This is a genomic window from Halomonas llamarensis (assembly GCF_023555005.1).
In the GTDB taxonomy this organism is placed as follows: Bacteria; Pseudomonadota; Gammaproteobacteria; order Pseudomonadales; family Halomonadaceae; genus Vreelandella; species Vreelandella llamarensis.
This window is the reverse complement of the sequence record NZ_JAMJPJ010000024.1, coordinates 1-52084: the sequence shown is the minus strand read 5'-3', so window position 1 is coordinate 52084 and position 52084 is coordinate 1. Positions and strand designations below refer to the sequence as shown.

Below are 52084 nucleotides of genomic sequence, written 5' to 3'. Positions count from 1 at the left end.
AAGATGGCCGAGCCAAAACGCCTGCATAGCATTGAGTTCTTGGACCATGAGGATCTCCTGGATAAAGAATGCCTCAGTGTGATCAGCAAAACTCAGGTTGAGAAGATGTGGTTAGTGGCGCGCTTACTAAATATACATGGGAGGCCTCGCGGTTTTTTATTACTCCTGATAAATTTCACTTTTATGATAAAAGAAGTATTGATATAAGAACACATGCTTTATTTATAAGCATGATAGACTTTGGTATGGAGAGAGGGATTGCAAGCTATGAAGTGGTTGTTGATGAAATGATGGTGCGTATCTTAAGGATGTGTGGATGGCCCCTCAATGTTCTCAATACGGGTACTGGGTCATTAAGCGAAAAAGTTTATTACGGAAATCTTCCATGCTGTTCGAAGGCGCTTGAAAAAATTATGTTTATTGCTAATAAACATAATAAAAATTGCGATGCGCATAGTTACTCTCTCAAATCAAGTTCATGCGTAGAGCCTTTGTCATCGCTTGCTTAATATTAACTGAATCCAATTTTTTAATTATATTCTGAGCATGGAATTTAACAGTCCTTTCGGATATGCTTAGTATCAAAGCAATTTCTCCATAGGACTTGCCCATTGCAACCCAGTGTAGGCACTCGGCTTCCCGCTCTGTAAGGCGTTGGTAAGGTTTTAACCTAGCAAGGTTTGGACGTTGTTGGTGAGCTATGTAGCTAATAGTAGATATTAAATATGAGTAATTCTGCACAACTTTTTCAAACTCTAAATTTTCTTTGCTAGCTGCTAAATGCATTGATCCGAAAGCGCAACCGGGCTCATGTACTGGAACAGTAAATCCCTGCTCAATGCCATATTGAGCCGACATATTAAATATTTGGTTTGATTCATTGTCTCTTCTTAAGCTATCCTCCCAGAAAAAAGCTGAGGAGGTTTTTGAAGAGTGATTAATTATAGGATCCTTACGATATAGAGCATGCGATTCATAGAGTTTTACCCAGTCCTTCGGATAGTTGCCCAAAATGACCGCCTTATCTGCCTCTGGAGGTAGATAGCCCACATAGACATAGCTGAAGTGAGCGATTCCTATTTTTTCAAAGGCCCAGGAAAGCACTTCTGTATATTCGTAGGCCCCTTTGCCAATGTTGTGCTGAATTTCAGTCAGAAGATAATGACCAAGATCATGTACTGGTCGCCCATCTGCTTGAAACATAGAGCCTTTCATTATCTCAGTAGAGCCAACTTGTTTAGTTCCTGTCACGCTGCATCCTCCACGGCCAGCTCGTTATTATAGCTACTTGAACTTACTAATATGGTAGCATGCTTTTATTTCACTACATGTAGAGTAATGAATATACAATTCTGTTATAAGCTTAGTTTTTATTAGAAAGAATAGGTCCTTGTCGTTGTTCTGTTAATAGGAGTTCATCCACGATGCTTCGCCCCCTTCTCTCATATGCCCTTAAAATTAGTTAATTATGGACGTTATGAGGGCTTAAACATCTCACAATATAAAAAAGCCTTTAACAACAGTAAGGTGTCTGCCCCCCCCCCGCCAAAATCATCACCATCGCCACAACTGAAAGCAATATCCCCACCATACTGGCACTGTTAACCCTTTCCCTACGCACCAGCGAGCCAAATACAACCGGTATCAGTGGGTACATCGACACAATCACGATGCTGATAATGGCTAGCTGTCCTTCCCGCGATATCGCATACAGCGTGAGCCCCAATGCACTGATACCGCCCGCTGCAGTTGCCAACGGTGGAAAGCGCTTTCGTGCTGGGTGTGCGTATTGATAAAAGGGCAGACAACATACGGCGCCGCTGAGCATGCAGAGTGCTATCCCATAGAAAGCGCTTGGCTCAGGCACTTGGCCAAGGAAGTGGAGCTGCAAGGCAAACCCTAAGCCTGCGCCTAAACCCAATAGCAGGCCCGCTCTGGTGCTGCTATTCATCCGCATTTTGCTCGGTTTACCCCCGCCTGCCGTTAACCAGATAGCGGGCAGGACTAACATAACGCCTAGCCATACCCAGGCATTGGGTCGCTCGCTAAGAAAAACCAACGAGAGTCCAAGAGCGATGGTCACCATCGCGACCGCGCTAACAGGCACCACGATGGCAAAGGGCGCCCGGGATAACCCCTGGTAAAGCAGCCATGCCCCAAGGGCGGAGCCGATGCCCGCCAGTGCGCCCCATATCCACACGGTTGGCTCCCAGGTGGAAAAGAGCAGTGCTCCGGCAAAGCCGACAAGCGCGCCGCCCAGATGGGTGTAAAACGCAATATTGAGCGACGGGTAAAAACGGGCGAGCAGGCCATTGATAAAGTGCGTACTGCCGAGCAGCACCATGGCGTTTAGCGCCAGGACGATAGACATGCGGGCTCCTGGTCACGATGATAAGGGAAGGGCCAGCATAGAAGCCGCTAACATGCCGCTGGAAACTCAATTAGGTCATGGTCGCCATGAGGAGTTGTGATGATCAGAGGGGCGGATATCTCCATTGCCCAACTTCGCGCGCTGATTGCCGTGGCGGAAGCGCAGTCTTATACCCGTGCGGCGGAGCGCCTTGGCGTTAGCCAATCGGGTGTGAGTCATTCCATGCAGGCACTGGAGAATCTGGCAGGTGGCCCGCTGATCATAAAAAGCCCAGAAGGGCTGGCACCCACCGCGCTAGGAGAGTTAGTGCTTACTAGCGCCAGGAAAGTGGTGGGTGAGCTTCAGGTATTAAGCCAGCAAGTAGGGCGGTTTCATAACGAGGCGGATGAAACGCTGAAGATAGGTGTTATTCCCAGTGCGTTATCTGGCTGGTTGTCGCCCCTGCTTGCGAGCTTTACGAGCCGCTACCCGGATGCCATTAGCCTTGTTCTGGAAGGGATGGAAGAAGAGATAAAGGAGTGGGTGGAAAGCGGCGTGATCAACATGGGCATCACAACCGATGTCTCCCAGTTGAATCTCACCTACTGGCGTGAGCACTTTGATTGGCAGCTATTAAAGAAGGACGAGATTGTTGCCGTACTGCCCGCAAACCATCCACTCACCAAACAAGCCAGCGTGACGGTGGCGGAACTGGCGGAGCACCCGCTTGTTATGTCGTCAGGCGGTTGTGAAGCGCTTATCCAGCAAATATTTGCCCACTCGATGGAGGAGGTCGATACCTTCCAGGTGGATTTCTGGGTACGTGATACGCGAACGTTATTACAGATGGTCGCTGGCGATGTGGGCGTGAGCCTGGTGCCCACATTGGCGTTAAATGATAAGCCAATGGCTAACGTGGTCATGCTGCCGTTATCACCCCGACGTGACCGGAACCTGATTGCCTTTTGGCCTAAACGGCAGCCGCTGAATCAGGTTGGCCAGCAATTACTGAGTGAATGCAAAGCTTAACAGGCCCTTCATTATATCTTGTGAATGTATTACAGGGAGATGAGCATGGTAATCTGTCTTGTAACGATTGGCAGAGGTCTCCATGGTCAACAACCATCACGATACCGGCTACAAAGAGCTGTTCAGCTATCCTGAGTTTGTGCAGCAACTTATCGAAGGCTTTGCGCCCGCCGAGATTGCTCAGTTAATGGACTTTTCTACTCTGAAAAGCCATAGCGGCAACTACATTACGCCGCTGTTCGAAGAAAAAATTGATGATGTGGTGTGGTCAGTCAACGTCAACTGGCAGGGCGTGACCCAAGAGGTGTATCTGTACATCTTGTTGGAGTTTCAGTCCTCTGTAGATCGCACCATGCCGGTTAGGCTGATGCACTACGCCGCTTGCTTTTACAGTGAGTTGCTCAAGCAGAAGATCATCACGCCCGGCCAGGGATTACCGCCGGTGTTTCCATTAGTGCTTTATAACGGTTCAGAACGCTGGACAGTATCATTAGACCTCTATGACATGATCACTCCGGAACCGCCGGGTCTCCTACAGGTCTACCAGCCACGGATGCGTTATTACTTGGTCGATGAAGGGCGCTATACTGATGAACAGTTAGGTTTGGTACAGTCGCCGCTAAGCGGGGTGTTCAGTATCGAGAAGGCCTCCACGAATCGCCAGGGGCTGCAGCAAGCCGTGGATCGGATCGTGGCGATTATTCAGGCTGATCCTCACAAAGAACGTATCGACAAGATTATTACCCGCTGGCTTAAACGCCACCTGCAGCGGCTCGGGGCTGAGGTCGACCTCAATCAGCTCAACAGTTTGGTGGAGGATAAAGACATGTTGGCAGAAAATTTGGAAAATTGGGCTCAGCAAGAACGCCAGGAAGGCGAAAGGCTGGGTATTGAGAAAGGTGAGAAGCTGGGTATTGAGAAAACAGCCCGTAATCTGCTCAAGCTGGGAGTGCTTAGTGACGAGCAAATTGCAGAAGCGACTGGTCTAGCACTAGATGAAGTGGCGAAGCTGCGCATTGAAGGTAAGCGCTGATCTGCTTTTACTCTCGTATCCCCGATTCGCACATAAATGAAAGGGCAGTCCGAGTGGTTGCCCTTTCTGTTTTTGGGCGCTGATGATGGCAGACATTTCCCATGCTATGAAAGAACTTGATGCAATGGTTCATATTCAGTAATGAACAGCTATTTGACGTGAATCATTAGTGCGCGCTCCAAACAAGCTGGTGTGACCGGAACCTGATTGCCTTTTGGCCTAAACGGCAGCCGCTGAATCCCGTGGGCAAGCAACTCTTGGAGGCGTGTTCAGGATATAGCCAATAGGCTCACCTATAATGATCAAACAATCTGTTGGGCAAACCTTGCATTAACGGATATTTTTTCTTAATTTTTATTAGGGTTAAGAGTCTCTCGAGCCTACTTATTCAGATAAACGTCGGTAAGCACATGAACTGCTGCACACTGGTTGTCGATTGACAACCTTTGGGGGTGACTTCATACTCAGAGGTAAATAATGACTCGTCCGGCACATCCGAAAAAAGAGATTGAAACTGCTCTCAAACATGCGGAAAGAGAGGGCTGGCGAGTTGAAGTCGGCGGTAGTCATGCTTGGGGCAAAATTTACTGCCCCTATAATGATGATGAATGCCGCTGCGGTGAGTTTTGTATCGCGAGCGTGTGGAGTACACCGAAAAATCCCGGCAGCCACGCCCGGGCAATTCGGAGAGTGGTGGACAAGTGCTCGACCCACAAGCGTCGAGACGAAGCGGAGCCGGAGGGTTGAAGAATGGAATATATTTTTACGCTGAAATACCAACTGGCTGACAGTGACGCCGACCTAGATGCGCTGGTGGAGCGTTTGGGCGCTGCCGGTTGTGATGATGCTCTGGTGGGCGTGGGGCAGCCGGGCCGCTTGGCGCTGGAATTCTCTCGTGAAGCGGGCAACGCCGAGGACGCGGTTCGAACGGCACTGGTTGACGTTAAAAGAGCGATCCCTTCCGCGCGGCTGATCGAAGCCTCACCGGATCTTGTAGGTCTGACGGATGTAGCAGACGTTGTGGGTATTTCCCGACAGGCAATGCGCAAGTTGATGCTTACCCACCGAGCGACGTTTCCTGTGCCGGTTCACGAAGGCAGTGCCTCAATCTGGCACTTGGCGGAGGTGCTTGACTGGCTGATGTCCCGAGGGGGCTACCAAATTGATGTTGGCGTGCTGGAGACTGCAAAAGTGGCATTGGAAGTGAATATAGCCAAAGAGGGGATTCGCCATCCGGTTCGTAGCCGCGGGGAAATGGAGTTGCTGACCGCGTAGCCAATAGCTCAATCAGCTCAACAGTTTGGTGGAGGATAAAGACATGTTGGCAGAAAATTTGGAAAACTGGGCTCAGCAAGAGCGTCAAGAAGGTGAAAAGCTGGGCATTGAGAAAACAGCCCGTCATCTGCTCAAGCTGGGGGTGCTTAGTGACGAGCAAATTGCTGAAGCGACTGGTCTTGCGCTAGATCAAATGGCCAAGCTGCGCAATGAAGGTAAGCGTTGAGCTGCTTTACTTTCTGTATTCCTGATTCATGCATAGAACGAAAGGGCTGTCCAAGTGACGGCCCTTTCTATTCGAAGAATCCATCTCACTGGCCCATAAGCCGAATAAAAACCTTAATCGGCTCATAATATGATCTGAATAGATGGGTTAGCCGGCACATGTATGTTTGGAAACAACGCAACGGGTCGCCTTTTTAACCGAGCAACTGCGCGCGCGCAGACTCAAAGCCTTCACGTAACGGGCTCTGTTCGGCCCCCAGGCCTTCAACGCAATAGCTGTTCAAAAACTGCCGTCCGGCAAAGAGCTTCCGTTCAGTCTCGGTCAGCTTGGCTTCCTCGCAGAGCCCATACCCAGCCAAGTCATGGCGACGGGCACTTTGCTGGATAGCAGGTAACCCCAGCGACTAGCAAAGATGAGGTAGGCGTAATCGAAGGTGCCAATCAGCGCTGAAGGGGTGATTTTACATTCGGACAGGCTCCGGAATGACCAATAAGCAACCCAAACAGTATTGGCAGCGATATTAATGACGTGATGACATAGGCACGCCAGGACGGTGCCAGAAAAGGCGCGGGATAGGGCGTCTTACGGGTGTTAGCGATAGACTCATGTCTCGGTATCCGACTGGAGTCGGCATAGATCAGGTGCATTCCTGATCATACCCATGCTTGTGCCTGCTACTGCTGACGTTGGTGGTGATGGTTTTTGTGCGTTGAAGTGTCCACTTTTATTTGGCAGGATTATGATGATATAAATATGTATAAATAATCAGTTATTTGATAAGGTTATACTTTATCTCTGATAACAGGCGTGCTTGGGTAGGCAAAGGTGAATACTGCTGCATTGAGTGATGCTTGCTTTGGAGATGCATGGAGCTTGATGTAAACCTGGGAGGCAACACTCATGAATGACCAGCAAATACAGATATTCACCAGCGAAGATGGGCAAGCACACCTAGAGGTGGCCCTGGAGCAAGAGACCGTTTGGTTGAGCCAGGCGCAGATGTGTGAACTGTTCGGACGCGAGCGTTCGGTTATTACAAAGCACATTCGCAATGTTTTTAAAGAGGGGGAGTTGGAGCGAAATTCAGTATGTGCAAAAATTGCACATACTGCCGAAGATGGCAAATCTTATCAGGTTGATCACTTCAATCTTGATGTCGTCATCTCAGTTGGCTACCGCGTGAAATCTAAGCGTGGTGTGCAGTTCCGTAAGTGGGCCACAGATGTACTCAAACAATATCTGGTCCAAGGCTATACCCTAAACCAGCGCCGCTTAACCGAGCGTGGCATAGAGTTTGAACAGGCGCTAACGCTACTCAGCCGCACCTTGACCAATCAGGGCCTGGTTTCAACAGAAGGCGAGGCCGTAGCGCGTGTAATTAGCGACTACGCGCGTTCCTGGAGCTTGCTGCAAGGTTATGACGAACAACAATTAACCGAGCTAAACATCAAGCAGCCCGGTATGCACTCGCTGGAGCTGGAAGAAGCCTTGGCAGCCATTGGTGAGTTAAAGCAAACCTTGATCGCCAAAGGCGAGGCAACCGAACTGTTTGGGCAGGTGCGGGGCGACGGTTTGACATCAGCCTTGGCCACCATTGAACAGGGCTTTGGCGACGAACTGTTTTACCCCAACGTAGCCACCCGAGCGGCGCACCTGCTTTACTTTGTGGTTAAAAACCATCCATTGGCCGATGGAAATAAGCGCTGTGGCTCGTTTCTGTTTTTGTGGTACCTGCGCCGCAACGCGTCTTTACTCGCCCGGCCCGTCGAGCAACTGATCAACGACAACACCCTGGTGGCGTTAGCGTTGTTAGTGGCTGAAAGCCTGCCCGATCAGAAAACGCTGATGATACGGTTGATTGAGCATTTTATACTGCTGAAAGAAGGCTGATCACCGAGCTATTACGACTGAGGAGAGTTCGTTGCTGGCTCTGATTCTGGCTCTGGCTCGATCACGATTTCATGCGCAAGCCGCTCTTTTTCCAAAGCTTCCAGGGCAATTTGATAGCAGTCTTCGATATGCCGGTTGCCCATCACCTTCATGGCGGTGAAGCTGATGCTGCCTGCCACGACGTTGCCGATCAGCGGGACGAACTTTGTCACGCCTTTTGCGGCGACCTTGATGCCCATCTTGTTGAGCACCGTCACGATGAGTTTTTTGGTGATGTATTTCCCGGCCAGCTTGCTGCCGGTATTGGAAATGGCGGTCATCACAAAGAGCTTGGATTCGCTGTCTAGACTTTCGATTTGTTCAGGCGATAAGCCAAATTTTTCATTAATTTGGGGAATCAACCGCATCAATATGGCTACGTCTGAGCCAATATCCACCCCGGGGATGGGAATGATCGCCGCCCCGGCAGATAGGCCTGAACTTCTCGTGACTAACGAATGACACGACTGTTTGATGGCGTCGAGGTCTTCGCGTGACTTGATCATGATGCGGTCCTCTTATGATGAACGATGGGGTGTCTTCTAGGCGCCTTCAATGCCATCCACGATAAACACCCGATAGTCCGCCCCCTGAAAACGGTGCTGGCGGGCTTCCTGGTAGGCGGGACTTTCATACCAGGCGCGGGCGGCAGCCATATCAGGGAAGCGTAAAATCACCGCTCCTTCCATGGCGCTGCCTTCGAGCACTTTAAAGTCACCGTAAAAGGCGAGCGGCTCCGGGTCGTGGCCTTCGCGGGCGGCTTTGGCTTTTTCGCTGTAGCGTTCCATTTCATCACTGTCGTGGGTGTGCTCTTTGATCATCACCACATAGGCGGGCATAGGGACTCCTCGTCGGTGGGAAGTGTAGGTCTAGGCATCTTACCTGCAATGGGCAGGATTCTGCCGGATTTAAGCGTCTTGCCGCCAAAGCGATGTTAGTGAGCCGCCGACCGCGTCGCTATCAAAATAGAACGTCTCAGGTTGCGGGATACTCATCATTGCCTCCTCTGTTGCCATGTTTGTCTGATAGCGTAGTTACCCGTTGCGCAATGAAGCAGCCCCATTTTTGACGTATTACCGTCAGGCCCAATGGCAAACCTTATGGGGTAACAGCCAGGCTAGCATGCATCCAGGTTGGTAAAGCCGAGGATGCTGGTCAGCTCTTCAAGCGCCTCGATATTGCCCTCTACAAGGCCAACCCGCGCTTCGAGTGGTCAGCGCGCATTGTCACTATGCAATGAAGAACGTTATGCATTATTATTGATAGAAGGTTTTGGCCAAGGAAAGCAGGTGATTAAAAGTTTTAAGGATCAGCAGACCGAAACCATCAACCAGGGCAATGTATCGCGTAAGTTGCCGCAGAATATGCAGCGCAACGCTCGGAAGAAGCTTCGACAGCTGGTAGCAGCCGCTACTCTGGACGATCGCCCGGCAACCGGCTTGAAGCACTGAAAGGCGACCGCGAAGGACAGCACAGCATCCGTATTAATGATCAGTGGCGACTATGCTTTCGGTTCGAGAGCGGAAATGCGTATGACGTTGAGATTGTTGACTACCACTGACAGGAGGTGAGGAACATGGCCAAGCAATTGCCAAACATTCATCCCGGCGAAATTCTCTGGGAAGATTTTATGGAACCAATGGGTCTAACCAAGCGCGCCCTGGCTGAAGCAACAGGGATGCCTTCTACGCGCGTGGGTGACATTACCCTTGGGCGCCGTGGCATCACTGCCGATACCGACATACGGCTTTCGCGCTTCTTCGGGACCACCGAAGGTTACTGGCTGAGGCTGCAAAACGCTTACGACCTGGAAGAAGCGCACCGGCATATGGCGGCATGAATAGCGGCGGATCGTGAAAATGTTACTCAATCTGTGAGTGGAAGGCGCGAAAACCCCGCTCGTTTTATACTCACTGGCTTTTCCAATCTTGGAGCGTAGATGCCTTCGCCACTCGATAACCATGCCTCCGCCGAGATTGACCCGGCGACGGGGCATCCGCGGCGTGAGTTTAAGGCGCGAGGTAGTTTTGTTGAGCGCTGTGCAGGGTGCAATTTACCGGTGCTGAACTGTCTTTGCCCGTATAAGGTCACGGCCGAAAGCGAGGCCCAGGTGTGGCTTTTGACCCATCGGATTGAGCATTATAAGCCGACCAATACCGGGCGTTTGATTGGCGATGTGCTGGCGCAAACGGAGGTGTTTACCTGGCACCGCACCGAACCGGATGCACGCTTGCTGGCGCTGCTCGCGGATGAGCGCTTTGCGCCTTTTGTGGTGTTCCCCGATGACCAACCCGACTACGCCGACCGCGTGGTATCAATTGATGCTGTGACGCAGGCAAAAGCCAGCGGTAAAACGCCCGTCTATATTCTTATTGATGGCACATGGCGCCAAGCGCGGCGGATTTTTCGCAAAAGTCCTTACCTGGATGCGCTGCCGGTGTTGCCACTTCGCAGCGAACGGGAAACCCGCTATCGGCTGCGTAAACCGGCGTCAAAAGCGCATTTATGCACCGCTGAAGTTGCCGCCGAGCTTCTGCGCCAAGGCGGCGATGTTGATGCCGCCGATGTGCTTGATGATTACTTCGAGGCGTTTAACGCAAGCTACGCTGCAAGCCGCAAGTACCATAAGATCACAACCCCCACGGATGCGATGCAACGTTTGTTGGCGCGTCAACCACCAGTGTGACCCGTAGCAAAAGCGCATCCGCTTGCCACGGGGAACGTACCAAGGTGTTCACGCCGCGCTGCCAAACAGCGCCCCGGCGATTCTAAACCCGGCAATCCAAGTGCCGGCGGCGGAGCCGAGGGTGGCGAGCATGAAAACTAACAAGGTGCGCGAGACGCGGTTTTTCCACCAGCCTTTCAGGTGCGCAACATCGTGGCGCAGCGTCGAGAAGTCGCGCACTTTCGGTTTGCGCATAAAGAGCTCGACCCCAGCGGCGACAAAGCCCGCGCCGATGGTGGGATTGAGCGATGTCAGCGGCGCAGCGAAAAAGGTCGCGATCACGGTGACCGGGTGGGCCAGTGCCGCGATGGTGGCTGCAGCGGAGAGCACGCCGTTGATCAAAAACCACTCCAACACTAGCTGCCAGCCAAGCTCGGTATTGCGCGAAAAGCCAATCGCAAAGCCGATGAGTACTAGCGCGGTAATCGCCCAAGGCAATATTTTCCACAGTTTGGAGGGCGGCGGTGAGGCTTCTAGTGACTCACGTTCCGTGGTAGGCGAATCCGGTAGCGGTGCTTCTAAATGCTCGCCAGTGCCTTTTAAGTGCCCGGCGCCCAGGATCACGAGCACGTGCTGGTAGCGCCCAGGTGGCGCATCTTCGGCCAGGCGCAGTGCCATGTAGCGGTCGCGCTCACGAATCAACGGGGTGTAGAGCGCTTCTGACTCAGCGGCAAATTCGCTGAAGGTGGCTTCCAGCATGTCGCCTTCTTTGAGCTTTTCGATCTCTTCCTGGGCGACGTTTTGGCGCGAGAGAACGCTGCCCAAAAGCCCGGAAAAGAGCGAAAAACGCTGCCACCAAGGCACGTTGCGGTAAATGCGCTTGAGCGTGATGCCCACGTCGCGGTCAATCAGCACCAACGGCAAGTCGAGGCGTTTGGCCTCATCAACGGCGGCGCGCATCTCAGCGCCCGGCTGAATGCCGGACTGCTCAGCAATACGCTGCTGAAAAGCCCCAAGGGCTAGGCTGGCGGCGACCATGCCGGCTTTGCCCTGTTTGAACACCTGGAATAAATCTTGCTCGCCCATGGCATCGGGGTTGGCCATGCTGTGGTGGCGAGCATCGCAGAGTTCGATGGCGACGGCATCAAATTCACCGGTATCCATGAGCTTGCGCACGTCATCGGCGCTTTCAGCAGAGACGTGAGCGGTACCCAGCAGGGTGTAGCGCGTATCCCCAATGGTGAAGGTTTTGAGCGGCCCGCTGGTGGCGGGAAGCGTGGAGGCAGTATCAGTTAGGCTCATTCAGCACTCGATAAAAAACATGATGAAAACGGGGTGAAAAGGCGTTTAGCGGCGCCAGAAGGCGGGCGTAAACAGCACTAAAATCGTGAAAATTTCTAACCGGCCAAGCAGCATGGCCACGACTAAAATCCACTTGGCAAGCGTGGGCATGTCACCGTAATGCCCACTGGCTTCGCCGAGTGCTGGGCCTAGGTTATTAAGCGCGGAGCCAACGGTTGACCAGGCAGTTACCTGATCCACCCCGGTGGCCATGACGCCGACCAGCATCAAAAAGAACAGCATCACGTAAGCCGAGAAAAACCCCCATACCGCTTGGGCAATGCTATCCGGTACGCTGACCTTGCCCACTTTGACGGCGATGACCGCGTTGGGGTGGATCAAGCGCATGACTTCGCGCATGCCCTGCTTCATGATCAAAATAATACGGATGACTTTCATCCCGCCGCCGGTGGAGCCCGAACAGCCGCCAACAAAGGCGGCAACAAAAAGTAAGAACGGCAGCGCACCGGGCCAGGCGGAAAAGTCGGCGACGGCAAAACCTGCCGTGGTAGCCACGGCGACAACCTCAAACAGCCCGTGGCGCAGGCCAAGCTGGGTATCATACGTATCCGTCAACCATAGAGAAATCACGGTCACGGTGGTTAACCCGAGTAAAAACAGCATTAAAAAGCGAGCTTCAGGGTCTTGGAAGTAGTGGGTTAAACTTTTCTCGCGCCAAGCGACGAAATGCAGGCTGAAACTGAATGCCGAAATCAACATAAAGCCTACGCAAATGAGCTCGATGGCGGCGTTGTCAAAGTGACCGATACTGGCGTCATAAGTGGAGAACCCGCCAATGGCCACGGTAGAGAAACTGTGCCCCAGCGCATCAAACCAATTCATGCCCGCGACCATATAAGCCACCATACAGGTGAGCGTCAGCGACGCGTAGATGTACCACAGTGCTTTGGCGGTTTCGGTAATGCGTGGGGTGAGTTTGGAGTCTTTCAGTGGGCCTGGAATTTCGGTGCGATAGAGCGCCATGCCGCCCACGCCGAGTGTGGGCAAAATCGCGACGGCCAATACCACAATCCCCATGCCGCCGAGCCACTGCAGCTGCTGGCGATAGTAGAGAATTGATTCGGGCAGGAACTCGATACCGGTAATCACCGTGGCGCCGGTGGTGGTGAGCCCCGAAAACGACTCGAACACCGCATCGGTAAGCGACAACGCGCCGTCGCCGAACAGCATCAGCGGCAGTGAACCGAATAGCGCTAGCACCGTCCAGAACATCGCCGCGATGATAAAACCGTCGCGAATGCGCAGCTCTTTACGCTCATTACGATTAGGCAGAAAGAACAAAAGCCCGGTAAGCACGGTAATCGCGATGCCGATCAAAAAGGCATCCCACACGCCGTCGCGAAACCACAGTGAGATCAGAATGGGCGGCATCATGGTCAGGCTGAACAGTATCAGCAGCAGCCCTAATATACGCAGAATTACCCGCAGGCTCATTTCGACTCCCTAGAAGAAGGTCAGCCCGACCTGGAACAGCCGCTCCACGTCGCGTATACGGCGCTTGTCGATGACAAACAAGATGATGTGATCACCCGATGCCACCACGACATTGTCATGGGCAATGAGCACTTCTTTACCGCGCACGATAGCACCAATGGTGGTGCCCTCTGGCAGGTCAATCTCACCGATGGAGCGGCCTACCACTTTCGACGATTGTTTGTCGCCGTGGGCGATGGCCTCGATCGCTTCTGCCGCGCCGCGGCGCAACGAGTGAACGTTGACGATATCGCCGCGGCGCACGTGGGTCAGTAGGCTGCCGATGGTGGCCTGCTGAGGTGAGATAGCAATATCGATATCGCCCCCTTGCACAAGATCGACGTAAGCGGCGTTATTGATCAACGTGAGGACTTTTTTCGCCCCGAGTCGCTTGGCCAACAAAGACGACATAATGTTGACCTCGTCGTCGTTGGTCAGGGCACAAAAGATATCGCAATCTTCAATGTTCTCTTCTTCCAGCAGGCGTTTGCTGGTGGCACTGCCATGCAGCACGACGGTACGGTCGAGCCGCTCAGCGAGGTGGGTACAGCGCTCCAGGCTATGCTCAATGATTTTGACCTGATGGCTGTGCTCCAGGTGTTCGGCAAGGCGCTCGCCAATATTACCGCCACCGGCAATCACCACGCGGCGGAAGTCGCGTTCAACGCGCCGAAGCTCGCTCATTACCGCGCGGATGTCTCGCCGCGCGGCGATAAAGAACACTTCATCATCGGCTTCAATCACCGTGTCGCCACGCGGGATGATCGGCCGGTTGCGGCGGTAAATCGCCGCGACGCGGGTATCGACGTTGGGCATGTGGCGGCGCAAGAAAGCCAAGTCTTGCCCTACCAACGGGCCGCCGTAGAAGGCCCTCACCGCGACTAGCTGCACCATGCCCCCGGCAAATTCCAGTACCTGCAGTGCGCCAGGGTGCTCAATCAAACGGCGCACGTGGTCGGTGACCACCTGCTCGGGGCTGATCAAGACATCGATGGGGATCGCTTCATGGGCGAAGAGCCCCTTGCGGGTCAAATAGGCGGTGGCGCGCACTCGGGCAATTTTGGTTGGGGTGCGAAACAGCGTATGCGCGACTTGGCAGGCGATCATGTTGATCTCGTCGGCGCTGGTCACCGCGATCAACATATCGGCATCTTCGCACCCCGCTTGGCGTAGCACCACGGGGTAAGAGCCCGCGCCCGTCACGGTGCGAATATCGAGTTTGGTATGTAACTCGCGCAGCTTGTTGGCGTCGGTGTCCACCACGGTGATGTCGTTTTCTTCGCGCGCGAGGTGTTCTGCCAACGTGCCGCCGACTTGGCCGGCGCCGAGAATGATGATTTTCATCAGTTTGCCGTCCCCGTTAGTGCGCAAACACTGCGCTGCAATAGAAAGCGGCGGCTAGTGTAAACCAGCCGCCGCTAAAAAGCAGGGTCGGGCGTTATTCCAGCGTGAAGCCAACTTTAACCGTGACCTGCCAGTGGGCAACGCGGCCGTCTTCGATATGGCCACGGGTTTCTACCACTTCAAACCAACGCATGTGCTTGACCGATTCGGCGGCTTTGCCAATGGCGCTTTGCACCGCGTCTTCCATGCTTTTTTCTGAGGATCCGGTTAGCTCAATGTGCTTATAAGTATGATGGCTCATTCGTCGCTCCTTCATGGTCTTTAATGGCTTGCTTCGTAATACGTTGACCGCTCGTGACGAGATAGCTCGTCACAAAAAGTCGCCGCTTTACTTAGCGGTACGCTTTTCCAGTCTGGCATAAAAAAAGCCGTCGTGGCCGTTGGGTTGCGGGAAAAGTTGCCGGCCCGCGCCGCTTTTTTCGCCCCAGGTGACACCCGTTGGCGTGGTGACATGGGCATCGGGCGTGCGTTGCAAAAATGCCTCAACTTGGTCAGCGTTCTCGTCGGGGAGTACCGAACACGTAGCGTAGAGCAGCGTGCCGCCTTCGTTCAGAAGCGGCCAGAGATTATCTAACAGCCGCCTCTGAAGCTTAGCCAGCTGCTGAATATCCTCTTGGCGGCGCAGTTTTTTGATATCCGGGTGGCGGCGAATCACGCCGGTGCCCGAGCACGGTGCATCAAGCAAGATGGCATCAAAGGTGGTGCCTTGCCACCAATCACGGTTAGTGGCATCACCGTGGCGCAGCTCCGCTTCAAGCCCCAGGCGCGTTAGCGTGTCCTCGACCCGGGCGAGGCGTTGGTTATCGCTATCCACGGCGGTCAGGGCAATATGAAACTGCTCCAAAAGATGCGCGGTCTTACCGCCCGGCGCGCAGCAGGCGTCGAGTACGTGGGCGCCGGGGCGTGGCGCGATGGCAGGGCCTAACAGCGCGGCGGAGAGCTGCGCAGCTTCATCCTGCACGCTGACCAAACCCTCGGCAAAACCGGGGAGTACGCTGACGTCGCAGGGCGTGTCCAACGTGATGCCGTCGGGTGCGTGGGCGCAAAGATGCGCGTCTAACCCTTGTGACGCGAGTTGGGCTAAATAGGCTTCGCGGTCGTTGTGATGCTGATTGACGCGCAGTGTCATTGGGCCGGGCTGATTATTGGCCTCGGCGATATCGCGCCAGTGGTCTGGCCACGCTTCTTTCAGCGTGGTCAACAGCCACGGCGGGTGCTCCAACGCAATGTACGGGTCGCGATCGACGCGGGCTTGCAGGGCGTCGGCTTCGCGCTGCAGGCGGCGTAGGCAACCGTTGAGCACGCGCGTCGCCCACTCTTTGCCGATAAGCCGCGCCGCCCCGGCGGTTTCACCCACTGCTGCATGCGCCGGGATGCGCATATAAAGCAGCTGATAAATACCCAGTAACAGCAGGGCCTGCACGTCCATGTCGCGTTTTTTGAACGGCTGTTTTAGCAGTTCGTTGGCAAGTGCCTCTAAACGTGGTAAGCGGCGGCAGGTGCCGTAGCAGAGCTCTTTGAGCAGCGCGCGATCACGGGTGATAACGCTGTGCTCATCCAGCCCGGCGAGCGAGCCTTTGTCACTGAGAACCGGTGTGAGCGCGCGGGCGGCAGCGGCGCGAACTTCCTGGCCGTTTCCGGTTTGGGGGCTGCGCGGTGAGTCCATTAAGCGTCTCCTTGCGGCGTGGTGCCAATATCGTTACCCAGTACGTTGCCGGGGGCTAAGCGCGCGTGGCGGGCGTTGAGTAAATCCCGCACTGCCATCGCTTTGCCGCCGGGAAGCTGTGCTTTTTGCACTTGCAGTACCTCGTCGCCGTGTGCGCCGCAGGCAAGACGCAGGCAGTCGCGCCCTGGCGCTAGCAGCGTACCAGGCATCGCAGAAGCAGCAGACGAGGCCTCTTCGGCACTGGCCATCAACAGGCGCAGGCGTTCATCGCCCAGCGCGCACCAGGCCACCGGCCAGGGGTTGAAGGCACGGATTTTGGCCGCCAGCGCCGCTGCCGACTGAGTGAAATCAAGTTCTGCCTCGGCTTTGGAGAGCTTAGCCGCGTAGCTCACGCCTTCTTCCGGCTGCGGTTGGGCGCGTGCCTGACCGTTGGCCATGGCATCCAATGTGGCAACCAACGTGGTGGCGCCAAGTTCGGCAAGGGTATCGTGCAGCTCGCCGCCGGTGGTGGTGGGCGTAATGGGCGTGCGCGCCTCATTTAAGACTGCGCCGGTATCAAGCCCCGCGTCCATTTGCATGATGGCAACGCCCGACTCACTATCCCCCGCTTCGATAGCACGCTGAAGCGGTGCCGCACCGCGCCAGCGGGGTAAGAGCGAGGCGTGAACGTTGACACAGCCCAAACGTGGAATACCCAGCACCGCCTGAGGCAACAATAACCCATACGCGACGACCACCATGACGTCGGCGTTTAGCGCGGCTAGCGCCGATTGAGCGTCAGCGCTTTTTAACGATACCGGCTGGTAGACGGGCAGATTGTGCTCAAGGGCTCGTTTTTTTACCGGGCTGGGGGTGAGCTTACGCCCGCGCCCGGCAGGGCGGTCGGGCTGAGTGTAAACGCCGACGACGTTATGCTCGCTGGCTAAAAGCGCCCCTAGGCTTGCGGCGGCGAAGTCCGGCGTGCCGGCAAAAACAACGCGCAGTGATGGCATGCGTTAAGCGTCCTGCTCCAGTTTGTGGCGTTTCTGCATTTTCTTGAGCACACGATTACGTTTGAGTGGCGAGAGGTAATCGACAAACAGCACGCCTTCCAGATGATCGAACTCGTGCTGAATGCAGTGTGAGAGTAGGCCGTCGGCTTCAAGCTCATAAGGTTCGCCATTGCGGTCGAGCGCATTGAGCTTCACTTTTAAATAGCGCGGCACATCGGCGTAGTACTCGGGGATCGACAAGCAGCCTTCGGAAAGCAGCTCTTTTTCCTCGCCAAGCGGCGTATAGCTTGGGTTAATTAATACCAGCGGCTGGCTGTTTTCGTCGCTGACATCCATTACCACCACGCGGCGGTGGACATCAACTTGGGTGGCGGCAAGGCCGATGCCGCGAGCGTCGTACATGGTGTCGAGCATGTCATCGACAAGCTTTCGAACCTCATCATCGACGTTCTCAATCGGCGCGGCCTTCGTGCGCAGCCGCTCGTCGGGATACTCTAGGATTGAACGTATAGCCATAGCGTTGTAATACCGTTATGTGGAGTCGTTAATATAGGTGTGTCGTTAATATAGGTGTCTAAAACGAACAAGGCTGGCGCGTTAGGTGCCCTGCCTATGTTCATAGTTGTCTTTCATTATATCATGCTAGCAAGCGCTTGAGCATTGGGCGCCAATGGCAGACACGTCAAACGGGAGAGCGCATGGCAAGGGATGACAACGCGGTACATCGGCGCACTCGCTGGGCATGGCAAAAGCACAACGCTGCGCTTATCAGTGTAATACTTTTCAGTGTGATACTTATCAGTGTATTACTCGCAGCACCGGTCAATGCCTGGGAGCGTCTTCGCGACGATGCCCCCGAGCGTTACACGGTGGAAGCGGGCGATACGCTTTGGGACATCGCCGCGCGGTTTTTGCACGCGCCTTGGCAGTGGCCCGAGCTGTGGCGCGAAAACCCGCAGATCGAAAACCCACACCGTATCTACCCCGGCGATAAGCTGACGCTACGCGATTGCCAGGGAATGCCGTGTATTCAGCTTGAGCGCGGCACGCATGTGGTCAAGCTCTCCCCTGTGGTGCGTACGCTGCCCCATCGCGAGGCGATTGAGCCGCTGCCGCGCGAAGCGGTCGAGGCGTTTTTACGCCAGCACCGGATTGTTGATAACGCCGAGGCGCTTAACACGCTCGCCTATGTGGTCGCCGGGGATGATCAACGCTTGATCAGCGGCGCGGGAGATAGGATCTACGTGCGCCTAACCGATCAAACGCGTGACGAAAGCACGATGGTACGCGGCGAGCCGATGGGCCTCTATCGCCAAGGTGAGCCCTATGTGGGGGCCGACGGGGACGTGCTGGGGATTGAGCTGGTCAGTGTGGGAGAAGCGGTACTGATGCGCCGCGAAGGCGATATTGCCCAGCTAGAGGTGCGCCGGGCTGAGTTTGAAGTGCGCAATGATGACATCGTACTACCACTGGAATTGCCCTTTGCGGATGATCCCTTTATGCCCCGCGCCCCGCGTAACCAGGTGAGCGGCTCTATTCTCGCCGTGCCTGGCGGCGTGCGCTTTATTGGCCGTTTGCAGGTCGTGGTGGTTGATTTGGGTACCCAAGACGGCTTGCAGCCAGGTCATGTGCTGCGTGTCGATCAGCAAGGGGAGCGCGTGAACGACCCGCGCACTCAGGAGGTATTGCAACTGCCCGCCGAAGCGGCCGGGGCACTGATGATATTTAAACCCTATGACCACGTAAGCTACGCTTTAGTGGTGGAGGCCTCCCGCGTGCTAGCGGTGGGTGATCGCGTGAGAACCCCGCGCTAGACGCAAACGCGTCTATCAAGGATCGTCTAAAAGGATTTATAAAAAAGGAGAGTGTGATGGATGCCAAGGAGTGGTTGGTACTCAGTGCGCTACCGGGGCTGGGTGCCCAGCGCATCGCAAAACTCGCCGAGCAAAGCCCCGAATGGCCGCACGGGTGGCTGGCATTACTGCCCCCGCAGGCAGCGTCTGAGCTGCGGTTGTGGCTCGACCACCCTGCGCGCAGCCCGCTACAAAACGTGGTGAAAGACAACCTTGCCTGGGTGGCCGCCGCGCCGCATCGCGTCCTGCTCCACCGCGGCCACCCCGCTTGGCCAGCGCTTTTAAGCGAAATCGCTGACCCGCCGCCGGTGGTGTGGGCGCAAGGGGATGTGCAGGCGCTTGCGCTGCCAGGGCTTGCGATGGTGGGGACGCGGCGGCCGACGTCAGAAGGGGCGGCCAATGCGCAAGCCTTCGCCCGCGATTTTGCCCGCCGCGGCTGGTGCGTGGTGAGCGGGATGGCATTGGGGATTGATGCATTGGCGCAGCGGGCGGCGCTTGACGCCGGTGGGGCGAGTATCGCGGTGCTCGCTAGCGGTATTGATGTGATTTACCCGGCCCGTCACCGGGATTTGTATGATCGCTTAAGCCAAACGCCCGGTGGCTTGGTGCTAGCGGAGCACCCGCTGGGCACAGCCGCTCGACCGGCGTATTTTCCCCGGCGAAACCGTATCGTCACCGGCCTTTCGCTAGGTACCTTGGTAGTCGAAGCCGCTGAGAAGAGTGGCTCGCTGGTGAGCGCGCGTTTAGCGCTTGAGCAGGGCCGCGAGCTTTTTGCCATCCCGAGCTCCATCCATAACCTTCAAGCCCACGGCTGCCTGCAGCTATTGCGAACGGGGGCAACGCTTGCGCGCAGTAGCCGCGATATTCTCGATGAGTTGCAACACTGGGCCGAAACGTTTATTCCACCGCCGCTCGATGAGCCCGCCGCAATGTCGCCTGCGGAAACGCCCAGCAATGAGCCGGTGCCGGATACGTTGTTAACCGTCCTGTCTGAGGTGCCGACGCCGATTGATACCTTGGTGCAGCAGGCAGCCATTTCGGTTAGCGAGTGTCAGCAGCGGCTTTTGATGCTTGAACTTGAGGGCTTTGTGGCGCAGCAAACGGGGGGTTGGGTGCGTTTGCCGAGGCCGTGATAGGATTAATACCATCAGATTGTTAACGCCAATCCGCTAGGAGCCCCTATGCCGAAAACCCCTGACGTCGCTGACCTTGCGCCCGCGGTTTCCGCTCTGCGCGAGGGGAGCGTGGTCGCCTGCCCCACCGAAGCGGTTTGGGGGTTGAGCTGCGACCCGGATAACGACGAAGCCTTGACGCACTTGATGCGCATGAAAGCCCGCGACCCGGCAAAAGGGGTGATTCTAGTGGCCGGTAGCATTGCCCAGCTTCAGCCTTGGCTTGAAGGCTTGCCGCTTGAACTGCACGCGCCGCTGGTATCTAGCTGGCCGGGGCCTAATACGTGGCTCGTACCGGATAATGGCCGTAGCCATGCGCTGGTGCGTGGCGCCCACAGCCGCGTTGCCCTGCGGGTAACCGACCACCCGGTGATGCGTGCGCTTTGCGAGGCGTTTGGTGGGCCGCTGGTGTCCACCTCCGCCAACCGTGCTGGCGAGCCTTCTGCAATGAGCCGCGATGAGGTCAGCGCCATCTTTGGCAGCGAGCTTGGCGCGGTGGTGCCGGGCGAGCTAGGGGGTAATCCGCGCCCCAGCACCATCCGCGACGTGGTGAGCGGTCAGGTGCTACGCCAATGAGTGGACTGTAAGCGCGACATGCTCTCAACGCTGTCATGTCGTTCTTAACACTTTTATAACGCTCTTAACACCTCCATAACCCTCTCACGACATTCGTTAATAACGCTATCCACTGCAATGGATAATAACGCCTGGAGCAACCCGTGGCTCACGAGCACCTTGATGACGTAAAACGCTACCTTCTCGACCTGCAGGATCGTCTCTGCGACGGCTTGGCCGATGCCGATGGCGGTGCCAGCTTTAAAGAAGAAAGTTGGACACGCGAAGAGGGCGGTGGCGGTCGCTCTCGGGTGATTGAAAACGGCGCCGTGTTTGAAAAAGGTGGGGTGAACTATTCCCATGTTTTTGGCACCACGCTTCCGCCCTCGGCCACCGCTGCGCGTCCTGAGCTTTCCGGGCGCAGTTTTCACGCCGTGGGCGTGTCCTGGGTATTGCACCCGGAAAATCCGCACGTCCCCACCAGCCACGGTAACGTGCGGTTTTTTATCGCTGAAAAAGAGGGCGAAGCGCCGGTGTGGTGGTTCGGCGGCGGTTTCGATCTCACTCCGTTCTACCCGGTGATGGAAGATGTGCTGCATTGGCATCGCGTGGCGAAAGCCGCGTGTCAGCCGTTTGGCGATGATATTTATCCGCGCTATAAAGCGTGGTGCGATGATTATTTCTACCTTAAGCACCGTGACGAAACCCGTGGCGTTGGCGGGCTGTTCTTCGATGATCTCAATACGGGCGGGTTTGAACAGTGTTTTGCTTTCCAGCGGGCGGTAGGCGATAGTTTTTTGGATGCTTATGTGCCGATCGTGAATCACCGCAAAAAAGATGTCTGGGGCGAGCGGGAGCGGAATTTTCAGCTTTATCGCCGTGGGCGTTATGTCGAATTCAATTTGGTGTGGGACCGTGGCACCCTGTTTGGCTTGCAAAGCGGCGGACGTACCGAGTCGATTTTAATGTCGCTGCCACCGCTTGTTCGCTGGGAGTATGGCTATACGCCCGAGCCGGGCAGCCCCGAGGCGCGCCTTACCGACGACTTTTTGCGCCCTCGTGACTGGCTGGGTGAGGCTAGCTCAAACGACGCTTGATGGTTACATAACAGGAGCCGAGACATGACGGATCGCTACGCGGTATTGGGAAACCCGGTGACGCACTCGAAGTCGCCGTTGATTCACGCTGAATTTGCCCACCAAACCGGTGAGGCACTAAATTACACCGCCATTGAAGCACCGGTAGAGGACTTTGCCAGCGCTTGGCAGCAGTTCGTGGAAGAAGGCGGACGCGGGGCCAATGTCACCGTACCGTTTAAAGAGGATGCCTTTGCGCTGTGCGATACGTTGAGCCACCGTGCCACACGTGCTAAAGCAGTGAATACGTTGATTATCGGCGGTAATGGGCGCCTTTATGGCGACAATACCGACGGTGTCGGATTGGCGCGCGATTTGGCCTATCATCGCGTCGTGCTGAAAGATAAGCGCGTGCTTATTGTCGGCGCAGGAGGTGCGGTGCGTGGCGCGTTAGAGCCGCTTCTGGCTGAGATGCCCAGCGAGCTCGTCATTGTCAATCGAACGGCGGAAAAAGCCAGTGCGCTGGCCCGTGACTTCACCGAGCTGGGCAACGTCTCAGGTGGCGGGTTTGACGCGATAGAAGGCGAGTTTGACCTGGTCATTAACGGCACCAGTGCCAGTTTGTCAGGAGATTTGCCGCCGCTGCCGGAAGGCCTATTTGCCAAAAGCGCCTGGGCCTACGACATGATGTATGACGTCGAGCCGACGGTATTTCTACAGTGGGCCGGCCCGCGCGGCGCAAAGCTTTTAGATGGCCTCGGTATGCTGGTCGAGCAAGCCGCCGAGTCGTTTTTCCTTTGGCGCAACGTTCGCCCTAATACCGCCCCGGTACGCGAAATATTGCGGCAGTCGCTTAATTACTAACACCATTCTTTACTGACGCTTTTGGTAAAAGCCGACCATACAAAGCACAAGCCCTAGCACGGAAACTAGCATGCCGCCGTTGACCAGAAGCGGCATGCGCTCGATCCAAGGCACGAACGGCTGGGGCGTGTCGCGGCACACACCGGCTAGATAGTTCCAGTGGCCGCCGTCAAGCTGGCAGGCGCGTACGTCGTTCAGCTCCCAAAAGTAAACCCCCATCAGGACAACAAGTGGCAATATCAACAGCAGTAAACCTAAGCGAATCATAAAAATCTCACATGCTCATTAGTGTCAGGGGCGTGGGCAGTTAGGCATTTTGCCTTGGCGTTGCGCCTGCTGGTAGGTTGCAAGCGCCCGCTGCATGTTGGCATCAAGCCCGTCAACGCGCTGCCCATGGCTTGGGTGGGTCGACATCCAGGCGGGCGGCTTGCCCCCGCCAGTGGCGCGCTGCATATTCTCCCACACGTTGATGCTGGCGCGCGGGTCAAACCCCGCTCGGGCCATAAGCTCAAGGCCGATAATATCCGCTTCGCTCTCGTGGCGGCGTGAGAAGGGCAAAATGATGCCGTACTCAGCGCCCATGCCCAAAACCCCCATTAACTGCTGGCCGCCCGGTGTTTGCATGCCGGAGGTGCTGGAAATGATCGAAAGCCCAATTTGCGTCGCACTTTGAGTGGAGGCGCGTTCGTTCGCGTGGTTGGCTAGCACATGGGCGATTTCGTGGCCGATGACAGAGGCCAGCTGATCTTGGTTAGTCGCGACATCTAGCATGCCGCTGTTCACGCCCATATAGCCACCGGGTAGCGCGAAGGCGTTGGGCTGTTTGGATTCAAATACACGAATTTGCCAATCGATTTGACGCTGCTTGGCGGGAAGCCCAGCAATAATCGCCGTGGCGATACACTGCGCATAGCGCTGGGTCGCTGCATCCGCCGCCGGAAGGTCTTGTTGGTACTGGCTGAACGCTTGTTGCCCCATTTGGTTGAGTTGGTCATCTGAGAGCAGCAAAAGCTGTGAGCGCCCGGTAGGCGACGTGGCGCAGGCAGTGAGCGCAGCGCATAGCAGGGTGATGGCGAGCAGACGAAGCCAGTGCATAGGGAACTTCCTTATCAACGAAAAAAGGTTTATGTGCGCAAGATAGCCATTATCCTGAATCTTATCTGGCTATCATAGCGCGATGACGTTCTCGAATAGCCCCTTACCCTAAAGAAAAGAGATATCTATGGATGCTGAACTCACCCGCCGCTTATCGCCATTGCTCGACCGCCTAGAGCACTGGCTACCACCGGTGCCAGAGCAGGTCGACTGGAACTACCACATCGCTGCTTTGTGGCAGCGGCACCCACTGGGCGGGCGTTTGGTGCCGGTGCCGCCGCGCGATGCGTTAACGCTGGATGATCTACTCGGCATTGAGCGCCAAAAGCTGGCGCTAGTGGATAATACTCAGGCGTTTTTGCAAGGCTACCCGGCCAACCATGCACTGCTGTGGGGCTCCCGGGGAAGTGGCAAGTCATCGCTGATGCGGGCGCTTTTGAACTCCCTTTCTGGCGAGGGCTTGCGCATGATCCAGGTTGACCGCCACGACTTGGCGAGCCTGCCGATGTTAGTTGAAGAACTGCGCGCGGTGCCACAGCGGTTTATCGTCTACTGCGATGACCTATCGTTTGAAGGTCACGATGACGCGTATAAAGCGCTCAAGAGCGTGTTAGACGGCGCGCTAACCGGGCCGCCGGAGAATGTGCTGCTTTACGCTACCTCCAATCGCCGCCATTTGCTGCCGGAATCCATGGACGATAATGCAGGCTCGCGCCTAGTGGGCAATGAGCTCCACCACGGCGATGCGGTCGAAGAGAAAATTTCGCTTTCTGATCGCTTTGGGCTATGGCTAGGGTTTCACCCTTTCGATCAAGACGTGTACTTGGAGGCGTGCTGCCACTGGGTTTCGCAGCTCGGCGACCCGAAGGATTGGAACGCCGAAGCACGGGCAGAGGCTATCCGTTTTGCCACGCTGCGCGGTGGGCGCAGCGGACGTGCCGCTTGGCAGTTTGCCACTCAGTGGGTGGGGCGCAAACGCCTGCACGGCAAACGCTAGCTCAAGCAGCTATAAAGGCTTAACGACGGCTTTTACGCGCCTCTTTGGTGCGGTTAAGCTCGCGCTTTTTGGCTTTTTCTTTGTCGCTTGCCCCTGCCATGTTGTCGTAGGGATTATCGCCGGAGCGGAACTCGAAGCGCATTGGTGTGCCGCGTACTTTTAGCACCTTGCGGAAGGTGTTGATCAGGTAGCGGCGGTAGGCATCCGGCAGCGATTCGGTTTGGTTGCCGTGCACGACGATAATCGGCGGGTTGCTGCCGCCTTGGTGTGCCATGCGCAGTTTTATCCGGCGCCCATGCACCATGGGAGGCGCATGCTGGCTTACGGCATCTTGCAGCAGTGTGGTCAGCCGGTTGGTCGACCAGTGGGCATTAGCGGCGTTGAACGCGCGCTCAATCGAGGGGTAAAGATCACCCACCGCGGTGCCGTGTAGCGCTGAGATAAAGTGCAGCTCGGCATAGTCGGCAAAGCCCAAACGGCGTTTTATGTCTGCGCGCATTTTTTCTTTGGCTTCACTCTCAAGGCCGTCCCACTTATTGACCGCCAGTACCAGCGCGCGGCCGGTGGTGAGGACGTAATCCAATAGGTGCAGGTCTTGCTCAACGAGCCCGCTGCGGGCATCGAGTACCATCACTGCGACATGGCACTCTTTGATGGCGTCTAGCGTTTTGATGATCGAGAATTTTTCCGCAATCTCGCTGACGTTCTTGCGCCGCCGCACGCCGGCAGTATCCACTAGCACATAGGGCTTGCCACGGCGCTCGAAGGGGATTTCGATGGCATCGCGGGTGGTGCCAGCTTCGTCAAACACCACCACGCGATCTTCCCCTAGCAGACGGTTGACCAACGTCGACTTACCCACGTTGGGGCGGCCAATCACGCCAATACGAATGCCCTTGGTGCCGGTATCAGCCGGAATACTCTCGTCGCGCTCGGGAAAGGGCGCCAGCACGGTATCAATTAGTGTGGAGACGTTGCGTCCGTGCGCGGCGGCAATGGGCCACGGATCGCCTAGGCCCAGTGTCCAGAAGTCGGCCATGGCCGAGTGCTCTTCCAAGCCATCGGTTTTATTCACCACCAGCCAGGTTTTCTTCTGGTTGACGCGCAAGTGGTTGGCGATGGCTTCATCGGCGACATTAAGTCCGGCGCGGGCATCGACCATAAACAGTACGATATCGGCTTCATCAATGGCGGCGAGCGACTGCTCGGCCATGGCGGCGTCGATCCCTTCCTCATCGCCGCTAATCCCGCCAGTGTCGATCACCGTATACGCTTTGCCGCCGAGCATGCCGTTGCCGTACTTGCGATCGCGCGTCAGGCCGGGAAAGTCAGCCACCAGCGCATCGCGTGAGCGAGTTAAGCGGTTAAACAAGGTCGACTTGCCCACGTTGGGGCGGCCGACCAGGGCAATGACCGGCGTACTTGAACTTGAAGGCGTATCTAACGACATATCGTCTAGCGTCATGGAGAAATTACCAACGTTTCTAGGCGGCCATTATTGGCCTGAACATGAACCGTGCCGCCTTCGGTCACGGGGCGAAGGCTAATGCCAGCGCTGTCCACGCGCGTACGGCCCACGATCTTGCCTTCGCGCGCGCTGACCAGGTGTAAATAGCCTTCGGCATCGCCAAACACCAGGCGGCCATCAGCGAAGGCAGGCGCTGTGATCCAGCGGCCTTCAAGGGTGTCATTGCGCCATACTTCACGGCCGCTTTCGGCATCAAGTGCCACCACGTGGCTGGCATCGGTGGCGACAAAGAGAAAATCCCCCACCAATACCGGGGTGTGGCGGCTGGATAGATCGCGCGCCCATAAAACCTTACCGCGGGTGGCTTCAAGCGCCATCACGCGGCCATTGTAGCTGGTGACAAACAGTCGGCCGTCTTGAGTCAACACTGGCTGCCCGGTGAGGTCCACTAACCGGTCGACTTCGCTGCGACCGCTGGGAATAGCTACCTGCTGCTCCCATAGGGGCTGGCCGTTGCGGTTATCGAGCGTGGTTAAGCGGCCATTGGCGAAGCCGACAAAGGTCACCGGGTCAATGGCCAGCGGAGTGCCGGTGCCGCGCAGGGTCAGTCTCGGCAGCGAACTGCTATATACCCAGCGCTCTTCGCCGGTGCGGAGGTCAAGCGCGGTGACGTGTCCATCGCTGCTTTGCACAATCAAAAGTTGCTGGTTAGCCTGTGGTGCGGCAAGCACTTCGCTTGAGACGCGTGCGCGCCAGTCAACACTGCCGTCTTGCTGATTCAGTGCCAGCACCTCGCCGTTGCGCGTGCCCATATAAAGCTCGCTGGCAGTGGCGGTTAGCCCGCTGGAAACGGGGCTTTCCAGTTCCACACGCCATTGACGCTCGCCGCTTTCGGCATTAAAGGCTTCCACGGTGCCTTCGGCATCGGCGGCGAACAGGGTGTCGCCGTCACGGGCCGGTGCGATGGGGTAACGGGCGCGCCCGAGTCCATCGCCCACGGTGGTGCTCCACTGCGTTTCCAGAGTAGAGGTTTCGTCAAAGGAAGTGAGCTCTTTAGGCGTATGTACTGGTTCGCCTTTGCTGGCACAGCCGGTTAGCAGGGCAATGGCGACAGCGCCTAGCGTTAAGCGCATATACTGAGAAAAACGGACCGTCATTATAATGACCCCTCCTCGGTGCCGAGGTCATTCAGCTTGAGCTGAACGCCGTAAAGTGGCTGGTTCTGTTCTTGAGCAAGCGTCAGCGCCTGTTGCCACGCCTCGCGCGCTTGGTCTTGTTGGCCTAGGGCCATATGGGCATCGCCACGGACGTTTGCCTGTTGCGCGGCAAGGGCATCGGTGATCGGCTCGTCAAGCAGTGCAAGCGCCTGCTCGGGGTTGTCATTGGCAACGGCCAGACGCGCCAAACGCAACCAGGCGAGACTTTGCACATAACGGCGCGAGGAGCTTTCTGCGACGCTTTCGAGAGCCGTTTTGGCGCCCTCTAAGTCGTCTTGCTGCACGGTTAAGCGTGCCTCAAGTAATTTGGCCAGCTCCGCGTAAAGCGTGTCAGCGTGGTTATCGGTGATATCACTGACCAGCGAGCGCGCTTCACTTAGCGTGGCGTCGTCCAGCGCGTTACCTGCTGTCAGGTTGACCAGCTGCTGATAGCGCACGGAGGCGGCTTCGGCTTGGTTATCTTGATAGTTCTGCCAAGTATTCCAGCCAAACACCCCCGCTGCCGCAAGGGCCACACCAGCAATGAGCGAGGTGCCGTTTTCTTTCCACCAGCGCTTAATCGCGTCTAGCTGCTCTTCTTCGGTTTTTAGCTCCGCCACGGGCGGCCTCCTTATATACGTTCAATACGCATTTACACGTTCACCATAGAGATGACGTATCGCGTGTAGCCTTTACCGCGTCGATTAGATGCCGAGAAATTGACGTAGTGTCGCGGCGAGCTCCATTTGATCGATACGCTGCTGTTCGCGACTATCGCGCAGGAATTTCAACGTGACTTGTTGCGCTTGCTGTTCATCTTCGCCGAGTAATAGCGCATAAGGCGCGCCGCTTTTGTCAGCCTTTTTCATCCGGCTTTTGAAGCTGCCGCCGCCGCAATGTAGCTGTAAGCGCAGTTCGGGTAACGCGTCTCTGAGCTGTTCCGCCAGCGTAAGCGCCGTGGCGGTGGTGCTTGCATCCATCGGTACGAGGTAAACATCGCAACCGCCGAGCGCTTCGTCAGGAATCAACTCTAAGGTTTCCAGCAGCAAAATCAGCCGCTCAATGCCTAGGGCAAAGCCTACCGCTGGGGTTGGCTTGCCGCCTAGTTGCTCGACCAGGCCATCGTAACGGCCGCCAGCGCATACTGTGCCTTGGCTACCGAGTGCGGTAGTGGTCCACTCGAATACCGTGCGGCTGTAATAGTCTAAGCCACGTACCAGGCGCGGGTTGACGACGTACGTAATGCCCGCCGCATTGAGCATCGCTTTCAGCTGCTCGAAGTGCTCGCGTGATTCAGCGTCGAGGTGGTCCATTAGCTGCGGTGCGCCGTCGAGCATTTCGGCCATGGCCGGATTTTTGGAATCCAGAATGCGCAGCGGATTGGTGGTTAGCCGACGTTTGGCATCGTCGTCTAATACGTCGCGGTGTTGCTCAAAGTAGGCAACGAGCGTGTCGCGATAGGCACTGCGCGCTTCACTTGAGCCTAACGAATTGAGTTCGAGCGTCACGTGCTCGGCAAGCCCTAGCTCTTGCCATAAGCGAGCGGAAAGCAAAATGACTTCCGCATCAATATCCGGGCCGTCGAAACCGTAGGTTTCCACCCCGACCTGATGAAACTGGCGGTAGCGGCCTTTTTGCGGGCGCTCATGGCGAAACATCGGCCCCTGGTACCAAAGTCGCTGGGTTTGGTTGTGCAGAAGGCCGTGTTCCATTGCCGCCCGTACACAACTTGCCGTGCCTTCGGGGCGCAGGGTGAGGCTGTCGCCGTTGCGGTCGTCGAAGGTGTACATTTCTTTTTCGACGATATCGGTGACTTCGCCAATCGAGCGGGCAAACAGAGCCGTCTGCTCAACAATCGGGGTGCGTATCTCGTCAAAACCGTAGCGCGTCATCAGCGCACGCACTTTAGCCTCAAAAAACTGCCAGCGAGGGCTTTCGCTGGGCAAAAGATCGTTCATCCCGCGAATGGCTTGAATTTTCTTCGCAGGTTTAGCAGCGGACTGGCTCAATGAAAGCTCCTTCTTAGGTACGCTTTTTCAGTACGTCTGTTGAATCGCGTCGCGTGTTCTGTATGGCCGCATTCAGTCGCTGCGGGCAATCGTGTCTTTTTCGCGTTGCTCTTTTTCATCGACCTTCTCGCGGATCAAACGCTCAAGGTCATCGACCAGATGGTCATTACGCATCTTGTTGGCAGGTTTGCCGTCGATGTATACCAAGTTGGCCGGCGACCCGCCGGTGAGGCCGATATCGGTTTCTTTGGCTTCGCCGGGGCCGTTGACCACACAGCCAATCACGGAAACATTCAGCGGCGTCATCACGTCTTCCAGCCGCTCTTCGAGCTGGTTCATGGTGTCGATAACGTCGAAGTTCTGGCGCGAGCAGCTGGGGCAGGCGATAAAATTGATGCCCTTGGCGCGCAGCTTGAGGCTTTTGAGCATATCGAAGCCGACTTTGACCTCTTCTACCGGGTCGGCGGCAAGCGACACGCGGATGGTGTCACCGATGCCGTCCATCAAGAGCATGCCAAGGCCAATCGACGACTTCACCGTGCCCGAGCGCAAACCGCCGGCCTCGGTGATGCCTAAGTGCAGCGGTTGCTCGATGCGGCTCGCGAGGTCGCGGTAGGCGCCCACGGCCATAAACACATCGCTTGCTTTAACGCTGACCTTGAAATCGGGGAAATCAAGACGCTCAAGATGGTCGATATGGCGCATAGCGGATTCGACCAGCGCGGCGGGCGTTGGCTCACCGTATTTTTTCTGTAGGTCTTTCTCAAGCGAGCCAGCGTTGACACCTATGCGAATCGGAATGCCATTATCACGGGCCGCGCTCACCACGGCGCGCACCCGCTCTTCACGGCCGATATTGCCGGGGTTGATGCGCAGGCAATCGACGCCCAAATCGGCGACACGTAGCGCGATTTTGTAGTCGAAGTGGATATCCGCCACCAGCGGGACATTGACCTCGCGTTTGATCTTGCCAAAGGCGTCGGCTGCGTCCATGTCGGGCACCGAAACACGCACAATATCGGCACCGGCGGTTTCCAGGCGACGAATTTGCGCCACCGTGGCCGCGACGTCACAGGTGTCGGTATTGGTCATGCTCTGCACGGAGATGGGGGCGTCGCCGCCGACCGCGACATTGCCAACGTGAATTTGGCGCGAAAGACGGCGTTTAATCGGAGAAGGGGCGTGCATACGGCGGATCACTCTCCCAAGGTAAAGCGGGCAACATTGTTGGCGCCAGCGCGCGCTTCAAGGTCGACAACGTCGCCTTGGTAACGCAGCTCAACGCCGGTGGCGTTGCCCACGGTTAAACGAAAAGGCGGCTCACCTTCGACACTGGCGGTGGTGCCGGGTTCTTGCAGGCCAACGAAAACGCGCTGATTATTGGTATCAAAAATCTCGGTCCACGACTGCTGGTTGAAGGTAAGCTCAAGCGTGTTGGACACGTTGGTGCTGGCGTCATCAGCGGTATCTTCAGCGAGGCCTTCACTAGGCGACGCTTGTGGCTCTTCAGGAACAGGCTCAACGGATGCGCTTTGGGTGAGCGATGCCGTGTTGCTAGGCGCTTCGGTTGCCGTCGGCTCGGGTGTCGCATCCTCACTCGACATCGGCTCACTGACGTCAGCGGCTGTGCTATCTGGCGCACTATTTTCTGGCTCTGAGCTTTCTGTTACTGAACTTTCTGTTACTGAACTTTCTGGTGCGGTGTCTTCTTGGAAAGTACTGTCCTGAAAAGTACTGTCCTGAAAAGTACTGTCTTGAAGAGTGCTGTCTTGCATAGCACTTTCTGGTGCAGGTGTTTCCGACACAGCGTCCTCTGGGGTCGTCATCTCAGGCAGAGTGTCGCTTTGTGTGGGCTCCTCTATCCCCGGCGGGGCGCTGCCTCCGCGGCTTTGCCACCACATTACCGTCACGCTAATTAGCCCAATAATAATCAGAAGCGTTACCAGTTTGAACAACAGCGCGCCCATGCGCGAGGGCGGTTTGGAAGCGGATACGGGCGTGATGGTGCGCTCGGCCTCTAGCGAGCCATGGCGCTCTTTGTACGCCTCTAGCACTGGCGTTTCATCAATGCCAAGGTATTTGGCGTAGGCGCGCAGATAGCCACGGCGATAGGTGGCGACGGGGATTTCGTCGTAGTTGCCGCGCTCAAGTCCATCCATCACAGCGGGGCGCAGATGCAAGGCATCAGCCGTTTCTTGAAGCGATAGCCCTAACTTTTCGCGTTGCGTCTTAAGCTGCTCCCCTGGGGAGGGGGTGCGCGGTTCTTCGGGTAGCTCTTTGTGTAGCTCTTTGTGTAGCTCTTTTGTGTTTGCGTCGCTCATGGCTGAGCATCCTTCATTAAAAAACGGGTGATCAGGGCAGCAGTAACATTAACTTAGCACTATCGAGATGTGCTTAATTTAACTGACCCAGCTGGCGCTGATAATCGGCGGCCTTATCAAATTCGCCGCGTGCCCTGGCGATTTCAACCGCCAACTCAAGCGCTGCGCGATTGGGCGCGGCCAGCTGCATAAACGTTTGAAGTGGCGGCCAGGCTTGGGACATATTGCCCTGTGAAAACGCGAGTTCGGCTAATAAAAAATAACTGCGTGCGTGTCGCGGATCGATCTGTTGAGCGCGCTCAAAACGCTCGCGCGCCCGTTGTGTGTCTCCTAGCGCGGTATAGCACTGACCTAAATTGGTAAATAGTTGGGCGCGGCGTGCATATTGCGCATCTTGTGAGGCTTTCTCAAGCTGTTCGCAGGCGCGCGGGTAGTCGGCCTGCTGATAAAGGAAGGCCGCGTAATTATTGCGCGCCTGGGTAAAATTGGGGGCGACATCTAGCGCTTTTTGAAAATGCTCGTCGGCGAGCGCTGTGTCTCCCTGTTGCTGGTAAACCAGCGCCAGCGCTTGAAGCGCTTCGGGGTGTTTGGGGGCAATCTCAAGGACGTGGTCTAGCGCGTTGAGCGCGCGCGATAAGTTCTCGCGCTCTAAATAGGCAACCCCGAGCTGGGTATAAGCGTTGGCTGCCTTTGGCTGGTTCTCTGGGGAGGTATCGCTTAACGAGGCACAGCCAGTTAGCCATAGCGTGCTGACGATTACGGTCAACATCGGTGCCCTCAATGGGCGGTTTGGCCAGCGGCGACTGATCATCAAGATCCTCAAAGGCAGCGTTAATAAAAAACGTGTCTATCAAAGCGCCGTGGCCGACGTAAGTCAAGCCAACAGCGCAAGACGATACCTATTTAGTCGGCATCAAGCTGGATCGATTGGATATGGCGCGCACTGCGCTTGGTACGGTCTTTTACCCGTCCCACTAGCTGGCCGCAGGCGGCATCGATATCGTCGCCGCGAGTAGTGCGTATCGGCGCGGAGTAGCCGAGCTCAAAAAGCCAATCCTGAAAGCGCACGCACTGGTTCCGCGATGGCTTTTCGTAGCCGGAATGTGGGAACGGGTTAAATGGAATCAGGTTGATCTTGCAGGGCAGCTCGTTGAGCAGTGTGGCCAGTTCTTCGGCGTGGCGCTGCTGATCGTTGACGTCTTTAATTAGCGTGTACTCGATAGTCACATTGCGTCTGGCATCGCTTTTTGCCAGGTAGCGGTGGCAAGCATCGAGCAAGCTGCGAATGTTGTACTTACGGTTAAGTGGCACGAGCTCATTGCGCAATTCGTCATTGGCAGCATGCAGAGAGACCGCCAAGCTCACATCAAGCTCATCGCCGAGCTTGTCGAGCATCGGCACCACCCCGGAGGTAGAGAGCGTTACTCGGCGCTTGGAAAGACCGTAACCGTCATCGTCGAGCATCAGCTTCATCGCCGGCACGACGTTGTCGTAATTCAGTAGTGGTTCGCCCATGCCCATCATCACCACGTTAGTGACCGGGCGGTTGGCGGTGTCTCGGCGCGGGCCGACGCTACGTTGCGCTACCCACACCTGGCCGATAATTTCGGCGGCCGTAAGGTTGCGCTGAAAACCCTGCTTGCCGGTGGAGCAAAAACTGCAATCCAGCGAGCAGCCGACTTGAGACGACACGCACAGCGTGCGGCGCTTGCCGTTATCTGCAGGGATCAGCACGGTTTCCACGTAGCTGCCATCTTCCACCTCAAGCACCCATTTTTGCGTGCCGTCGTTGGAGGAGCCCTCATACACAACCCCTGGCCCGCGCACTTCAGCGACGCGGGCGAGCTTTTCGCGCAGCGCCTTGGAGAGGTTGGTCATGGCTGAGAAGTCATCAATCCCCTCAAGGTGAATCCACTTCATCACCTGGCTGGCACGGAACTTCTTTTCGCCAATGGAGAGAAAAAACGCCGCCATCTGCTCGCGAGACATGCCTAGCAGGTTTTCGCGTTCAGGCGTGGCGGAAGCCAAAGGTGCAGCGGGCGTATGTTGGACAACGGTGGTGGTCATGGCGGTCAGCATTTAGGAAAGAGGCAGGCGTGGGGAGCCTGCGTAAATGGCCGGCAACAGACAAAGTGGCGGCACAGGCGCCCCATAACGTAAAAAACGGGAAGGCCTGCGCCGCGCGCCAGCGCGTTTAGCGCGGGCAGATTTCGTCGTTACTGAAGAAGTAGCTAATTTCGCGCTCGGCGCTTTCCGGCGAGTCAGAGCCGTGAACGGCGTTGGCGTCGATAGTTTCGGCAAAGTCTGCGCGGATGGTGCCGGGCTCAGCGTCTTTCGGGTTAGTCGCGCCCATCAGGTCGCGGTTTGTCGCGACGGCGTTCTCGCCTTCAAGCACTTGAACCACAACGGGGCCAGAAGTCATAAAGCCCACCAGGTCGTTAAAGAACGGGCGCTCTTTATGCTCGGCATAGAAGCCACCGGCTTTGTCGTTATCGAGGTGCAGCATTTTGGCAGCCACGACCTTAAGGCCAGCCTTTTCAAAGCGAGTGACAATCTCGCCAATCGCGTTTTTGGCTACAGCATCGGGCTTGATGATAGACAGTGTACGTTCGGTCGCCATGTTGATCTCCTAGTGATGAATAAAACGGCGGTATGAAAACCGGTTGATAACAGAAATCGCCGCCCTGGTAGGCCAGGGCGGCACAGGAAAATGAGTCAGCGGCTTGGCTGAGTAGGCGCGATTATAGCGCTTCCCAGCGGCAATGAATACGGGTGTCTTGCACGGTGGTATCCGTCGCCTTTTGCGCTACACCGTGAAGCTTTCGCCGCAGCCGCACTCATCTTTGATGTTGGGGTTGTTAAACCGGAAGTAGCGATTGAGCCCTTCGTTGACGTAGTCGACTTCACTGCCATCAAGCATGTCGAGGGCTTCTTGGTCGACGAAGACCTTGACGCCGTGCTCTTCAAAGCTGATGTCGCCTTCATGGGTTTCATCGGCGAAGTCGAGCACGTAGCTGTAACCTGAGCAGCCACTGGGTTTAACCGAAACGCGCAGGCCGAGTCCTTGGCCGCGCTCGTCAAGCACGTGATGAATCTGCTCGGCGGCAGCGGGGGTAATATTGAGCGTTGCCATAAGGCACCTCCTAAAAGATCGTTCGCTGATTAGCGCAGGCCGGTGACCGCGTGATGAAGTACGTGCAGTACATGGTCGATATCAGCCTCGCGGGTAAAACGCCCGAAGCTAAAGCGTAGCGAGGCAAGGGCGAGCCGACGCGGCACACCGACGCCGAGTAATACATAGGACGGATCAACGCTCGCTGAGTTGCACGCTGACCCGGTAGAAACCGCAATATCGCGCAGCGCCATTAAAAGCGCCTCGCCGTCCACGCCGTCAAAAGCGACGTTGAGAATATTGGGCACGGCATTTTCCGGCGGTGAGTTGAGATACACCCCGCCTAGCGTGTCCAGGCCAGCAAGAAAACGTTGTTTCAGTGCGGTAATGTGCGCTTGTTCGTCGGTGGCTTGCTCGCGTAGCAGGGTAAAAGCCTCGCCCATACCGGCGATCTGATGCGTGGGTAACGTGCCCGAGCGCATGCCGCGTTCGTGGCCGCCACCGTGAATAAGCGCCTCGACACGAATATCCGGATGGCGCTTAACAAAAAGCGCGCCGACGCCTTTGGGGCCGTAGGCTTTGTGCCCGGAGAGCGACATCAGGTCAATCTGCTGGGCGGCTACGTCTAAGTCGATGCGCCCAATCGCTTGGGCCGCATCGGTGTGAAACGCCGCGCCAAATTCATGCGCCACAGCGGCAAGAGCGGCGATGTCGTTGATACTACCCAGCTCGTTATGCACCGCCATCAGCGATACCAGCGCCGTGTCGTCGCGCATAGCGTCGCGCAGCTGATCTGGTTGAATGCGCCCATCACGCGCAGGGGTGAGCCAAGTCACCTCAAAGCCTTCTGCTTCCAGCGCCTTCGCGGTATCAACCACGGCTTTGTGTTCGATGGTCGACGTCACCAAGTGCATGCCGTGCTCGCGGTTTGCGCGCATAAAGCCTGTGAGCGCAAGGTTATCCGCCTCGGTGGCGCCGCTGGTCCAGACAATTTCGCGCGGGTCGGCGTGAATGCTATCGGCCACCTGCCGCCGCGCCTGCTCGACTGCCTGCTCCGCTTGCCAGCCTAGCATGTGGCTACGCGAGGCGGGGTTGGCAAACAGCTGGTCAACGGTGAGGTAGCGCTGCATCACGCTGACCACGCGTTCATCCACTGGCGTGGTGGCGGCGTAATCGACATAAATGGGCAGCGAGGGCATCGTCTGGGACATGTTCATTTCACGGTTGAGGGTTACGTCACGCTTTACGTTACGTTGAGCGTCGAAATACTGGCGTCGGCTCGTGCTTGTTGTCGCATTGCCACTTGGCGTACGTCGCCACGTTGCATTAGCTGTGCCAAGGTGACGTCATCAAGAAACTGACGAATCTGGCCCGATAACTCGCACCACAGATGGTGGGTTAAGCAGGTGTCGCCCTCTTGGCAATCGGAGAGCCCTTGGCAGCGCGTTGCATCGACGGTTTCGTTAACTGCGTCAATGACCTGCGACACACTGATGTCGCTGGGTGTTTGAGCAAGAAAGTAGCCGCCGCCAGGTCCGCGCACGCTCTTGACCAGCCCGGCGCGGCGCAAGCGCGCAAACAGCTGCTCAAGATAAGAAAGTGAAATCCCTTGGCGTTGGGAAATATCGCCGAGGCTCGTTGGGCTTGCGTCAGCATTGAGCGCCAGATCAAGCATGGCAGTAACGGCGTAGCGGCCTTTGGTCGTCAATCGCATGGCGGCACCTCAACGCTGTCACACAGCGTCCTTGCGGCAAATGTCTCGCCATTATGGGAAAGCCTGACTGCTTTGGTCAACCTTTACCCGAAGGAGGCGGTGTTTTAGGGGTGTCGTCAGCGCTTGCGCTGCGGCGGCCGACGCCGGGGCAGCCGGTATCCGCTTCATCAAGAATCTCGGCGAAATCCTCGTCGCGAAGCTCGGGTAAGCGGCCCCCACGGTAGCTCGCATCCAACTTGGAAAGCGTTGAACACATGCGTTCGATGCGTTCATCCACTGCGTGCATATGATCGAGCATGGCCTGCATGGAGCGCGCGACCGGGTCGGGCATGTCTTGGCTAACGCCATAGGCATCAAAGCCGAATTTCTGGCGAATCGCTTCGCGCCGTGCCGGGTCGATATCCAGCGCTTCCTCGCTATCCGGGTCGGCGCGTTTGACGATTTTGCCCGGAATACCCACGACGGTCGCGCCAGCGGGGACCTCTTTGGTCACTACTGCATTGGAGCCAATCTTAGCGCCGGTGCCGACGGTAAACGGGCCAAGAATTTTGGCACCGGCACCGACTATCACGCCGTCTTCAAGCGTGGGGTGACGCTGACCTTTGTGCCAGCTGGTGCCGCCAAGCGTGACGCCGTGATAGAGCGTGACATCATCATGGATGAGCGCGGTTTCACCAATCACCACGCCCATGCCATGGTCGATAAAAAAACGTCGGCCGATGGTGGCGCCGGGGTGAATCTCAATACCCGTCAGCCAGCGGGAAAACGTTGACAGCGTACGCGCTAACCACTTGGCATTTTTGTTCCACAACCAATGGTTAAAACGGTGCAGTAGCAGCGCGTGCAGGCCAGGATAGTTGGTCAGCACTTCAAAAAAGTTGCGCGCCGCCGGGTCGCGGTCAAATACGCTGTTAATGTCTTCACGTAGGCGTGGGAACATGGGAGTGTCCTGTGAAACGGTCAGGCCCGGTATCGAATACCGAATCGTAGTGAATAGCGTATGGTGCGGTCAGGGTCGGCGCCATTCAAGCCCTCGCGTTTATCTAGCCGCACTAGGAGCGTCTGGTGAGTTATGGCGTCTCTGATCGGGTTATCTTTTTCTCCGTCGCGCTCAGAATACCCCGCAGGATATTAAGCTCCATCTGTTCGGGGCGCGCGCGTAAATATAGCCGCCGCAGGCGTGCCATCAGCTGACGCGGCTTGTCGGGGTCGTGAAACTCAACGGCGACCAAGGTGCGCTCTAAGTGCGCAAAGTAGCGCTCCAAATCGGCATGAGAGGCGAGGTCGCTGCCGTTTTCTTCCGCTGTCGGCGTTGTGGTTGGCGCGGTTTCAAGCCACGCCAAGCGGCACTCGTAGGCAATCACTTGCACGGCGGCGGCGAGATTTAGCGAGCTAAAATCCGCATTGGTGGGAATGTGTACGTGGGCATGGCAGCGCTGAAGTTCGGCGTTGGTCAACCCACTATCCTCACGGCCAAACACCAACGCCACGCGGGCGTTGTCGTGCTGGCACTCTTCGGGCAAGTGGGCGGCCAGCTCTCGTGGGGAGACCATTGGCCACGGCAGCGTGCGCGAGCGTGCGCTGGCGCCTACGGCGAGCGTGCAGTCGGCGACGGCGTCTTCCAACGTGGGATGAACCGCTGCTTGGTGCAGCAAATGATCCGCGCCTGATGCGCGCGAGATGCTCTCCTGGGTGATCGGCTCGCAGCGCGGCGCGACCAACGCAAGGTCGCTTAACCCCATGTTGTGCATGGCTCGGGTGACAGCCCCGATATTGCCTGGATGGCTGGTCCCAATCAGCACGATGCGAAGACGCTCAAGCATAGAAAAAGTCCGGTAAGGCTCAAAAAAGAAAGGGGTATCGCATCGGGTGGTGTTTTGTCGGCGCCCGATGGTGGTCAAATATGGCGATAAAGTGTAGCACGACGAAGGTGCCGCGTAGAAAGCGCATAGCGACTTTGGTCGGCTTTTGCTAGAATGGTGCGCCTAATAGGTGGCGAATGCCGCTCAATGATTTGTCCCGTTCTTTAACATTCTGTTTTTTACAGACGACTGCACAAGGTCCGTTCATGAATCCGATGGTCCAGTTTACCCTGCGCGCTGCGCGCAGCGGCGTTGAACACTTTCTCCGCATCCGAGAGCGCATTGAAAATGCGTACGACGAAGTCAATCTTGAACGCTTACTCGAAGAGGCCGCGCGTAAGGCTGAAGCAACCGTTGTGCAACAGCTCGAACGCGGCTATCCGCATCACGGCTTAGTCGGCCATTATACCGACCATAAAGCCGGCGAAGGGGAAGGCGAAGAGACCGTGTGGAAAATTGAGCCGCTGCACGGTTATTCCAATTTAGCTGTGGCGGGTAAAGGGTTTGCCTTTTCTGTGGTGTGCCTGGTTAAGGGGCGTTCCGAGCACGCGGTGGTCATCGCGCCGTTTGCCGATGACGAATATATCGCCAGCCGCGGGCGTGGCGCCCAGTACAACGGCAAACGCATGCGTGTTAGCAAATCGACCGCGGTTACCGGTACGCGAATGGCGCTGAGCTTGCCGGGAAGCGAGCTACGCCAGCGCCATCTTCCGACGTATTTAACGCTGATGCAGCAGTTGGCCCCGCAGCTTGACACGCTGGTGGCAACGGGTAGCGGCTTGTTAGATATTTGTGAAGTGGCCACCGGGCGCGTGGACAGTGGCTTTGTGCTGGGTCTGGAAGAACAGGATATGCATGTCGGTACCTTGCTGCTTAAAGAGACCGGCGCGCTAATAGGAACGCCTGCGGGCCAGCCAATAATCAAGCCTGAAGGCCAGCTAATGGCGGCCGGCCCGCGCCTTTACAAGGCGCTGATGAAGCAGCTGGCGCCGCATTTGTAGCGTCCAAATCTAGTGCCAAAATCTTTAATTCGCCCGATAAATCGGGCTCCTACAATTGGTTGCAACCGTTACTGTTCGCCTGATAAATCAGGCTTCTACAGTTTGATTCATCTAGTAGGAGCGCAATTCATTGCGCGATGGCGGTAGTAACAAAAACGCCCCGCTAGCATTACGGCTGGCGGGGCGTTTTTGTTGGTGCCGTGTTTTAGTGAGGTAAAAAAGAATCGCCTATTTAGGGCAGTTCTTCTTCCTCTTCGTCGATCTCTTTGCGCGAGGGGATTAAGTCTTCACGCGTAAGCTTCAGCGGTAGCAAAAGTGCACCCGAGATATAGATAGACGAGAACGTCCCCACCACGACGCCAATTAGCAGAGCGATGGCGAAGTTCTCGATCATATCGCCACCCAGAAAGAGCAGTGCCAACAGTACCAATAGCGTCGTACCGGATGTGGCTAGCGTACGCGAAAGCGTGGCATTGATCGCTTCGTTAAAGATCTGCGGCATGTCATCAATCTGCGACGTGCGAATTTGCTCACGAATACGGTCGTAGACCACGATCGTATCGTTAAGCGAGTAGCCGATGACGGCGAGAATTGCCGCCAGCACGGTGAGGTCGAAATCAATACCGAACAGCGCAAAAGCGCCGATCACGATAATCACATCGTGTAGCAGGGCCATGAGCGCGCCGATGGCGAACTTGTACTGAAAGCGAAAAGCGACGTAAAGCATCACCACACCCAGTGCGATCAGCATTCCCATGCCGCTTTGATCGCGCAGTTGATCCCCTACTTGGGCCCCCACGAACTCGGCGCGCACAAGATCAACATTTGTGCCCTGGTCGCGCAGCAGGCCAACAACCCGCTCGCCTACATCGGGGTCAAACGCTTGCTGCAAGCGAATAAGCACTTCCGTTGAAGCGCCAAACGTTTGTACGGCGACATCGCGAAAGCCTTGTTCTTCAAGCAGTTGGCGAATGGCGTCAAGCGATGGTGCGCTACTGTAGCGCACTTCGATGAGTGTGCCGCCGGTGAAATCCAGGCCTAAATTAAGCTGTTGAAAAAACAGGGCGCCAATCGCGATTAACAGCAGTACGCCGGACACGATAAAGGCGAACTTGCGTCGCCCCATAAAATCGATTTGCCGGTCTGTGAACGGTTTCATTTTTACCTCGTGATGTCTGGGCTGAGCGGGATTAAATCCACAGCTTTTTGACTGGTTTGCCGCCGTAGGTCAGGTTGACCATGGCGCGTGTGACCAGCAGCGCGGTGAACATGGAGGTCAAAATGCCGATAGATAGCGTGACGGCAAAGCCTTTGACCGGCCCGGTGCCAATCGAGAACAGAATCACCGCCACCAAGAGCGTAGTGATATTGGCATCCACGATAGAGGTGAAGGCGCGCTCGTAGCCAGCGTGAATGGCTTGCTGGATAGACAGCCCGTTGCGGAGTTCTTCGCGTATGCGCTCAAAAATCAGCACGTTGGCGTCTACGGCCATGCCCAATGTCAGCACAATGCCGGCAATGCCGGGGAGTGTGAGTGTGGCGCCAAGCATCGACATTACCGCCACCAACAGCGTTAAGTTAAACGCCAAGGCGACATTGGCGAATACGCCAAAGATCTTGTAGCGTACCAGCATAAAGAGCACGACCAGCAGCAAGCCTATCTGCACCGACATGATGCCGCGCTCGATATTTTCCTGACCAAGGCTTGGGCCGATGGTGCGCTCTTGGGCAAAGTAAATCGGCGCGGCCAACGAGCCGGAACGTAGCAGCAGTGCAAGCTCAGCGGCTTCATTTGGGGAGTCTAACCCGGTAATGCGGAAGCTGTTACCCAGTGCGCTTTGAATGGTGGCGAGGCTGATAATGCCGCGCTCCACATAAGGCTCACGAACGGTGGTCTCTTCACCGGTTTCTGGGTCGATCACCGTGCGTTCTTCGCTTTTGTGCTCGATATACAGCACCGCCATGTTGCGGCCGATATTGGTGCGCGTGGCGCGGTTCATCAATGTGCCGCCAGTGCCATCCAGATCAATGTTGACTTGCGAGCGACCGTTTTCGTCAAAGCTGTGGTTAGCACTAGAGACGCTGTCGCCGGTGATGATCAGATCACGCATCAATTCAGCGCTACGCGAGGGCTCGTTGCGGAAGGGTAGGCTTTCGGTTTCGTTATCGGGCGTGTCGGGGCGCGCTTCAAGGCGAAATTCCAAGTTCGCCGTGGCGCCCACGATTCGCTTAGCGGCTGTGGTGTCCTGGACGCCGGGGAGTTCCACCACGATCTGATTGGGCCCTTGGCGCTGGACGAGCGGCTCTGCAACGCCTAACTCGTTGACACGGTTGCGCAGCGTGGTGAGGTTTTGATTGATGGCGTAATCTTGAATTTCATTGACCGATTCATCGGTCAGCGCCATTTCCAAGCGTGCGCCGCGGCCCTCGCCTTCGCTTTGATAGTCAAAGTCGGGGAATTCGCGTCTGATCAGGCTGCGAGCGTTATCGCGATCTTCAGCGTCAATAAACTCAAGCGAAATACTGCGCTGTTCAATGTCAGTGTCGCGGTAGCGAATACGTTCGTCGCGCAACAGCTCGCGTATGGCGCTGGCGTTCACTTCCAAGCGCTGAGTGAGCGCAGCCTCCATGTCCACTTCAAGTAAAAAGTGCACCCCGCCGCGCAAATCAAGGCCGAGCGTCATCGGCGATGCTGAGAGCGATTGCAACCAGCCTGGCGTGGCTTCGGCAAGGTTGAGCGCAACGGTCACGTTGTTACCGAGCGTCTCGCTAATGAGGTCGCGCGCGCGCAGCTGATCGTCGTCATTTTGCAGACGAATGAGCCACTGACTCCCGGTTTTTTCGACGGCTTTTACGGCGATGTTGTTGTCAGCTAACGTACTTTCTACACGCTCGATATCGCGTTGTGCCACTGCGATATCGTTTTGCGCGCTGCTGATTTGAACGGCGGGATCTTCTGGAAATAGGTTAGGAAGTGAGTAGATCAGACCAGCCACTAAAATGACCAGTATCATCAGATACTTCCACAGGGGATAACGGTTGAGCATGCAGGCCCTGCCTTCAACGTCAAACGGAACGCCGTGTATCGCGGGTGCGAGACACGGCATAGTTCACCATCTTATAGCGCTCACCATCTTTTAGACGATGGCACCCCTGCCGGGGTGGCTGGCGCTAGCTCGTCAGGCACTGGCCGGCAGGGTGGGTGAGCTTAGATGGACTTGATGGTGCCTTTGGGCAGCACGGCGGCAACGGCGTTCTTTTGCACGTTAACTTCGGTGCCGTCCGCTACTTCCATGCTCAAGAACTCATCGCTGACCTTGGTGACACGGCCGACTAAGCCGCCGCCGATCACGATTTCATCGCCCTTTTCCAGGTGGCTGATGAGCTGTTTATGTTGCTTGGCGCGCTTGGACTGTGGCCGCCACAAGAGGAAGTAGAAAATCGCCACGAAACCGACCAGCATCACAATTTGAGCGATACCGCCGCCGCCAGCCGCCTCTTGGGCGAGGGCGGGAGAGATGAAAAAATCCAGCATTGAGTGAACTCCTAGTTAACAACGCGTTGATGGCAAAGGTTGAGTAGAACGTGTTAATCAAGCGGCCAGCCAAGAGGCTGGCAGCGATTAATTTGGGGCGGGAGGCACTGGTAGACCGCGCTGAGCATAGAAGCCTTCCACAAAGGTCGTCAATGTACCCGCTTCAATAGCTGCGCGCAAATCCGCCATGACACGCTGGTAGTAGCGCAAGTTATGCACGGTATTGAGCATGGAGCCGAGCATCTCATTGCAGCGGTCAAGGTGGTGTAAGTAACTACGCGAGAAGTGCTGGCAGGTGTAGCAATCGCAGCCTTCCTCAAGCGGGCGGGTATCAAAGCGGTGTTTGGCGTTGCGAATTTTGACCGTGCCATCAGCGGTGAATAAGTGGCCGTTTCTGGCGTTGCGGGTCGGCATCACGCAGTCAAACATATCCACCCCGCGGCGCACGCCTTCGACCAAGTCTTCCGGCTTGCCCACGCCCATGAGATAGCGCGGGGTATCATCGGGCATCCAAGAGGGGAGGTAATCCAGCGTTTTGATCATCTCTTCTTTTGGCTCGCCGACCGAGAGCCCGCCAATCGCGAGGCCATCAAAGCCAATATCTAATAGGCCGTTGAGCGAGCGCTCGCGCAGCGCCGGGTGCATGCCGCCCTGGATGATGCCGAACAACGCTGAAGGCGAGTTGCCATGCGCCTCGCGCGAGCGTTTGGCCCAGCGAAGCGAGAGCTCCATGGATTTTTCGGCTTCTTCGAACGTCGCCGGATAAGGTGTGCATTCATCGAAAATCATCACGACATCAGCGCCAAGGGCGCGCTGTACGGCCATGGATTCTTCCGGCCCCATAAAGACTTTGGCGCCGTCGACGGGGGAGCGAAAGTGCACGCCTTCTTCGGTGATTTTGCGCATTTCGCCGAGCGAAAAGACTTGAAAGCCGCCCGAATCGGTGAGAATGGGTTTTTGCCACTGCGCGAAGTCGTGCAAGTCGCCGTGGGCGTCGATGACATCGGTGCCGGGGCGCAGCCACAGGTGGAAGGTATTGCCGAGAATGATCTCCGCGCCGATCTCTTCCACCGCCGCCGGGGTCATCCCTTTGACGGTGCCGTAGGTGCCCACCGGCATAAACGCCGGTGTCTCAACCGTGCCACGGGGAAAGTGTAAGCGCCCACGGCGGGCACGGCCGTCATCGGCTAAGCGCTCAAAGCGCATAAAGCATTCGTTTCGCATCACAATAACTCGTTAATTAGCGCGTAAGCAGCATCGCGTCGCCGTAACTGAAAAACGCATAGCGCTCCCTCACTGCGGCGCGGTAAGCATGCATGATGTTCTCATAGCCGACAAAGGCAGAGACCAACATTAACAGCGTCGATTCTGGCAGGTGGAAGTTGGTAATCAAGACATCCACGCAGCGCCACTGATAGCCAGGGTAGATAAAAATATCGGTATCGCCGCTGAACGGGGCAATCTGACCGTCTGGGCTGTTTCGGCAGGCGCTCTCCAAGCAGCGTACGCTGGTGGTGCCGACCGCGACGACACGCTTGCCCGCCCGTTGCGCGGCGCGCACTTTTTGGCATGCCGCCTCGCTAACGTCGATCCATTCGCTGTGCATGTGATGCTCGCGGATGTCGTCCGCGCGCACTGGCTGAAAAGTGCCGGCGCCGACGTGCAGCGTGACAAAGGCGCTGTCGATGCCTTTTTCTGCCAGCGCATCGAGCAGCGGTTGATCAAAGTGAAGCCCCGCCGTGGGCGCCGCGACGGCGCCATCGCGGCGGGCGTAGACGGTTTGATAGCGCTCGCGGTCGCTGAGCTCATCTTCGCGGGTAATATAAGGCGGCAGCGGCATGTGGCCGTGTTTTTCTAACAGCGCAATCATCGGCGTTTCGCCAAGAAAACGTAACTCAAACAGCGCATCGCGGCGGTCTTCGACCACGGCGTGAATATCGCCCTCGAAAATAAGCTCGGTACCCGGCTTAGGGGATTTGCTCGAACGCAGGTGGGCCAGGCCGCGATGAGCGTCCAGTGGCCGCTCCAAGAGCATTTCCACCTTGCCTCCGCTGGCTTTGTGGCCGTGCAGGCGCGCCGGAATCACGCGGGTGTCGTTGAACACCAAAAGATCCCCCGGCTCAAGAATCTCGAGCAAATCGGTAAAACGGCGGTGTTCTAGGTGGCCGTCGCGGCCATCCACGCACAGCAGGCGGCAGTCGCTGCGCTGCTCAGAAGGATAGCGAGCAATCAGCTCTTCGGGTAGCGCGTAGGCAAAATCGGCACGCTGCATGAAACGGCCCTTATCGGTGGTCAAACAGGCGGCATAGGATAGCGCTTCACGTCGGGAAAGTCAGTCGGCTTGCGTGCCGATTGCGAAGAGAGTGGGTAAGATGAGTCGCTTCCATCCCATTACGTTTTTTGAGGTTTTTTTATGTCTATCCAGCGTCACGATACCAAAGCCCGCATGAGCCGTGCGGTGATCCACAACGGCGTGGCCTATCTGTGCGGCCAAGTGGCAGGCCCGGAAGCGCGTCACGGTGATATTGCCGAGCAAACCCACAGCATGTTGGCCCGCCTGGAGGCGTTATTAAAAGAGATTGGTGCAAGCCGCGAGCAGCTTTTAACCGCGACAATTTACCTGAAAGACGGCAGTGATTTTGCCGCCATGAATGACGTCTGGTATGCCTGGGTGCCCGACGGCTATGCGCCTGCCCGCACCTGTGTCTGTGCGCCGTTACCGGCGGATGAGCTCAAGGTAGAAATTACCGTCACCACGGCGGTAAATGCCTGAAGTGGCTGATTGATCAGCCCTCGCCTTCTTCGCCTAAAGACGGGGGTTAAAGTTTGAATGAGAATCAATTATATTTACATAGATAATTGATTGATGGGGTCCAGCATGGAAGCTGTTTTGTTGCGTGATAACATTTTGCGTGTGGGGCTTGTAAGCTTTCTAACAATGGTGTCGTCAGTTGCCGCTGCGGATCTACCACTGACGGTTGAAGAGCTTATTACCGATAAAGGCAAATTCAAGATTGATGCCTCTCTGTCTTACGCCAACAATGAGCGGCAGGGGGTAATGGCTGGCGAGCCGGTGACTATCCAAACCGGTGAAACCTCATTCATCACACTTCCTACTCAATTTGGTGAATCCAAACAGAATATTGATGTACTGGTGGGTACCCTCGGGTTTCGTTACGGCGTGAGCAATGAAGCAGAGGTGTATGCACGCTCCAGTTACTTATATAAAAGTGTTCGTTCCGGTGGTCTTTCAGAGGTAGAAAAAAACAACGAAAATCGATTAGTGGATTCATGGTTGGGTTTGAATTACCAGTTTTCACAAGATAACGATACGCCTGCATTTCTTGGTTTTGTTGAAGGCGCGCTTTATGAAAAGCACCAGCAAAGCCATTCTTCCGGTAAGTCATGGAAAGTTGGTGCAACAATTTATCGCGCCATTGACCCCGTAGTGCTCTCCCTTACATCGTCTGTTCAATGGAACCAAGAGCGTGACGATGGCGGGATTAATTTCCAGCCGGGCAACCATGCTTCACTAAGGCCATCGGTGGCGTTTGCGGTAAATGATCGCGTTACCCTGACCACCGGGTTTCAGTGGATGAGCCGACAGGCAGACCGCTATAACAATCAGCCACAAGGATTTCGCCAGACGAGCACAGACGTAACGCTCGGTCTCGGCTACGGCGTCTCGAAGGGCAACACATTGAATTTGACCTTCCAGGCAAATGCTTCAGGAAGAGGCGGTTCCGACCTGAGGCTGAATTGGCTTTATGCCTTTTAATTTTCTGTCAAACGACAAGGAGCAAAAGAAAATGAAAAAAGCCGTTATTGCAACATTGTTAAGTGGCGCTATTGCCGCCCCGGCGTTTGCCGCCAGCGAAAGCAATCTGGCTGATGCCGATAAGGTATTCAACATGGATAATGCTCAAACGATGGAGTTGGCTGCACTTTCGTCGGAAGAGATGAAAAGTACAGAAGGAGAGTTAGTCCCGTTCCTAAGCTTGGGCCTTGCGCTGGGTACAAACTTTACCGCAAGATCAGTAGGTGGGTATTTCGCTACTCGAGCTGCTACTATATTTGGAGCTTATTCATTAGGCGATTCCACTTTTTGGTAATAAACAAATACATATTTTGTACGCTGGCTCGACCCACGCGGTCGAGTCAGTTTGATTAATAAACACATTGGGGTTTCTTATGAAAAAAGTGAGTTTTTTTGTAGGAAAGCTGGTAAGAAATGTTGGTATTGTGTTTGTGAAAAATAGATTTTTTGCTTTAGGTCAACTTGGATTTTGGGGTTCGGCGGCTTATATGTATTCCGGCTCCTTCGTTGGTTCATTTTTATACTTTGTTTTTTTGGTTAATTTTTTGTATGTGGCCATTGGGGTTGAGTTTTTATTCAAAAGTAAGTGATGTTTGATAGTTTTAAACCTACGTGAAGTGACGAAGAGACAGAAAAAGAAAATGAAAAAAGCCGTTATTGCAACATTGTTAAGTAGCGCTATTGCCGCCCCGGCGTTTGCCGCCAGCGAAAACAATCTGGCTGATGCCGATAAGGTATTCAACATGGATAATGCTCAAACGATGGAATTGGCTGCACTTTCATCGGAAGAGATGGAGGAAACTGAAGGCTCAATCCTTCCTTATGTATTATTTGGTGCATCTATGTATGGTCATTTTACAGTGCGTACACTTGGTGCATATTATGCGCAAAGGATTGGGTTTATGGGAGTTTCTTATGGGGTTTTCGACTATTGGGGGCGGTGATATTTGAATGCAATGGCGAGCACAGTTATAAACTGGGCTTGTTTTTTCAAAAACTTAAAAATGAGGCTGTCACAATGTCTTTTTCCTTGGAAAGTGTTGGTAGAAACCTTTTGCTTAATAAAGGTGTTTGGGTTTCTCAGGTCTTTGTTTGGCAAAGCATTTCTTGCTTTGTTTTTGAAGCTGGTTCTTTGGTGTCATATTTTTTTCATTTTGGCTCTGCTGTGCTTCTTTTGTACATCTATCTTGGTTTGCGAGGTTTGTCTATAGTTTGTGAGAGTTGAAAAATTTTTTTTGGCTTTAGATGTTATGGGTAATTGATGTGTTTGTGAGTCTTTTGGTTGGTTTTCTTGCTTCGTTGATGACTGGATTGGTAAGCGTTCTATTTGTTAAGTGCGCGGTAAGAAAAGAGTCTAAGTGGTATCTTTTTGCAAGGCATTTCTTGGTGGTTTTCGCTGCTACAGTGGCAGGTATTGCCGCGATAAATTACATGGGTATTTCGAGTTTTAAATAGTCTGTTAAAAAAAAGGTAGCTGAATATGATTAAACCTGCAATTTCTCTTTTCTTTCTGCGGAAGCTGTCTTTTTCGCATTTTGACTTCCCTCGCTGGCAGGCGGTGGCGGCTATTACCTTGATTGGGCTTCTGGCGGGCCTTGATCCCAATATGCGAGCGACGCCACCCAATGTACCGCCCATGCCGGTCTGGCAGGCGCTTTTATTGGGGGTGATATTAGTCTGGGTGGTTTTCCTTGTGGTTTTAAGGATATTACGCTGGTGGATGAAACGTGGTGGCCGCTGGGATGGTCAGGGGGATTTGTTCAACTTGGCTGCGGCGTCCTGGCTGGTGGCTGATACCTTGGGCGCGGGTCTGACAGCCTTAGGCGTGCCTTATCTGTGGACGCTGCCGCTGTGGCTTTATTCATTATGGGTCGGCGCTAACGCTTTGTCGGGAGCCATTCCCAAGGCCAGTTTTGGCTACAGCATCGGCGGTATTGTAGTTGGCCTGGTGCCTGCTGTGCTGGCAATGTTTGCCGTCTCTATCGTGCTGGGTATTGTCATGGCCATGTTGTTGCCTGGCCCACTTGGTATACATTAAGGATGATGGCATGACGCCACTTTTACGCTGGTTTTCATTCAAAAAGCTGTTGCTACTGTATGCGGTTATATTTATTTTGCTGCCTGTTTCAGCAACGGCGTCAGATTCCGCGTATATCAGTAATGCTCATTTACGTGGGTCTATTGGCATCACAAGCTGGAAATCATTACGCGATTCGGAAGTCGTCAAACAGGATCTTGATGCTTCATGTGGTGCGGCATCGGTGGCAACGATTCTTAATGAACATTACGGTCAATCAATCACCGAGGAAGAAGTGTTAGATGCCATGGGCGTTTTAGATGATGAAAATGAAGATGGAATGGCCTCTTTTGATGATCTCGCCAATGCCCTGACGGAGTTTGGTTTTCGAGGCGTTGGGTATGCGGCATCATTCAACCAGCTTACCCAGTTAAAAATCCCCACTATTGTCTATACAAAGCACCGTAAGAATGATCATTTTTCCGTCTTGCGTGGGATTGATGATGATACGGTTTGGCTGGCAGATCCTTCGCTGGGTAACCGTACCTATAGCAAATACCAGTTTCTGGATATGTGGGAAACTCGCGACGACTCAGTATTAAAAGGCAAGATTCTGGCGATTGTGCCGCTTGATGAAGGTACTCAGAGCGCAGAAGATTTCTTTACCACCCAGCCACGTCGGCAAACGGCTCAGGCGGTAAAGCAGCAGGCTTTTCGGGCTCATAGCCCTTGAAAGACCTGCGCTTTTTTAGATAGCCGTCCCTGGGTGGTTGATATTTTAAAGACTAATTAATTATCCGGGACCCTAAAGCTATGAATAAAGAAATTTTGCTAGGTGTTTTTATTTTCCTTTCTTTGACAGCACTTTTTAGGTTTTTTATATTGCCAAAATTTATTTCAACCCCAGATGAAGGAAGTAGTTTGCTACACAATTTGTTGTGGGGAGTGCCGTTTCTTTTTGTGTTTATTAGTGCGATTCTTTTTGTTGAGTTTATTTTTGATTTTTTCGGAATTGTTCCTTCGAATGATGACTGATTTTATTTTCGGTTTGTGGTGTTATTAAAGTGGTGTCAAGGTTGAGTCTGCTTTTTGTTTGTCTTGATTTGCAAGACTTGGCGAAATTGTATGAGAGTTGGAGGCGAATTTTGAGGTTTTTATGTTTGAATTTTTTGGTGCGCTAGTGGATTCTCTAGCCGGTTATATTGGTGGTTTGTTTTCTAAAGATAAGGTTACCGCCTTGTTTTCATCATTGATTATTGGTTTTGTTTTTTTTGCAGGATATTTTTTGTATGAGTTTTTTTCACCAGGTGATATTTATAGAAAAAATGTTATTTCTTTGTTTTTTATTTCTTTGGGAGTGTCTTTTTTGGTTTATTTGTTTTTGGTTTTTTGTGTCTGGTATGAAAAAAATAAATAAATGGCTCTTCGTCGTTGGGTATGTCTATTTGGTATCAGGTGGTAGTGATCCCAAGGGGTTTTTAAGCTCAGCGGCTGGTGGTTTTGCAGCAGGTGCGATTTTTCCAGCTAGAGGAATTTCATCGGCAGCAGCAGTATTCACTACTTCCTTTGTTGGTACAGGTACGACGAACTATATCGACAGTAATTGGTAGTTTTGATCTGTGAATGGGTTTTTGGGGCTATCCATGTGGGTAGCCCTCAACCAAAGGGCACAGGATTTAGTAGGCATGGATTTGTTCTATTTTTTTATTAAATTTTTTATTCTTATGTTTATTGGCTTTGTCTCAGCGTGGCTGACTTATGTTTTTCTTGCTTTTTTGGGTTTTAGAAATAAGGGGGTGCAATATTTAGTAATGAAATTTCTAGTATTTTTTGTCGCTATGTTTTCTGTTCGTATAATGCAGGGGGTTCTTTGGGGAGTGGGTTAGTATAAGGGATTTGGAAAAGCTTTTTTTATTAAAAATGGTTTTTTTATCGAAAGGAGGAAGGGGTGGATTCAGAGTTTGTTAAAACAGTTGCTGGGGTTTTATTTGCTTTTGCTGTTACAGCAATATTTAGGTGGTTTGTGATGCCCAAGCTTAACCTCGTGCCAAATGAAGATGGGAGCAATTTCTTTTTTCAAGCGTTAATGGTTATTGTGGTTGTCTCTATATTTGTTGGCTCATTGCTTTTAGGTCAATATATAATTGGGATGATTAGCAATTAAAACTTGGTGCTTTTTTTGCAAGGCATTTCTTGGTTGTTTTCGCTGTTACAGTGGCAGGTATTGCCGCGATAAATTACTTGGGTGTTTCGAATTTTAAATAGACTGTTCATAAAAAGAGGTGGCTAAGTATGATTGCACCTGCAATCTCTCTTTGCTTTCTGCGGAAGCTGTCTTTTTCGCATTTTGACTTCCCTCGCTGGCAGGCGGTGGCGGCTATTACCTTAATTGGACTTCTGGCGGGCCTTGATCCCAATATGCGAGCGACGCCACCCAATGTACCGCCCATGCCGGTCTGGCAGGCGCTTATGTTGGGGGTGATATCCGTCTGGGTGGTTTTCCTTGTGGTTTTAAGCATATTACGCTGGTGGATGAAACGTGGTGGCCGCTGGGATGGTCAGGGGGATTTGTTCAACTTGGCTGCGGCGTCCTGGCTGGTTGCCGATACTTTAGGTGCGGGTCTGACCGCTTTGGGCGTGCCTTATCTGTGGACGCTACCGCTGTGGGTCTATTCGGTATGGGTCGGCGCTAATGCATTGTCAGGAGCTATTCCCAAGGCCAGTTTTGGCTACAGCATCGGCGGCATTCTAATTGGTTTGGTGCCTGCTGTGCTGGCGATGTTCGCCGTCTCTATCGTACTGGGTATTGTCATGGCCATGTTGTTCCCTGGCCCATTTGGTTTACATTAAGGATGATGTCATGACACCACATTTACGCAGGCTTTTATTTACAATGGTTCGGACAGTTTTAAAGAAAGCCTGATGCTCAGATAATGGGGTCTCTGACAACATCACCACCCGAGCACAGGCTTTCATGGAAATAGTCAATACGGTCTTGCAGCAGATGTCCAGCCTC

At 55.0% G+C, this 52084-nt stretch carries 63 protein-coding genes; 31 read left to right on the top strand and 32 right to left on the bottom strand.

All coding sequences use genetic code 11. From position 1 onward, the window contains the following. Both M8006_RS13240 and M8006_RS18415 read left to right on the top strand, forming a co-directional pair. Nucleotides 1–207 (top strand): hypothetical protein (locus M8006_RS13240; protein ID WP_250082977.1); only part of this gene is annotated, 207 nt, incomplete at its 5' end. Next, nucleotides 108–509, top strand: coding sequence for an acyl-homoserine-lactone synthase (locus tag M8006_RS18415; protein WP_430886829.1), 402 nt, complete (start codon nucleotides 108–110; stop codon nucleotides 507–509). The genes M8006_RS13240 and M8006_RS18415, both read left to right, overlap by 100 nt. Here the strand turns inward: M8006_RS18415 and M8006_RS13235 are convergent. Both M8006_RS13235 and M8006_RS13230 read right to left on the bottom strand, forming a co-directional pair. Next, complete coding sequence (locus M8006_RS13235) at nucleotides 466–1251, bottom strand: helix-turn-helix transcriptional regulator (protein WP_250082975.1); 786 nt, start codon at nucleotides 1249–1251, stop codon at nucleotides 466–468. The two genes, M8006_RS18415 and M8006_RS13235, sit on opposite strands and share 44 nt — an antisense overlap. A 262-nt stretch (nucleotides 1252–1513) precedes the next feature. Beyond that, the gene (locus M8006_RS13230; protein ID WP_250082973.1) at nucleotides 1514–2371 is read right to left on the bottom strand and encodes a DMT family transporter; all 858 of its coding nucleotides are present in this window, start codon (nucleotides 2369–2371) and stop codon (nucleotides 1514–1516) included. A gap of 99 nt (nucleotides 2372–2470) precedes the next feature. Between M8006_RS13230 and M8006_RS13225 the strand changes: the two genes are divergently transcribed. The 5 genes from M8006_RS13225 to M8006_RS13205 all read left to right on the top strand — a co-directional run bounded on the left by M8006_RS13225 (nucleotide 2471) and on the right by M8006_RS13205 (nucleotide 7803). Next, nucleotides 2471–3379 carry a LysR family transcriptional regulator gene (locus tag M8006_RS13225; RefSeq protein WP_250082972.1) on the top strand — a complete coding sequence of 303 codons (909 nt, stop codon included), beginning with the start codon at nucleotides 2471–2473 and terminating at the stop codon, nucleotides 3377–3379. Nucleotides 3380–3461: 82 nt separating this feature from the next. After that, nucleotides 3462–4412 carry an Rpn family recombination-promoting nuclease/putative transposase gene (locus M8006_RS13220; protein ID WP_250082969.1) on the top strand — a complete coding sequence of 317 codons (951 nt, stop codon included), beginning with the start codon at nucleotides 3462–3464 and terminating at the stop codon, nucleotides 4410–4412. A gap of 750 nt (nucleotides 4413–5162) precedes the next feature. Beyond that, nucleotides 5163–5687, top strand: a complete 525-nt coding sequence (locus M8006_RS13215) for a helix-turn-helix transcriptional regulator (protein ID WP_250082968.1) — start codon at nucleotides 5163–5165, stop codon at nucleotides 5685–5687. A gap of 43 nt (nucleotides 5688–5730) precedes the next feature. Next, on the top strand, nucleotides 5731–5913 hold the full coding sequence (locus M8006_RS13210; protein ID WP_250082965.1) for a hypothetical protein: 183 nt from the start codon (nucleotides 5731–5733) through the stop codon (nucleotides 5911–5913). 900 nt (nucleotides 5914–6813) lie between these two features. Then, nucleotides 6814–7803, top strand: coding sequence for a virulence RhuM family protein/type II toxin-antitoxin system death-on-curing family toxin (locus tag M8006_RS13205; RefSeq protein ID WP_250082963.1), 990 nt, complete (start codon nucleotides 6814–6816; stop codon nucleotides 7801–7803). Between the two features lie 11 nt (nucleotides 7804–7814). Here the strand turns inward: M8006_RS13205 and M8006_RS13200 are convergent, their stop codons facing one another. Beyond that, the gene (locus tag M8006_RS13200) at nucleotides 7815–8348 is read right to left on the bottom strand and encodes a hypothetical protein (protein WP_250082961.1); all 534 of its coding nucleotides are present in this window, start codon (nucleotides 8346–8348) and stop codon (nucleotides 7815–7817) included. A gap of 36 nt (nucleotides 8349–8384) precedes the next feature. Then, nucleotides 8385–8681 carry a DUF1330 domain-containing protein gene (locus tag M8006_RS13195; RefSeq protein WP_250082960.1) on the bottom strand — a complete coding sequence of 99 codons (297 nt, stop codon included), beginning with the start codon at nucleotides 8679–8681 and terminating at the stop codon, nucleotides 8385–8387. Between the two features lie 309 nt (nucleotides 8682–8990). Between M8006_RS13195 and M8006_RS13190 the strand changes: the two genes are divergently transcribed. From M8006_RS13190 to M8006_RS13175, 4 genes are all read left to right on the top strand, one after another. Then, nucleotides 8991–9293: a hypothetical protein gene (locus M8006_RS13190; protein WP_250082957.1), complete on the top strand. Its 303-nt coding sequence runs from the start codon at nucleotides 8991–8993 to the stop codon at nucleotides 9291–9293. Beyond that, nucleotides 9290–9403, top strand: coding sequence for a type II toxin-antitoxin system RelE/ParE family toxin (locus tag M8006_RS13185; RefSeq protein ID WP_284047057.1), 114 nt, complete (start codon nucleotides 9290–9292; stop codon nucleotides 9401–9403). Before M8006_RS13190 ends, M8006_RS13185 begins: the two co-directional genes overlap by 4 nt. Before the next feature lie 15 nt (nucleotides 9404–9418). Then, nucleotides 9419–9682 (top strand): HigA family addiction module antitoxin, encoded by a 264-nt coding sequence (locus M8006_RS13180; RefSeq protein WP_250082955.1) that lies wholly within the window; start codon nucleotides 9419–9421, stop codon nucleotides 9680–9682. A 99-nt stretch (nucleotides 9683–9781) separates the two neighbouring features. Further along, complete coding sequence (locus M8006_RS13175) at nucleotides 9782–10528, top strand: tRNA-uridine aminocarboxypropyltransferase (protein WP_250082953.1); 747 nt, start codon at nucleotides 9782–9784, stop codon at nucleotides 10526–10528. A 48-nt stretch (nucleotides 10529–10576) separates the two neighbouring features. Here the strand turns inward: M8006_RS13175 and M8006_RS13170 are convergent, their stop codons facing one another. The 7 genes from M8006_RS13170 to def all read right to left on the bottom strand — a co-directional run bounded on the left by M8006_RS13170 (nucleotide 10577) and on the right by def (nucleotide 17920). Next, nucleotides 10577–11809 carry a TraB/GumN family protein gene (locus tag M8006_RS13170; protein WP_250082951.1) on the bottom strand — a complete coding sequence of 411 codons (1233 nt, stop codon included), beginning with the start codon at nucleotides 11807–11809 and terminating at the stop codon, nucleotides 10577–10579. A 45-nt stretch (nucleotides 11810–11854) separates the two neighbouring features. Continuing rightward, complete coding sequence (locus M8006_RS13165; protein WP_250082949.1) at nucleotides 11855–13303, bottom strand: TrkH family potassium uptake protein; 1449 nt, start codon at nucleotides 13301–13303, stop codon at nucleotides 11855–11857. Nucleotides 13304–13312: 9 nt separating this feature from the next. Continuing rightward, nucleotides 13313–14686: a Trk system potassium transporter TrkA gene (trkA, locus tag M8006_RS13160; RefSeq protein ID WP_250082947.1), complete on the bottom strand. Its 1374-nt coding sequence runs from the start codon at nucleotides 14684–14686 to the stop codon at nucleotides 13313–13315. A 94-nt stretch (nucleotides 14687–14780) separates the two neighbouring features. After that, nucleotides 14781–14987 carry a dodecin gene (locus M8006_RS13155; RefSeq protein WP_250082945.1) on the bottom strand — a complete coding sequence of 69 codons (207 nt, stop codon included), beginning with the start codon at nucleotides 14985–14987 and terminating at the stop codon, nucleotides 14781–14783. An 87-nt stretch (nucleotides 14988–15074) separates the two neighbouring features. After that, on the bottom strand, nucleotides 15075–16412 hold the full coding sequence (rsmB, locus tag M8006_RS13150) for a 16S rRNA (cytosine(967)-C(5))-methyltransferase RsmB (RefSeq protein ID WP_250082927.1): 1338 nt from the start codon (nucleotides 16410–16412) through the stop codon (nucleotides 15075–15077). Further along, nucleotides 16412–17404 (bottom strand): methionyl-tRNA formyltransferase, encoded by a 993-nt coding sequence (gene fmt / locus M8006_RS13145; RefSeq protein ID WP_250082925.1) that lies wholly within the window; start codon nucleotides 17402–17404, stop codon nucleotides 16412–16414. Before fmt ends, rsmB begins: the two co-directional genes overlap by 1 nt. A 3-nt stretch (nucleotides 17405–17407) precedes the next feature. After that, on the bottom strand, nucleotides 17408–17920 hold the full coding sequence (gene def / locus M8006_RS13140; RefSeq protein ID WP_250082924.1) for a peptide deformylase: 513 nt from the start codon (nucleotides 17918–17920) through the stop codon (nucleotides 17408–17410). A gap of 182 nt (nucleotides 17921–18102) precedes the next feature. Between def and M8006_RS13135 the strand changes: the two genes are divergently transcribed. The 5 genes from M8006_RS13135 to aroE all read left to right on the top strand — a co-directional run bounded on the left by M8006_RS13135 (nucleotide 18103) and on the right by aroE (nucleotide 22924). Then, nucleotides 18103–19218: a LysM peptidoglycan-binding domain-containing protein gene (locus M8006_RS13135; protein WP_250082921.1), complete on the top strand. Its 1116-nt coding sequence runs from the start codon at nucleotides 18103–18105 to the stop codon at nucleotides 19216–19218. Between the two features lie 56 nt (nucleotides 19219–19274). Next, on the top strand, nucleotides 19275–20390 hold the full coding sequence (dprA, locus tag M8006_RS13130) for a DNA-processing protein DprA (RefSeq protein WP_250082920.1): 1116 nt from the start codon (nucleotides 19275–19277) through the stop codon (nucleotides 20388–20390). 48 nt (nucleotides 20391–20438) lie between these two features. Next, nucleotides 20439–21005, top strand: coding sequence for an L-threonylcarbamoyladenylate synthase type 1 TsaC (gene tsaC, locus M8006_RS13125; protein WP_250082918.1), 567 nt, complete (start codon nucleotides 20439–20441; stop codon nucleotides 21003–21005). A gap of 143 nt (nucleotides 21006–21148) precedes the next feature. Next, a complete protein-coding gene (hemF, locus tag M8006_RS13120; RefSeq protein WP_250082917.1) occupies nucleotides 21149–22081 on the top strand; it encodes an oxygen-dependent coproporphyrinogen oxidase in 933 nt (310 codons plus the stop codon). Between the two features lie 24 nt (nucleotides 22082–22105). Then, complete coding sequence (aroE, locus tag M8006_RS13115; RefSeq protein ID WP_250082915.1) at nucleotides 22106–22924, top strand: shikimate dehydrogenase; 819 nt, start codon at nucleotides 22106–22108, stop codon at nucleotides 22922–22924. Between the two features lie 9 nt (nucleotides 22925–22933). On the opposite strand, the gene M8006_RS13110 is transcribed toward aroE, so the two are convergent. Both M8006_RS13110 and M8006_RS13105 read right to left on the bottom strand, forming a co-directional pair. Continuing rightward, on the bottom strand, nucleotides 22934–23191 hold the full coding sequence (locus tag M8006_RS13110; protein WP_250082913.1) for a hypothetical protein: 258 nt from the start codon (nucleotides 23189–23191) through the stop codon (nucleotides 22934–22936). 24 nt (nucleotides 23192–23215) lie between these two features. Beyond that, complete coding sequence (locus tag M8006_RS13105) at nucleotides 23216–24019, bottom strand: M48 family metallopeptidase (RefSeq protein WP_250082910.1); 804 nt, start codon at nucleotides 24017–24019, stop codon at nucleotides 23216–23218. A gap of 127 nt (nucleotides 24020–24146) precedes the next feature. Between M8006_RS13105 and M8006_RS13100 the strand changes: the two genes are divergently transcribed. Beyond that, nucleotides 24147–25016, top strand: coding sequence for an ATP-binding protein (locus tag M8006_RS13100; protein WP_250082908.1), 870 nt, complete (start codon nucleotides 24147–24149; stop codon nucleotides 25014–25016). A gap of 19 nt (nucleotides 25017–25035) precedes the next feature. Here M8006_RS13100 and der read toward each other — a convergent pair whose 3' ends face one another. The 14 genes from der to trmJ form a co-directional block, all read right to left on the bottom strand. Then, nucleotides 25036–26481 carry a ribosome biogenesis GTPase Der gene (gene der / locus M8006_RS13095; protein WP_250082906.1) on the bottom strand — a complete coding sequence of 482 codons (1446 nt, stop codon included), beginning with the start codon at nucleotides 26479–26481 and terminating at the stop codon, nucleotides 25036–25038. Beyond that, a complete protein-coding gene (gene bamB / locus M8006_RS13090) occupies nucleotides 26478–27641 on the bottom strand; it encodes an outer membrane protein assembly factor BamB (protein WP_250082903.1) in 1164 nt (387 codons plus the stop codon). The genes der and bamB overlap by 4 nt, the downstream gene beginning before the upstream one ends. Beyond that, entirely contained in the window at nucleotides 27641–28300 is a 660-nt protein-coding gene (locus M8006_RS13085; protein ID WP_250082901.1) for a YfgM family protein, read from the bottom strand. The genes bamB and M8006_RS13085 overlap by 1 nt, the downstream gene beginning before the upstream one ends. Nucleotides 28301–28384: 84 nt before the next feature. Continuing rightward, nucleotides 28385–29689: a histidine--tRNA ligase gene (gene hisS / locus M8006_RS13080; RefSeq protein WP_284047056.1), complete on the bottom strand. Its 1305-nt coding sequence runs from the start codon at nucleotides 29687–29689 to the stop codon at nucleotides 28385–28387. Between the two features lie 72 nt (nucleotides 29690–29761). Then, complete coding sequence (ispG, locus tag M8006_RS13075) at nucleotides 29762–30877, bottom strand: flavodoxin-dependent (E)-4-hydroxy-3-methylbut-2-enyl-diphosphate synthase (RefSeq protein ID WP_250082898.1); 1116 nt, start codon at nucleotides 30875–30877, stop codon at nucleotides 29762–29764. Between the two features lie 8 nt (nucleotides 30878–30885). After that, a complete protein-coding gene (locus M8006_RS13070) occupies nucleotides 30886–32010 on the bottom strand; it encodes a RodZ domain-containing protein (RefSeq protein WP_250082897.1) in 1125 nt (374 codons plus the stop codon). A 73-nt stretch (nucleotides 32011–32083) separates the two neighbouring features. Then, nucleotides 32084–32779, bottom strand: a complete 696-nt coding sequence (gene pilW / locus M8006_RS13065) for a type IV pilus biogenesis/stability protein PilW (protein ID WP_250082895.1) — start codon at nucleotides 32777–32779, stop codon at nucleotides 32084–32086. A 134-nt stretch (nucleotides 32780–32913) separates the two neighbouring features. Further along, on the bottom strand, nucleotides 32914–34077 hold the full coding sequence (gene rlmN, locus M8006_RS13060; protein ID WP_250082893.1) for a dual-specificity RNA methyltransferase RlmN: 1164 nt from the start codon (nucleotides 34075–34077) through the stop codon (nucleotides 32914–32916). A 127-nt stretch (nucleotides 34078–34204) separates the two neighbouring features. Next, a complete protein-coding gene (ndk, locus tag M8006_RS13055; RefSeq protein WP_250082892.1) occupies nucleotides 34205–34630 on the bottom strand; it encodes a nucleoside-diphosphate kinase in 426 nt (141 codons plus the stop codon). Between the two features lie 186 nt (nucleotides 34631–34816). After that, nucleotides 34817–35143 (bottom strand): HesB/IscA family protein, encoded by a 327-nt coding sequence (locus M8006_RS13050; protein ID WP_250082891.1) that lies wholly within the window; start codon nucleotides 35141–35143, stop codon nucleotides 34817–34819. Nucleotides 35144–35172: 29 nt separating this feature from the next. After that, the gene (locus M8006_RS13045; RefSeq protein ID WP_250082889.1) at nucleotides 35173–36333 is read right to left on the bottom strand and encodes an aminotransferase class V-fold PLP-dependent enzyme; all 1161 of its coding nucleotides are present in this window, start codon (nucleotides 36331–36333) and stop codon (nucleotides 35173–35175) included. Between the two features lie 32 nt (nucleotides 36334–36365). Beyond that, complete coding sequence (gene iscR, locus M8006_RS13040) at nucleotides 36366–36836, bottom strand: Fe-S cluster assembly transcriptional regulator IscR (RefSeq protein WP_250082887.1); 471 nt, start codon at nucleotides 36834–36836, stop codon at nucleotides 36366–36368. A gap of 76 nt (nucleotides 36837–36912) precedes the next feature. Beyond that, nucleotides 36913–37776, bottom strand: coding sequence for a serine O-acetyltransferase (gene cysE, locus M8006_RS13035; RefSeq protein WP_250082886.1), 864 nt, complete (start codon nucleotides 37774–37776; stop codon nucleotides 36913–36915). Between the two features lie 130 nt (nucleotides 37777–37906). Beyond that, nucleotides 37907–38659, bottom strand: coding sequence for a tRNA (cytosine(32)/uridine(32)-2'-O)-methyltransferase TrmJ (trmJ, locus tag M8006_RS13030; protein WP_250082884.1), 753 nt, complete (start codon nucleotides 38657–38659; stop codon nucleotides 37907–37909). 245 nt (nucleotides 38660–38904) lie between these two features. Here trmJ and M8006_RS13025 point away from each other — a divergent pair, with 245 nt between their 5' ends. Beyond that, nucleotides 38905–39699, top strand: a complete 795-nt coding sequence (locus tag M8006_RS13025; RefSeq protein ID WP_250082883.1) for an inositol monophosphatase family protein — start codon at nucleotides 38905–38907, stop codon at nucleotides 39697–39699. Between the two features lie 232 nt (nucleotides 39700–39931). Here the strand turns inward: M8006_RS13025 and secF are convergent, their stop codons facing one another. The 5 genes from secF to queA form a co-directional block, all read right to left on the bottom strand. Then, a complete protein-coding gene (gene secF / locus M8006_RS13020) occupies nucleotides 39932–40858 on the bottom strand; it encodes a protein translocase subunit SecF (protein WP_250082881.1) in 927 nt (308 codons plus the stop codon). A 31-nt stretch (nucleotides 40859–40889) separates the two neighbouring features. Continuing rightward, a complete protein-coding gene (gene secD / locus M8006_RS13015) occupies nucleotides 40890–42746 on the bottom strand; it encodes a protein translocase subunit SecD (protein ID WP_250082979.1) in 1857 nt (618 codons plus the stop codon). A gap of 161 nt (nucleotides 42747–42907) precedes the next feature. After that, nucleotides 42908–43234 carry a preprotein translocase subunit YajC gene (yajC, locus tag M8006_RS13010; RefSeq protein ID WP_250082879.1) on the bottom strand — a complete coding sequence of 109 codons (327 nt, stop codon included), beginning with the start codon at nucleotides 43232–43234 and terminating at the stop codon, nucleotides 42908–42910. An 87-nt stretch (nucleotides 43235–43321) separates the two neighbouring features. After that, complete coding sequence (gene tgt / locus M8006_RS13005; RefSeq protein ID WP_430886830.1) at nucleotides 43322–44440, bottom strand: tRNA guanosine(34) transglycosylase Tgt; 1119 nt, start codon at nucleotides 44438–44440, stop codon at nucleotides 43322–43324. Nucleotides 44441–44474: 34 nt separating this feature from the next. Next, complete coding sequence (gene queA, locus M8006_RS13000; protein WP_250082876.1) at nucleotides 44475–45506, bottom strand: tRNA preQ1(34) S-adenosylmethionine ribosyltransferase-isomerase QueA; 1032 nt, start codon at nucleotides 45504–45506, stop codon at nucleotides 44475–44477. 141 nt (nucleotides 45507–45647) lie between these two features. On the opposite strand from queA, the gene M8006_RS12995 reads away from it, so the two are divergent. From M8006_RS12995 to M8006_RS12935, 13 genes are all read left to right on the top strand, one after another. Continuing rightward, nucleotides 45648–46007 (top strand): RidA family protein, encoded by a 360-nt coding sequence (locus M8006_RS12995; protein WP_250082873.1) that lies wholly within the window; start codon nucleotides 45648–45650, stop codon nucleotides 46005–46007. Between the two features lie 105 nt (nucleotides 46008–46112). Then, a complete protein-coding gene (locus tag M8006_RS12990; RefSeq protein WP_250082872.1) occupies nucleotides 46113–47012 on the top strand; it encodes a hypothetical protein in 900 nt (299 codons plus the stop codon). Nucleotides 47013–47043: 31 nt separating this feature from the next. Further along, entirely contained in the window at nucleotides 47044–47346 is a 303-nt protein-coding gene (locus tag M8006_RS12985) for a hypothetical protein (RefSeq protein ID WP_250082870.1), read from the top strand. 79 nt (nucleotides 47347–47425) lie between these two features. Continuing rightward, a complete protein-coding gene (locus M8006_RS12980) occupies nucleotides 47426–47641 on the top strand; it encodes a hypothetical protein (RefSeq protein ID WP_250082867.1) in 216 nt (71 codons plus the stop codon). Between the two features lie 51 nt (nucleotides 47642–47692). After that, nucleotides 47693–47995, top strand: coding sequence for a hypothetical protein (locus tag M8006_RS12975; protein ID WP_250082865.1), 303 nt, complete (start codon nucleotides 47693–47695; stop codon nucleotides 47993–47995). Nucleotides 47996–48531: 536 nt separating this feature from the next. After that, nucleotides 48532–49089 carry a hypothetical protein gene (locus M8006_RS12970; RefSeq protein WP_250082862.1) on the top strand — a complete coding sequence of 186 codons (558 nt, stop codon included), beginning with the start codon at nucleotides 48532–48534 and terminating at the stop codon, nucleotides 49087–49089. 10 nt (nucleotides 49090–49099) lie between these two features. Continuing rightward, the gene (locus tag M8006_RS12965; RefSeq protein WP_250082860.1) at nucleotides 49100–49801 is read left to right on the top strand and encodes a C39 family peptidase; all 702 of its coding nucleotides are present in this window, start codon (nucleotides 49100–49102) and stop codon (nucleotides 49799–49801) included. Between the two features lie 80 nt (nucleotides 49802–49881). After that, on the top strand, nucleotides 49882–50103 hold the full coding sequence (locus tag M8006_RS12960) for a hypothetical protein (RefSeq protein ID WP_250082858.1): 222 nt from the start codon (nucleotides 49882–49884) through the stop codon (nucleotides 50101–50103). 121 nt (nucleotides 50104–50224) lie between these two features. Further along, nucleotides 50225–50485, top strand: a complete 261-nt coding sequence (locus M8006_RS12955; protein WP_250082856.1) for a hypothetical protein — start codon at nucleotides 50225–50227, stop codon at nucleotides 50483–50485. Then, nucleotides 50469–50678, top strand: coding sequence for a hypothetical protein (locus M8006_RS12950; protein ID WP_250082855.1), 210 nt, complete (start codon nucleotides 50469–50471; stop codon nucleotides 50676–50678). Before M8006_RS12955 ends, M8006_RS12950 begins: the two co-directional genes overlap by 17 nt. Nucleotides 50679–50711: 33 nt before the next feature. Next, nucleotides 50712–50954: a hypothetical protein gene (locus tag M8006_RS12945; protein WP_250082852.1), complete on the top strand. Its 243-nt coding sequence runs from the start codon at nucleotides 50712–50714 to the stop codon at nucleotides 50952–50954. 62 nt (nucleotides 50955–51016) lie between these two features. Beyond that, nucleotides 51017–51232 carry a hypothetical protein gene (locus M8006_RS12940; protein ID WP_250082850.1) on the top strand — a complete coding sequence of 72 codons (216 nt, stop codon included), beginning with the start codon at nucleotides 51017–51019 and terminating at the stop codon, nucleotides 51230–51232. Nucleotides 51233–51360: 128 nt separating this feature from the next. Further along, nucleotides 51361–51918 (top strand): hypothetical protein, encoded by a 558-nt coding sequence (locus M8006_RS12935; RefSeq protein ID WP_250082849.1) that lies wholly within the window; start codon nucleotides 51361–51363, stop codon nucleotides 51916–51918. The last annotated feature ends 166 nt before the right edge of the window (nucleotides 51919–52084 follow it).

Coding starts and splice junctions, on each gene's coding strand:
- M8006_RS13180 (WP_250082955.1), top strand. CDS start 9,419: ATGGCCAAGCAATTGCCAAACATTCATCCCGGCGAAATTCTCTGGGAA.
- M8006_RS12985 (WP_250082870.1), top strand. CDS start 47,044: ATGAAAAAAGCCGTTATTGCAACATTGTTAAGTGGCGCTATTGCCGCC.
- M8006_RS13215 (WP_250082968.1), top strand. CDS start 5,163: ATGGAATATATTTTTACGCTGAAATACCAACTGGCTGACAGTGACGCC.
- tgt (WP_430886830.1), bottom strand. CDS start 44,440: ATGCGCTTTGAGCGCTTAGCCGATGACGGCCGTGCCCGCCGTGGGCGC.
- M8006_RS13195 (WP_250082960.1), bottom strand. CDS start 8,681: ATGCCCGCCTATGTGGTGATGATCAAAGAGCACACCCACGACAGTGAT.
- M8006_RS13135 (WP_250082921.1), top strand. CDS start 18,103: ATGGCAAGGGATGACAACGCGGTACATCGGCGCACTCGCTGGGCATGG.
- pilW (WP_250082895.1), bottom strand. CDS start 32,779: ATGTTGACCGTAATCGTCAGCACGCTATGGCTAACTGGCTGTGCCTCG.
- aroE (WP_250082915.1), top strand. CDS start 22,106: ATGACGGATCGCTACGCGGTATTGGGAAACCCGGTGACGCACTCGAAG.
- ispG (WP_250082898.1), bottom strand. CDS start 30,877: ATGCACGCCCCTTCTCCGATTAAACGCCGTCTTTCGCGCCAAATTCAC.
- ndk (WP_250082892.1), bottom strand. CDS start 34,630: ATGGCGACCGAACGTACACTGTCTATCATCAAGCCCGATGCTGTAGCC.
- M8006_RS12980 (WP_250082867.1), top strand. CDS start 47,426: ATGAAAAAAGTGAGTTTTTTTGTAGGAAAGCTGGTAAGAAATGTTGGT.
- M8006_RS12975 (WP_250082865.1), top strand. CDS start 47,693: ATGAAAAAAGCCGTTATTGCAACATTGTTAAGTAGCGCTATTGCCGCC.
- M8006_RS13025 (WP_250082883.1), top strand. CDS start 38,905: ATGAATCCGATGGTCCAGTTTACCCTGCGCGCTGCGCGCAGCGGCGTT.
- trmJ (WP_250082884.1), bottom strand. CDS start 38,659: ATGCTTGAGCGTCTTCGCATCGTGCTGATTGGGACCAGCCATCCAGGC.
- M8006_RS12990 (WP_250082872.1), top strand. CDS start 46,113: ATGGAAGCTGTTTTGTTGCGTGATAACATTTTGCGTGTGGGGCTTGTA.
- M8006_RS12960 (WP_250082858.1), top strand. CDS start 49,882: ATGAATAAAGAAATTTTGCTAGGTGTTTTTATTTTCCTTTCTTTGACA.
- M8006_RS13175 (WP_250082953.1), top strand. CDS start 9,782: ATGCCTTCGCCACTCGATAACCATGCCTCCGCCGAGATTGACCCGGCG.
- M8006_RS12965 (WP_250082860.1), top strand. CDS start 49,100: ATGACGCCACTTTTACGCTGGTTTTCATTCAAAAAGCTGTTGCTACTG.
- trkA (WP_250082947.1), bottom strand. CDS start 14,686: ATGAAAATCATCATTCTCGGCGCCGGCCAAGTCGGCGGCACGTTGGCA.
- M8006_RS13205 (WP_250082963.1), top strand. CDS start 6,814: ATGAATGACCAGCAAATACAGATATTCACCAGCGAAGATGGGCAAGCA.
- M8006_RS13105 (WP_250082910.1), bottom strand. CDS start 24,019: ATGCACTGGCTTCGTCTGCTCGCCATCACCCTGCTATGCGCTGCGCTC.
- M8006_RS12950 (WP_250082855.1), top strand. CDS start 50,469: ATGAAAAAAATAAATAAATGGCTCTTCGTCGTTGGGTATGTCTATTTG.
- M8006_RS12995 (WP_250082873.1), top strand. CDS start 45,648: ATGTCTATCCAGCGTCACGATACCAAAGCCCGCATGAGCCGTGCGGTG.
- M8006_RS13100 (WP_250082908.1), top strand. CDS start 24,147: ATGGATGCTGAACTCACCCGCCGCTTATCGCCATTGCTCGACCGCCTA.
- M8006_RS13200 (WP_250082961.1), bottom strand. CDS start 8,348: ATGATCAAGTCACGCGAAGACCTCGACGCCATCAAACAGTCGTGTCAT.
- cysE (WP_250082886.1), bottom strand. CDS start 37,776: ATGTTCCCACGCCTACGTGAAGACATTAACAGCGTATTTGACCGCGAC.
- queA (WP_250082876.1), bottom strand. CDS start 45,506: ATGCAGCGTGCCGATTTTGCCTACGCGCTACCCGAAGAGCTGATTGCT.
- bamB (WP_250082903.1), bottom strand. CDS start 27,641: ATGACGGTCCGTTTTTCTCAGTATATGCGCTTAACGCTAGGCGCTGTC.
- M8006_RS13170 (WP_250082951.1), bottom strand. CDS start 11,809: ATGAGCCTAACTGATACTGCCTCCACGCTTCCCGCCACCAGCGGGCCG.
- M8006_RS13210 (WP_250082965.1), top strand. CDS start 5,731: ATGTTGGCAGAAAATTTGGAAAACTGGGCTCAGCAAGAGCGTCAAGAA.
- tsaC (WP_250082918.1), top strand. CDS start 20,439: ATGCCGAAAACCCCTGACGTCGCTGACCTTGCGCCCGCGGTTTCCGCT.
- der (WP_250082906.1), bottom strand. CDS start 26,481: ATGACGCTAGACGATATGTCGTTAGATACGCCTTCAAGTTCAAGTACG.
- M8006_RS12955 (WP_250082856.1), top strand. CDS start 50,225: ATGTTTGAATTTTTTGGTGCGCTAGTGGATTCTCTAGCCGGTTATATT.
- M8006_RS13110 (WP_250082913.1), bottom strand. CDS start 23,191: ATGATTCGCTTAGGTTTACTGCTGTTGATATTGCCACTTGTTGTCCTG.
- yajC (WP_250082879.1), bottom strand. CDS start 43,234: ATGCTGGATTTTTTCATCTCTCCCGCCCTCGCCCAAGAGGCGGCTGGC.
- secF (WP_250082881.1), bottom strand. CDS start 40,858: ATGAAACCGTTCACAGACCGGCAAATCGATTTTATGGGGCGACGCAAG.
- M8006_RS12935 (WP_250082849.1), top strand. CDS start 51,361: ATGATTGCACCTGCAATCTCTCTTTGCTTTCTGCGGAAGCTGTCTTTT.
- iscR (WP_250082887.1), bottom strand. CDS start 36,836: ATGCGATTGACGACCAAAGGCCGCTACGCCGTTACTGCCATGCTTGAT.
- M8006_RS13225 (WP_250082972.1), top strand. CDS start 2,471: ATGATCAGAGGGGCGGATATCTCCATTGCCCAACTTCGCGCGCTGATT.
- M8006_RS13070 (WP_250082897.1), bottom strand. CDS start 32,010: ATGAGCGACGCAAACACAAAAGAGCTACACAAAGAGCTACACAAAGAG.
- rlmN (WP_250082893.1), bottom strand. CDS start 34,077: ATGACCACCACCGTTGTCCAACATACGCCCGCTGCACCTTTGGCTTCC.
- M8006_RS13045 (WP_250082889.1), bottom strand. CDS start 36,333: ATGTCCCAGACGATGCCCTCGCTGCCCATTTATGTCGATTACGCCGCC.
- M8006_RS13155 (WP_250082945.1), bottom strand. CDS start 14,987: ATGAGCCATCATACTTATAAGCACATTGAGCTAACCGGATCCTCAGAA.
- M8006_RS12945 (WP_250082852.1), top strand. CDS start 50,712: ATGTGGGTAGCCCTCAACCAAAGGGCACAGGATTTAGTAGGCATGGAT.
- M8006_RS12970 (WP_250082862.1), top strand. CDS start 48,532: ATGATTAAACCTGCAATTTCTCTTTTCTTTCTGCGGAAGCTGTCTTTT.
- dprA (WP_250082920.1), top strand. CDS start 19,275: ATGGATGCCAAGGAGTGGTTGGTACTCAGTGCGCTACCGGGGCTGGGT.
- M8006_RS13165 (WP_250082949.1), bottom strand. CDS start 13,303: ATGAGCCTGCGGGTAATTCTGCGTATATTAGGGCTGCTGCTGATACTG.
- M8006_RS13230 (WP_250082973.1), bottom strand. CDS start 2,371: ATGTCTATCGTCCTGGCGCTAAACGCCATGGTGCTGCTCGGCAGTACG.
- M8006_RS13220 (WP_250082969.1), top strand. CDS start 3,462: ATGGTCAACAACCATCACGATACCGGCTACAAAGAGCTGTTCAGCTAT.
- def (WP_250082924.1), bottom strand. CDS start 17,920: ATGGCTATACGTTCAATCCTAGAGTATCCCGACGAGCGGCTGCGCACG.
- M8006_RS13190 (WP_250082957.1), top strand. CDS start 8,991: ATGCTGGTCAGCTCTTCAAGCGCCTCGATATTGCCCTCTACAAGGCCA.
- rsmB (WP_250082927.1), bottom strand. CDS start 16,412: ATGGACTCACCGCGCAGCCCCCAAACCGGAAACGGCCAGGAAGTTCGC.
- M8006_RS13050 (WP_250082891.1), bottom strand. CDS start 35,143: ATGGCAACGCTCAATATTACCCCCGCTGCCGCCGAGCAGATTCATCAC.
- fmt (WP_250082925.1), bottom strand. CDS start 17,404: ATGCCATCACTGCGCGTTGTTTTTGCCGGCACGCCGGACTTCGCCGCC.
- secD (WP_250082979.1), bottom strand. CDS start 42,746: ATGCTCAACCGTTATCCCCTGTGGAAGTATCTGATGATACTGGTCATT.